The organism is Pseudarthrobacter sp. J1738 (assembly GCF_050490315.1).
In the GTDB taxonomy this organism is placed as follows: Bacteria; Actinomycetota; Actinomycetes; order Actinomycetales; family Micrococcaceae; genus JBNPEO01.
Genome location: NZ_JBNPEO010000001.1, coordinates 169,477 through 227,147, shown reverse-complemented (window position 1 = coordinate 227,147; position 57,671 = coordinate 169,477). Strand labels below are relative to the sequence as shown.

Annotated in this window: 52 protein-coding genes (2 of these 52 only partly in view); 21 read left to right on the top strand and 31 right to left on the bottom strand. The window is 58.5% G+C overall.

Annotated elements, in window-relative coordinates; genetic code table 11:
* Positions 1-691, top strand: the 3' portion of a protein-coding gene (locus ACQR35_RS01105) for an HAD family hydrolase (protein ID WP_430268111.1). Its footprint begins 122 nt before the window's first position; 691 of the gene's 813 nt are visible here — the last part of the coding sequence; the start codon falls outside the window, past its left edge; the stop codon is at positions 689-691.
* Positions 692-753: 62 nt separating this feature from the next.
* On the opposite strand, the gene ACQR35_RS01100 is transcribed toward ACQR35_RS01105, so the two are convergent.
* From ACQR35_RS01100 to ACQR35_RS01080, 5 genes are all read right to left on the bottom strand, one after another.
* Positions 754-852: a 30S ribosomal protein bS22 gene (locus ACQR35_RS01100; protein WP_003792170.1), complete on the bottom strand. Its 99-nt coding sequence runs from the start codon at positions 850-852 to the stop codon at positions 754-756.
* A gap of 182 nt (positions 853-1,034) precedes the next feature.
* The gene (locus tag ACQR35_RS01095; RefSeq protein WP_430268112.1) at positions 1,035-1,247 is read right to left on the bottom strand and encodes a helix-turn-helix domain-containing protein; all 213 of its coding nucleotides are present in this window, start codon (positions 1,245-1,247) and stop codon (positions 1,035-1,037) included.
* Between the two features lie 136 nt (positions 1,248-1,383).
* Entirely contained in the window at positions 1,384-2,535 is a 1,152-nt protein-coding gene (locus tag ACQR35_RS01090) for a 3-deoxy-7-phosphoheptulonate synthase (RefSeq protein ID WP_430268979.1), read from the bottom strand.
* Between the two features lie 268 nt (positions 2,536-2,803).
* Entirely contained in the window at positions 2,804-3,802 is a 999-nt protein-coding gene (locus ACQR35_RS01085) for an acetylxylan esterase (protein WP_430268978.1), read from the bottom strand.
* Between the two features lie 45 nt (positions 3,803-3,847).
* A complete protein-coding gene (locus ACQR35_RS01080) occupies positions 3,848-4,582 on the bottom strand; it encodes a FadR/GntR family transcriptional regulator (protein WP_430268115.1) in 735 nt (244 codons plus the stop codon).
* Positions 4,583-4,640: 58 nt separating this feature from the next.
* On the opposite strand from ACQR35_RS01080, the gene ACQR35_RS01075 reads away from it, so the two are divergent.
* On the top strand, positions 4,641-5,918 hold the full coding sequence (locus ACQR35_RS01075; RefSeq protein WP_430268977.1) for an alpha-hydroxy acid oxidase: 1,278 nt from the start codon (positions 4,641-4,643) through the stop codon (positions 5,916-5,918).
* 46 nt (positions 5,919-5,964) lie between these two features.
* Here ACQR35_RS01075 and ACQR35_RS01070 read toward each other — a convergent pair whose 3' ends face one another.
* Complete coding sequence (locus ACQR35_RS01070) at positions 5,965-6,561, bottom strand: ArsR/SmtB family transcription factor (RefSeq protein ID WP_430268117.1); 597 nt, start codon at positions 6,559-6,561, stop codon at positions 5,965-5,967.
* Positions 6,562-6,683: 122 nt separating this feature from the next.
* On the bottom strand, positions 6,684-7,832 hold the full coding sequence (locus ACQR35_RS01065) for an acetoin utilization protein AcuC (protein WP_430268135.1): 1,149 nt from the start codon (positions 7,830-7,832) through the stop codon (positions 6,684-6,686).
* Positions 7,833-7,992: 160 nt separating this feature from the next.
* On the opposite strand from ACQR35_RS01065, the gene ACQR35_RS01060 reads away from it, so the two are divergent.
* Positions 7,993-9,495, top strand: a complete 1,503-nt coding sequence (locus tag ACQR35_RS01060) for a TrkH family potassium uptake protein (protein WP_430268118.1) — start codon at positions 7,993-7,995, stop codon at positions 9,493-9,495.
* 1 nt (position 9,496) lies between these two features.
* Positions 9,497-10,186: a potassium channel family protein gene (locus ACQR35_RS01055; protein WP_430268136.1), complete on the top strand. Its 690-nt coding sequence runs from the start codon at positions 9,497-9,499 to the stop codon at positions 10,184-10,186.
* On the opposite strand, the gene proC is transcribed toward ACQR35_RS01055, so the two are convergent.
* From proC to ACQR35_RS01020, 7 genes are all read right to left on the bottom strand, one after another.
* On the bottom strand, positions 10,183-11,022 hold the full coding sequence (gene proC / locus ACQR35_RS01050; protein WP_430268119.1) for a pyrroline-5-carboxylate reductase: 840 nt from the start codon (positions 11,020-11,022) through the stop codon (positions 10,183-10,185). The two genes, ACQR35_RS01055 and proC, sit on opposite strands and share 4 nt — an antisense overlap.
* A 556-nt stretch (positions 11,023-11,578) precedes the next feature.
* The gene (locus ACQR35_RS01045; protein WP_430268976.1) at positions 11,579-12,142 is read right to left on the bottom strand and encodes a hypothetical protein; all 564 of its coding nucleotides are present in this window, start codon (positions 12,140-12,142) and stop codon (positions 11,579-11,581) included.
* A gap of 565 nt (positions 12,143-12,707) precedes the next feature.
* Positions 12,708-13,682: a Ppx/GppA family phosphatase gene (locus ACQR35_RS01040; RefSeq protein WP_430268975.1), complete on the bottom strand. Its 975-nt coding sequence runs from the start codon at positions 13,680-13,682 to the stop codon at positions 12,708-12,710.
* A 78-nt stretch (positions 13,683-13,760) separates the two neighbouring features.
* Positions 13,761-14,207 (bottom strand): SseB family protein, encoded by a 447-nt coding sequence (locus ACQR35_RS01035; protein WP_430268974.1) that lies wholly within the window; start codon positions 14,205-14,207, stop codon positions 13,761-13,763.
* A 129-nt stretch (positions 14,208-14,336) separates the two neighbouring features.
* Positions 14,337-17,066: a type I DNA topoisomerase gene (gene topA / locus ACQR35_RS01030; RefSeq protein WP_430268973.1), complete on the bottom strand. Its 2,730-nt coding sequence runs from the start codon at positions 17,064-17,066 to the stop codon at positions 14,337-14,339.
* Positions 17,067-17,164: 98 nt separating this feature from the next.
* A complete protein-coding gene (locus tag ACQR35_RS01025; protein WP_430268972.1) occupies positions 17,165-17,776 on the bottom strand; it encodes an ArsR/SmtB family transcription factor in 612 nt (203 codons plus the stop codon).
* Positions 17,777-17,822: 46 nt separating this feature from the next.
* Positions 17,823-19,457, bottom strand: coding sequence for a DUF7059 domain-containing protein (locus ACQR35_RS01020; protein WP_430268971.1), 1,635 nt, complete (start codon positions 19,455-19,457; stop codon positions 17,823-17,825).
* Positions 19,458-19,544: 87 nt separating this feature from the next.
* On the opposite strand from ACQR35_RS01020, the gene ACQR35_RS01015 reads away from it, so the two are divergent.
* Complete coding sequence (locus ACQR35_RS01015) at positions 19,545-19,982, top strand: hypothetical protein (protein ID WP_430268970.1); 438 nt, start codon at positions 19,545-19,547, stop codon at positions 19,980-19,982.
* 24 nt (positions 19,983-20,006) lie between these two features.
* Here the strand turns inward: ACQR35_RS01015 and ACQR35_RS01010 are convergent, their stop codons facing one another.
* Positions 20,007-20,900, bottom strand: a complete 894-nt coding sequence (locus ACQR35_RS01010) for a rhodanese-related sulfurtransferase (RefSeq protein ID WP_430267773.1) — start codon at positions 20,898-20,900, stop codon at positions 20,007-20,009.
* A 107-nt stretch (positions 20,901-21,007) separates the two neighbouring features.
* Between ACQR35_RS01010 and ACQR35_RS01005 the strand changes: the two genes are divergently transcribed.
* Positions 21,008-21,703 (top strand): GNAT family N-acetyltransferase, encoded by a 696-nt coding sequence (locus ACQR35_RS01005; protein ID WP_430268969.1) that lies wholly within the window; start codon positions 21,008-21,010, stop codon positions 21,701-21,703.
* 58 nt (positions 21,704-21,761) lie between these two features.
* The gene (locus ACQR35_RS01000; RefSeq protein WP_430268968.1) at positions 21,762-24,104 is read left to right on the top strand and encodes a DEAD/DEAH box helicase; all 2,343 of its coding nucleotides are present in this window, start codon (positions 21,762-21,764) and stop codon (positions 24,102-24,104) included.
* Positions 24,105-24,191: 87 nt separating this feature from the next.
* Here the strand turns inward: ACQR35_RS01000 and ACQR35_RS00995 are convergent, their stop codons facing one another.
* The 7 genes from ACQR35_RS00995 to ssd form a co-directional block, all read right to left on the bottom strand.
* Positions 24,192-24,557 carry an Rv3654c family TadE-like protein gene (locus ACQR35_RS00995; RefSeq protein ID WP_430267776.1) on the bottom strand — a complete coding sequence of 122 codons (366 nt, stop codon included), beginning with the start codon at positions 24,555-24,557 and terminating at the stop codon, positions 24,192-24,194.
* Positions 24,547-25,080, bottom strand: coding sequence for a TadE family type IV pilus minor pilin (locus ACQR35_RS00990; RefSeq protein WP_430267777.1), 534 nt, complete (start codon positions 25,078-25,080; stop codon positions 24,547-24,549). Before ACQR35_RS00990 ends, ACQR35_RS00995 begins: the two co-directional genes overlap by 11 nt.
* Before the next feature lie 10 nt (positions 25,081-25,090).
* On the bottom strand, positions 25,091-25,465 hold the full coding sequence (locus tag ACQR35_RS00985) for a DUF4244 domain-containing protein (RefSeq protein ID WP_430267778.1): 375 nt from the start codon (positions 25,463-25,465) through the stop codon (positions 25,091-25,093).
* A gap of 72 nt (positions 25,466-25,537) precedes the next feature.
* Entirely contained in the window at positions 25,538-26,152 is a 615-nt protein-coding gene (locus tag ACQR35_RS00980) for a type II secretion system F family protein (protein ID WP_430267779.1), read from the bottom strand.
* A complete protein-coding gene (locus ACQR35_RS00975; protein ID WP_430268967.1) occupies positions 26,149-27,207 on the bottom strand; it encodes a type II secretion system F family protein in 1,059 nt (352 codons plus the stop codon). Before ACQR35_RS00975 ends, ACQR35_RS00980 begins: the two co-directional genes overlap by 4 nt.
* 77 nt (positions 27,208-27,284) lie before the next feature.
* A complete protein-coding gene (locus ACQR35_RS00970) occupies positions 27,285-28,523 on the bottom strand; it encodes a TadA family conjugal transfer-associated ATPase (protein ID WP_430267781.1) in 1,239 nt (412 codons plus the stop codon).
* A complete protein-coding gene (ssd, locus tag ACQR35_RS00965) occupies positions 28,523-29,674 on the bottom strand; it encodes a septum site-determining protein Ssd (protein WP_430268966.1) in 1,152 nt (383 codons plus the stop codon). Before ssd ends, ACQR35_RS00970 begins: the two co-directional genes overlap by 1 nt.
* A gap of 245 nt (positions 29,675-29,919) precedes the next feature.
* Between ssd and ACQR35_RS00960 the strand changes: the two genes are divergently transcribed.
* A complete protein-coding gene (locus tag ACQR35_RS00960) occupies positions 29,920-31,707 on the top strand; it encodes a bifunctional 3'-5' exonuclease/DNA polymerase (RefSeq protein ID WP_430268965.1) in 1,788 nt (595 codons plus the stop codon).
* Between the two features lie 18 nt (positions 31,708-31,725).
* Here the strand turns inward: ACQR35_RS00960 and ACQR35_RS00955 are convergent, their stop codons facing one another.
* The 3 genes from ACQR35_RS00955 to ACQR35_RS00945 are packed head-to-tail and all read right to left on the bottom strand — an operon-like array spanning position 31,726 to position 34,511.
* Positions 31,726-32,403, bottom strand: coding sequence for an NUDIX hydrolase (locus ACQR35_RS00955; protein WP_430267784.1), 678 nt, complete (start codon positions 32,401-32,403; stop codon positions 31,726-31,728).
* Complete coding sequence (gene nth, locus ACQR35_RS00950) at positions 32,400-33,203, bottom strand: endonuclease III (RefSeq protein ID WP_430268964.1); 804 nt, start codon at positions 33,201-33,203, stop codon at positions 32,400-32,402. Before nth ends, ACQR35_RS00955 begins: the two co-directional genes overlap by 4 nt.
* Positions 33,204-33,239: 36 nt before the next feature.
* Positions 33,240-34,511 (bottom strand): hypothetical protein, encoded by a 1,272-nt coding sequence (locus ACQR35_RS00945; RefSeq protein WP_430268963.1) that lies wholly within the window; start codon positions 34,509-34,511, stop codon positions 33,240-33,242.
* 247 nt (positions 34,512-34,758) lie between these two features.
* Here ACQR35_RS00945 and acs point away from each other — a divergent pair, with 247 nt between their 5' ends.
* The 8 genes from acs (at position 34,759) to aroQ (ending at position 45,863) form a co-directional block, all read left to right on the top strand.
* A complete protein-coding gene (gene acs, locus ACQR35_RS00940; RefSeq protein ID WP_430267787.1) occupies positions 34,759-36,732 on the top strand; it encodes an acetate--CoA ligase in 1,974 nt (657 codons plus the stop codon).
* A gap of 166 nt (positions 36,733-36,898) precedes the next feature.
* Positions 36,899-38,212 (top strand): ABC transporter substrate-binding protein, encoded by a 1,314-nt coding sequence (locus ACQR35_RS00935; protein WP_430267788.1) that lies wholly within the window; start codon positions 36,899-36,901, stop codon positions 38,210-38,212.
* 75 nt (positions 38,213-38,287) lie between these two features.
* The gene (locus ACQR35_RS00930) at positions 38,288-39,214 is read left to right on the top strand and encodes a carbohydrate ABC transporter permease (protein ID WP_430267789.1); all 927 of its coding nucleotides are present in this window, start codon (positions 38,288-38,290) and stop codon (positions 39,212-39,214) included.
* Positions 39,211-40,140 (top strand): carbohydrate ABC transporter permease, encoded by a 930-nt coding sequence (locus ACQR35_RS00925; protein WP_430268962.1) that lies wholly within the window; start codon positions 39,211-39,213, stop codon positions 40,138-40,140. Before ACQR35_RS00930 ends, ACQR35_RS00925 begins: the two co-directional genes overlap by 4 nt.
* Positions 40,141-40,146: 6 nt before the next feature.
* Positions 40,147-42,240: a beta-galactosidase gene (locus ACQR35_RS00920; RefSeq protein WP_430268961.1), complete on the top strand. Its 2,094-nt coding sequence runs from the start codon at positions 40,147-40,149 to the stop codon at positions 42,238-42,240.
* Positions 42,241-42,379: 139 nt separating this feature from the next.
* On the top strand, positions 42,380-43,168 hold the full coding sequence (locus ACQR35_RS00915; RefSeq protein ID WP_430268960.1) for a DeoR/GlpR family DNA-binding transcription regulator: 789 nt from the start codon (positions 42,380-42,382) through the stop codon (positions 43,166-43,168).
* A gap of 68 nt (positions 43,169-43,236) precedes the next feature.
* Positions 43,237-45,393: an alpha-galactosidase gene (locus ACQR35_RS00910; protein ID WP_430268959.1), complete on the top strand. Its 2,157-nt coding sequence runs from the start codon at positions 43,237-43,239 to the stop codon at positions 45,391-45,393.
* A 5-nt stretch (positions 45,394-45,398) separates the two neighbouring features.
* Positions 45,399-45,863: a type II 3-dehydroquinate dehydratase gene (gene aroQ, locus ACQR35_RS00905; RefSeq protein WP_430267794.1), complete on the top strand. Its 465-nt coding sequence runs from the start codon at positions 45,399-45,401 to the stop codon at positions 45,861-45,863.
* A 29-nt stretch (positions 45,864-45,892) separates the two neighbouring features.
* Here aroQ and ACQR35_RS00900 read toward each other — a convergent pair whose 3' ends face one another.
* Both ACQR35_RS00900 and ACQR35_RS00895 read right to left on the bottom strand, forming a co-directional pair.
* Entirely contained in the window at positions 45,893-46,909 is a 1,017-nt protein-coding gene (locus tag ACQR35_RS00900; protein ID WP_430267795.1) for a LacI family DNA-binding transcriptional regulator, read from the bottom strand.
* A gap of 13 nt (positions 46,910-46,922) precedes the next feature.
* Positions 46,923-48,131, bottom strand: coding sequence for a Gfo/Idh/MocA family protein (locus ACQR35_RS00895; protein ID WP_430268958.1), 1,209 nt, complete (start codon positions 48,129-48,131; stop codon positions 46,923-46,925).
* Between the two features lie 189 nt (positions 48,132-48,320).
* Here ACQR35_RS00895 and ACQR35_RS00890 point away from each other — a divergent pair, with 189 nt between their 5' ends.
* The 4 genes from ACQR35_RS00890 to ACQR35_RS00875 all read left to right on the top strand — a co-directional run bounded on the left by ACQR35_RS00890 (position 48,321) and on the right by ACQR35_RS00875 (position 53,941).
* Complete coding sequence (locus ACQR35_RS00890) at positions 48,321-49,280, top strand: carbohydrate ABC transporter permease (RefSeq protein ID WP_430268957.1); 960 nt, start codon at positions 48,321-48,323, stop codon at positions 49,278-49,280.
* A gap of 10 nt (positions 49,281-49,290) precedes the next feature.
* Positions 49,291-50,211 (top strand): carbohydrate ABC transporter permease, encoded by a 921-nt coding sequence (locus ACQR35_RS00885; protein WP_430267798.1) that lies wholly within the window; start codon positions 49,291-49,293, stop codon positions 50,209-50,211.
* A gap of 57 nt (positions 50,212-50,268) precedes the next feature.
* Positions 50,269-51,621 carry an ABC transporter substrate-binding protein gene (locus tag ACQR35_RS00880; protein ID WP_430267957.1) on the top strand — a complete coding sequence of 451 codons (1,353 nt, stop codon included), beginning with the start codon at positions 50,269-50,271 and terminating at the stop codon, positions 51,619-51,621.
* A gap of 112 nt (positions 51,622-51,733) precedes the next feature.
* A complete protein-coding gene (locus tag ACQR35_RS00875) occupies positions 51,734-53,941 on the top strand; it encodes an alpha-galactosidase (protein WP_430268956.1) in 2,208 nt (735 codons plus the stop codon).
* Positions 53,942-54,066: 125 nt separating this feature from the next.
* Here ACQR35_RS00875 and ACQR35_RS00870 read toward each other — a convergent pair whose 3' ends face one another.
* Positions 54,067-55,251, bottom strand: a complete 1,185-nt coding sequence (locus ACQR35_RS00870; protein ID WP_430267800.1) for a MarP family serine protease — start codon at positions 55,249-55,251, stop codon at positions 54,067-54,069.
* 171 nt (positions 55,252-55,422) lie between these two features.
* Between ACQR35_RS00870 and ACQR35_RS00865 the strand changes: the two genes are divergently transcribed.
* Positions 55,423-56,100, top strand: coding sequence for a Crp/Fnr family transcriptional regulator (locus ACQR35_RS00865; protein ID WP_430267801.1), 678 nt, complete (start codon positions 55,423-55,425; stop codon positions 56,098-56,100).
* A gap of 24 nt (positions 56,101-56,124) precedes the next feature.
* On the opposite strand, the gene ACQR35_RS00860 is transcribed toward ACQR35_RS00865, so the two are convergent.
* The 3 genes in view from ACQR35_RS00860 to ACQR35_RS00850 are tightly spaced (at most 22 nt apart) and all read right to left on the bottom strand, a layout consistent with a single transcriptional unit that may run on beyond the window.
* Entirely contained in the window at positions 56,125-57,036 is a 912-nt protein-coding gene (locus tag ACQR35_RS00860) for an NUDIX hydrolase (protein WP_430267802.1), read from the bottom strand.
* A 22-nt stretch (positions 57,037-57,058) separates the two neighbouring features.
* Positions 57,059-57,586 (bottom strand): RidA family protein, encoded by a 528-nt coding sequence (locus ACQR35_RS00855; protein WP_430268955.1) that lies wholly within the window; start codon positions 57,584-57,586, stop codon positions 57,059-57,061.
* On the bottom strand, positions 57,586-57,671 hold the 3' portion of the coding sequence (locus ACQR35_RS00850) for a hypothetical protein (protein WP_430267804.1). The gene runs 70 nt beyond the window's last position; the window shows 86 of its 156 coding nt (coding positions 71-156); its start codon lies beyond the right edge, outside the window; it ends in the stop codon at positions 57,586-57,588. The genes ACQR35_RS00855 and ACQR35_RS00850 overlap by 1 nt, the downstream gene beginning before the upstream one ends.

The following is a 57,671-nucleotide window of genomic DNA, read 5'->3' as shown; positions in this document are numbered from 1 at the left end:
CCGAAAAATGTACGAACGCAAAGCGTTCACCTTGCGCCAGGCCGCGGGTTTTGCGTGGAAGCAGTTCAAATTTGTGACTCGCGGGGAAAATCTTCAAGACGTTGAAGCTGTTCGAGATTCCGCACTGGTTTTGGCTGCAGGAATTCTGGTCACGGACATCGAGGCGCTTGGCAACGAGGTCTACGACGAGATGATCGCCTCTCGCATCTGGCCAGGCGCCAAAGCCCTCGCGGAACAGCACTTACGCGTAGGACGCAGGGTGTGGTTGGTCACGGCCACCCCCGTAGAAGTGGCCACGGTCATTTCTGACCGGCTTGGCCTCACCGGTGCCTTAGGAACCGTGGGTGAAGTTTCCGAGGGCGCTTACACTGGCCGGCTTGTAGGGGACATTTTGCACGGTCCAGCCAAAGCATTGGCTGCCCGTGACTTGGCAGAACGCGAAGGCTTAGACCTCAAAAAGTGCTGGGCCTACAGCGATTCCCACAATGACATTCCGCTGTTGTCCTTGGTGGGGCACCCGGTAGCGATCAACCCTGACGCCAAACTGCGCCGCCACGCAAAGGACAACAACTGGCCGGTTTATGACTTCCGCTCGGGCCGCCGTGCAGCCACCGTGGGACTCAAAGCCGCAACCGTGGGCGGGGCGATTTACGGTTTGTGGCGAGGCTTCGCTAAGTTCCGGGCCAAGTAGGCACACTAAATAAAAAGCCCGCCACATCAGTGGCGGGCTTTTTCACGCTATGGGAAGTATTTCTACTTCTTGTTGCGACGCTGGTGGCGGGTCTTACGAAGCAATTTGCGGTGCTTCTTCTTGGCCATACGCTTGCGACGCTTCTTGATTACTGAACCCACGAAAGTTCCTCACACACTAGATGCCAGTAGCTTTCCGTTGTGTCTCGAACGGTAAAACCGCAACGATGCACAGGGCAGAAACAACTGACAGATTCTTACGATGACGTAAAACGTTCCTTAACAGGGTACCGCCTTCTGGGGGACTCCGTTGACCGGATGCCCCTCCGTGCGCAGTTTCCCGCTTAGGCGGTGGCTGATTGGCCGTCCACTACTGCCGTCTTTAAATACTGTTCGACGGCGGCTTCCGGAACCCGGTATGAGCGCCCAAAGCGCACAGCGGGCATTTCGCCGGAGTGGACCAAGCGATACACGGTCATTTTGGACACACGCATAACCTCCGCCACCTCGGCGACAGTGAGAAAATGCGCGTTAGAGAAGTTGGCCTCTTGGGACATTACCTTCCGAATCCTTTGCTCATAGCGGAGTGCGACCGACAAATGAATAACCCCCCCATGGCGGTGTGCCGCTACCGAGCCATCAAACAACCATGTGCTAGATACTCTAGATGCTTATGGGGCCAATGTGAAAGTCCTAGTTACTCGCGGTGGATAAACGACGCTGCCGTGCTGAGGCTGCCAATTGTGCGAAGACGTCGGTGGTCACTTCCCAATCCATGCAGGCATCTGTCACGCTCTGCCCGTACACAAGATCGTCTGCCCCGGCAGCGTGGGCTGCTACGTCTAGATTCTGCGCTCCGCCTACCAAGAAACTCTCCAACATCACGCCAGCAATCGCATCCGCTGAACTGTTGAGGCCCACCTCTTCAAGCTGGGCGCCCAGCTCAAAGGCCACCTCAGCCTGGCGGTGGTGGCTCTTGCCGCTATTGGCGTGGCTCGCGTCCACAACCAAGCGCGGGTTTTGCTTTTTACCGGCCAGTTTCTGGCTGGCATTCAGGACCTGCTCGGCGGAGTAGTTGGGCCCACCACGTCCACCACGCAAAATCACGTGAGTGTCAGGGTTACCGGCAGTTGCCACCAGCGAGGCCCGGCCTTCACCGTCAATACCCAAGAACTGCTGTGCGGCCCCTGCGGCGGCACAAGCGTCGATCGCCACCTGCAGGTCGCCGTCGGTCCCGTTTTTGAATCCGACTGGCATTGACAGTCCGGAGGCGAGCTGGCGGTGAATCTGACTCTCGGTGGTGCGGGCACCAATAGCACCCCACGAGACCAGATCAGCCATGTACTGCGGGCTGATCGGCTCAAGGAATTCGGTGGCGGTGGGGATACCGAGGGCTGTAACTTCCTGCAAGAATTTCCGGGCCGCGCGCAAGCCATCGGCAATGTTGTGGCTACCATCTAGGTGCGGATCATTGATCAGGCCCTTCCAACCCACCGTGGTTCGCGGCTTCTCGAAGTATGTGCGCATCACAATGAGCAACTCGTCTTTGTGCTTTTCAGCTTGGCTGACCAAACGGCGAGCGTATTCGAGGCCGGCCTGGGGATCGTGAATGGAGCACGGACCCACAATGACCAAAAGCCGGTGGTCAACCCCGTCCATAATGGCGCGGATTTCTTCACGGCCGCGTTCGACGACGGAAATCGCCGCCGCATCCAGCGGCAGTTCGGTGATCATCTCGGCAGGTGTGGGCAGCGGGGTGAATTGACCCACGCGCAGATCATTGGTGCCGTGTTTGGTTGCGGGCGTTTCAGCTGCCGGTTTGTCAGTGGCTGCGGCGGTGTTCATGATGGCTCCGATTCAAGGGGGGAAGCGGGCCCCTTTTCAGAACCCGCCGGATACGGCGAAGGGCAGAGAATCATCTCTGCCCTGTTGGCTCTGAAGGAAAGTTGAATGCGTGTCAGTTAGACGCGGGCCCCTCCAGAGCCAACGAAAAATACGCATACCAACGGTTTGTCATGCCAAGACCATAACCATGAACATCGCCGCGTGCAAAATCACGATCAACAGATGGGCGTGATCTTGCACCCAGTGTGGTGTGGCAGCACGGTGCCGCTTAAAGGGATTGCAAGAAGTCGAGCTGCTTGACCCAGTGGTGTTCTTGGCCGCCCTCGTGATTGTTGAAGCGGTACACCTCAATCGCTTTGCGCACATCACCGGACTTCTCGCCGTACGCGTTGTAACTCGCGAACACAGTGGATGGTGGGCACACATCGTCAGCCAGTGCCACCGAATACAGCACCGGAGTCTGGGCCCGGGCCGCAAAGTGAACACCGTCAAAGTAGTTGAGCACTTTCAAAATGCCTTCATACTTCTCGCGGTGGCGCGAGAGGAAAGCAAAAATGTCCGGGTACGGGCCTTTCGCTGCGGTATCTATCGCTCGTGGGAAGTCCTGCAAAAAGGGGACGTCAGGCAATACGCCAATAACGCCGTCGAGCCTTCCGGCCACTAGGCCTGCTACCGCGAGGCTGATGCCACCACCCTGACTAATGCCGTTGAGCACAATCCGGTGAGGGTCCACAGCGGGGTGCCTTTGGACGGCTTGAACGGCGCGGAACCCATCCACAAAAAGACGCCGGTAGTAGTAGTCCTCGCGGCTGTTGATCCCGCGAGTCATCAGGCCGGCGTAGGCCACACCGCCAGCCGAAGGGTGCGGATCAGGCGTCTCACCAAAACTGCCACCAAAACCTTGGCCGCGAGTGTCCATAACAAAGTGCGCGTAACCGGCCTGGGCCCAACGGTTGCCTTGGTTAGGCAAACTCCGGCCACCCGAATAGCCCAGATACTCCACCACGGCAGGAAGCTTTTTGCCCGGTTCTCGGTGAGCCGGCAAGTGCAGCCAGCCCTTAATTGGTGCACCGCCAAAGCCTGCAAATGTGACGTCAAATGTCTCGATCACAGCCAGACGATTGTTCACAGGTTCAAAGGTAGCGGCGAGGTCAAAGCTCTGCGCCTCCGCCAACGTTTGATCCCAGAACTCGTCAAAGTCCACCGGTTCAACAACGGAGGAACGGTACTTTTCCAGCTGCTCAAGAGGCAGATCAAAGAGGGGCACAGCGCATTCCAATCGGGGTACATGCAGCAAGCGGAATAAAATCACTCACAGTTTATGCGTTGCCGCCAAACCTGCTTCGCGGTAGTAACCCTGGATGTGTTCAGTCACTAAGCGCGCTGCTTGCTTGGGGTTCCCCGCGGCGACTGCGTTCAGGATCCCATGGTGTTCCGCCCGCAGTCGGACGGTGGTGGAATCCCAATCTGGCAGATTAGCCGTCAGAGTGTGCGCGTAGCTCTCGATCGATTCACGTAAAGAGGCCATCATGGCCGTTACTACCGCGTTTCCGGCGGCGGCGGCCAGCAGAAGATGGAACTGGACATCTTGGGCCAAGAACTCTGCAATGCGCTCCGGGGTTTCGGATGTACCCCCGTCCCCCGTTGCGTCAGCGGCCGTGTCCATTTCTGCCAAGATCTTGGCAGCTTCCTCGAGCTGCGGTGCCTGTGGACTGGCATGAGCGGCCGCCCAAGATTCCAGCAACACACGAGTCTGGACAATGTCCTCTACAGGCAGGTGCGAGGTGGCTACGTGCAAGCGAAGTGCGGATCCTAGTGCCGCGCCGGGTTCGGCAATGACTACGGTTCCGGCTTGAGCTCCCGAGCCGACACCGATGCGCAAGACACCCATCGCCTCGAGAACTCGGATGGCTTCACGGACGGACGTTCTGGAGACTTCGAGTTGTTCGGCAAGTAGCCGCTCGGCCGGAAGTTTGTCCCCCACGCTCAAAGATCCGGCGGCCAGTTGATCTTCGACCCACTTCAGGACTATGCGGTGAGTTCTCATAAGCAAAGATTACTTGATGTGGTCCAACCACATGACATACCCTGTGGTTGGACCACATATGTCCGCAACTACAACAGGAGTAGCCATGAGTTCCCAGAGCCGGCCCGCAGCCCTTCGTCGTCGTATCCCCAAATACTCCGACCTTGCCCCGCTCATGCAGTTCAAAACCCCCGAATTCAACCGCGAACAGCGCTTAGCGCGAGTCTCCACCGTGTGGGAACTGCGTGAACTGGCCAAACGACGCACTCCCAAAGCGCCCTTTGACTACACCGACGGCGCCGCCGAGGACGAGATCACACTTCGCCGGGCACGGGATGCCTTCAAAAACATCGAGTTCCGCCCTGGGATTCTGCGCAACGTCTCCTCAATCAACCTCAGCACCGAGGTCCTCGGCGCTACCTCCAAACTTCCCTTCGGTATTGCGCCCACCGGCTTTACCCGCATGATGCAATCCGAAGGAGAATACGCCGGCTCGCAGGCAGCCGAAGCCGCCGGAATCCCCTATACCCTCTCCACCATGGGCACCGCTTCAATCGAAGACGTTGCCGAGGCGGCACCTAACGGCCGCAACTGGTTTCAGCTCTACCTCTGGACCGACCGCGAACGCTCACTCGAACTGATCGAACGAGCAGCTAAGGCCGGGAACGACACCCTCATGGTCACCGTGGATACCGCCGTGGCAGGTGCGCGGCTGCGCGACGTCCGCAACGGCATGACCATCCCGCCGTCACTCACACTCAAAACCGTGGTTGATGCCTCGTACCGCCCAGCATGGTGGTTCAACTTCCTCACCCACGAGCCGCTCTCCTTCGCATCCCTGAACCGATACAGCGGCACGGTGGCGGATCTGATCAACTCCATGTTTGACCCAACCCTGACGTTCGAAGACCTGGACTGGTTGCGTGAGACCTGGAAGGGAAAGCTCGTGGTCAAGGGCATCCAAACCGTAGAGGATGCCCGCAAGGTGGTGGCTCACGGTGCTGATGCTGTGGTGATTTCCAACCACGGCGGCCGCCAACTAGACCGCGCGCCAATCCCCTTCCATTTGTTGCCGCAGGTCAAGGCAGCGTTTGAAGCCGACGGAAGCAACGCACAAATCATCTTGGATACGGGCATTATGTCCGGAGCGGACATTGTTGCAGCTCTGGCCCAGGGCGCCGATTTCACTTTGATTGGCCGGGCCTACCTCTACGGTTTGATGGCTGGCGGCCGGGCAGGCGTGGACCGCACCATTAAGATTCTTGAGTCCGATATTCGCCGCACCATGGCACTTCTGGGTGTCAGCAACATCAACGAGCTCACACCCGATCACGTGCACTTGCTCGACGCTAAGTAGGCTCATCAACTGTTCAGGAAACGGGCGCCGAAAAACCCCTCAAGGATTACTTTCGGCGCCCGAACTTGGGTAGGTTCGCGATCAAATCCGCCGCCTTGGTGGCGGCTCGGCCAACACTGCGGCCGAATTGCTGCTGCACAGACGGATCAGTGTCGCCGTTGGCTACACCCTGCGCCAGCGTCGCCGGTGAAAGTTCGACGCCGGCTGCCGGGCTGTCGCTCGGCGGAGCCTGCGTGGTCTGTGCCGGGATTGAGCTGGTGGAGGAACTCGCGCTGGCCGCGCTGGTACTTGCTGAATTCGGGGCACTGGGGTTCGTTTCCCCCGGTACCTGCACCGACGTTGCCGCGGCGGACGAATCGGTACCCTTGGCACTGGCTGTCCGGCCGGCGTCGAACGTTTCAAGCCACGCCGCAACACTCTGGAGCGGCTCGGTGTTGAGCGCATAAAAACGTTTCTGCCCTTGCGCCCGCATGGTCACCAACTGGGCCTCACGCAGGACTTTCAGGTGCTTGGAGATGGTGGGTTGGCTGGCCTCGAGTTCCTCAACCAACTCCCCTACCGCTTTGTCCCCGGATTGCAGGGACACCAGAATGTCTCGCCGAGTTGCCTCAGCGATGACGGCAAACACGTCGTCAATCAGCATGTTTTCCACCCTAGCGACATATGCACTGAAAGGCATCAACCAATGCCGCAATCGACTTGGCACTTAACGTCAATGTTTCCCTCAAACACCCGCGCGAAGTGCCAACTCGGCGGGAATGGAACCTAGTCGAACCAGGGGTCCAGGCCAAAAAGTGGGAACAATTCCTTCCGCGTTGCCATCACCGTGCGGTCAACAGCGTCGGCAGGGTCATAACCAACTTCCCAAGAACGCCACCACATATCGATGTCATCCCCCATCAGTTCAGGGGTTTGCCGCTGGTACCGCTCCATGACGTAGTCACGCCATTGCTGCGGCACCGGGGTGCGCAAGGGAACTGGCCGGTTCGCGGCGATCCCCACCAAATGCGACCAGCTGCGTGGCACCACACTTGTGACGTCATAACCGCCACCGCCTGTAGCAATCCAACGTTGTTCGCAGTGCTGGCCAGCCAGTTGGGCAATCGAAATCATGGCTTCACGCTGCGCATCAACACTGAGCGTGAGGTTACTCAAAGGATCCAGGCGGTGAGAATCGCAACCGTGCTGGCTGACAATTACCTCAGGTGCAAAAGCACCAACGAGCTGCGGAACCACCGCGTGAAAAGCGCGCAACCACGACGCGTCGCCGGTCCCCGCTGGCAACGCAACATTCACAGCTGAGCCGGGAGCCTTGGGGCCGCCTGATTCGTTCGCGAAGCCCGTCCCAGGGAACAAGGACAGCCCGCTTTCGTGCAGAGAAATGGTCAGCACCCGTGGGTCATCCCAAAAAATGCTTTGTGTTCCGTCCCCGTGATGGGCATCCACATCGATATATGCCACCCGGCGTACGCCTCCATCAAGCAGTCGCGTGATCGCCAGCGCGGCATCGTTATAGATACAGAATCCGCTCGCCTTCTCACGGTGAGCGTGGTGCATACCACCGCCGAAGTTCACCGCGTGTAGCGCCGAACCGTCCAAAATGGCTGACGCTGCGAGCAAGGAACCACCAGCCAATCGCGCACTGGCTTCGTGCATTCCGGCGAACGCGGGATCGTCCTCGGTGCCCAGACCACGGTCTGGCTCGCACTGCTCAGGGTTGGCGGACACTCGCCGCACAGCGGCAATGTACTCGGTGCTGTGCACGGCAGAAAGTTCGACGTCGGTAGCCACCTCGGGTGCCGCAACCCGGACATGCGCTTGGTCAAAAAGGCCAAGGTCACCGGCCAGGCGGTGGGTCAAATCAAGCCGCTCCGGAGCCATAGGATGCCCTGGACCGAAGTTATATGCGGTCATTGCATCATCCCAGGCCACAAGAGTCGGAACGGCCGGCAAGCTTTGGCCGGACAGGACAGGGTTCTGTGACATCAATTACAGGCTACCTGAGACGGCGAAGTGCGGGACATTAGTGGTTTACTACTGAAGGAAGCCAAATCGTCAAAGGAAGCACCCATCCATGTCCGCAACTAAGTCCGGGCGCAGTCAGGCCATGCGGCGGGCGGACAAGATCAACGCCCGCAAAGCAGTGTCCTTGCGCACATCGGGAGCCCCTTCCAGCCATGACTGGCAAGCGCCGGCGGGTGAACGTCCAAGCCTGTGGATCCTCACCGGGCTCCGCGATTTTATCGACAACATCGCCAATACATCCCCGGCTCGCTTGGCATTGGGCGCGTTCGCAGCGGTAATTTTCCTTTTCACTTTGTTGCTCTCCTTGCCGATTTCCTCTAGCTCCGGCCAATTCACGCCCCTGTACCAAGCGCTTTTTACCGCCGTTTCGGCCGTGTGCGTCACAGGTCTCACCGTGGTTTCAACAGCGGCGCACTGGACTTTTTTTGGCCAGCTGGTCATTCTGATTGCCATCTTTGTTGGCGGTTTGGGGACTTTGACCTTAGCCTCGCTACTCGCCCTGATGGTCAGCAAAAAGCTGGGTGTGCGCGGGAAGCTCATCGCCCAAGAAGCCATGAACAATGCAGGCCGTCTGGGTGAGGTGGGTACCTTGCTGAGGATCGTAATCACTACCTCCGTGGTGATTGAAAGCGTCCTTGCTCTGGCGCTGATCCCACGGTTTATGACCCTCGGGGAGCCGTTCTGGCAGTCAGTGTGGCACGGCATTTTCTACGCAATCTCCTCCTTCAACAACGCCGGTTTCACCCCACACTCGGACGGAATTGTTCCTTACGAGACCGATCTGTGGATCCTTGTACCCCTGATGGTCGGCGTTTTCTTGGGCTCGCTAGGTTTCCCCGTAGTGATGGTTCTGCAGCAAAATGGGCTCCGTTGGCGCAAATGGAATCTGCACACCAAACTGACTATCCAGGTCTCGCTCATTCTCCTGTTCGCAGGCGCCATCTTGTGGGGGCTGATGGAGTGGAATAACCTCCGCACGATTGGAAACATGAGTGTGGGAGACAGGATCATTCATTCGCTCTTCGCCTCAGTGATGACCCGTTCTGGTGGTTTTAACCTCGTGGACCAGAATCAAATGGATTCCACCACCATGCTTTTGAGCGATGCTTTGATGTTCGCCGGCGGAGGTTCAGCGTCAACAGCCGGCGGTATTAAAGTCACCACCATCGCCGTGATGTTTTTGGCTATTGTGGCCGAGGCTCGGGGCGACGCCGATGTGAAGATCTACGGCCGCACCATCCCTCAAGGAACCATGCGTGTGGCCATCTCAGTGATCGTTATGGGAGCAACCTTTGTTTCCATCGCGGCGTTTGCTCTTTTGCAGATCAGCGGAGCATCCCTGGACCGGGTGCTTTTTGAATCGATCTCGGCCTTCGCCACGGTGGGCCTCAGTACTAATTTGAGCGCCGAGCTACCCCCAGCTGGCGTCTACGTTCTGACCGCGCTGATGTTTGCCGGGCGTGTAGGAACGGTAACCCTTGCTGCTGCTTTGGCTTTGCGCCAACGCAGCCAGTTGTTCCACTATCCGGAAGAGAGGCCCATCATTGGCTAGCCTGAATACCTCCAACGGCTCCGCAAGCCGCCGCCCTGACCATGCTGCTCCAGTATTGGTGATTGGTTTGGGCCGCTTTGGTGCCTCGACTGCTGAGCAATTAGTGAAGCAGGGGCGTGAAGTGCTCGCCATTGAACGGGACCCGTCGCTGGTTCAAAAGTGGGCGCCTGTTCTCACTCACGTTGTGGAAGCTGACGCCACGAATATTGATGCGCTGCGCCAACTTGGAGCTCAGGAGTTCAGCTCTGCTGTGGTGGGGGTGGGTACTTCGATCGAGTCCTCAGTGTTGATCACAGTCAACCTTGTGGACCTTGGCATTGAGCACCTGTGGGTCAAGGCGATCACACCTTCACACGGCAAGATCCTGACACGCATTGGCGCTAACCATGTGATTTACCCTGAGGCGGATGCTGGTGTTCGCGCAGCGCACCTAGTGTCCGGGCGTATGTTGGACTTCATCGAGTTCGACGACGACTTCGCCATCGTCAAAATGTACCCACCCAAGGAAACCGTGGGCTTCACCCTGGAGGAATCCAAGGTGCGCTCCAAATACGGCGTAACGATTGTTGGTGTCAAGACGCCCGGCGAGGACTTCACCTACGCCCGGCAAGACACCAAAGTTTCCTCACGCGACATGCTCATAGTTTCCGGCCACGTAGACCTGTTGGAACGCTTCGCAGCGCGCCCCTAGGACTCGGCTCCAAGTTCTTTAGTGATGGCGGCAGCGCGCTCAGCTGCCGCCCGGGCGCCGTCGGAAATTATTGCCGTAAGTCCGCGCTCATCAAAGGTATTGATAGCGCGTTCCGTAGTTCCATTCGGGCTGGTCACGGCGCGGCGCAAAGCGGTGGGGTCCGCGCCAGCCTCGGCGAGCATAAAGCCAGCGCCGGCAACGGTCTCGCGGGCAAGTAACACTGACAGCTGCGGGTCAAGACCCAAGTCTTCGCCAGCCTTAGCCATCGCCTCGGCAAGGTAAAACGCGTACGCCGGGCCCGAGCCGCTGATGGCCGAGAGTGCGTCAACCTGCGTTTCAGGGATCTCCACTACGGTACCTACTGCGTCAAAAATCTGCTTCGCGGCCTCAAGCTGTTCGCTGCTGACGTTGGTCCCGGCCGAGACCGAAACCACTCCTCGGCCTAAGCGTGCAGGTGTGTTCGGCATGGTGCGAATCACCGGCTGGCCCGCGGGCAGGGCCGCTTCCAACTGCTCAATGGAAACGGCTGCGGCAACGCTGATCACTAGTGTCTCCAGCGAGAGAACCGGGGAAATTTCATGAGCCAAGGCTGCGATACCAACCGGTTTCACACCGAGAATTACGGCACTCGCGCCGGTGGCAGCTTCCTTGTTGTTCTCCGGGTTTTCTTCGCCGGCGACGGCAACAACGGAGTGTTTGTGGGCCAGCTCGGCGGCACGCTCGGCACGGCGAACTGTTGCTACGACGTCGGCCGGATCAGTTCCCGCGGCCAGCAGGCCAGCCATAATCGCTTCGTTCATAGAACCACAGCCAAGGAATGCAATTTTGTTGCTCATAACTCCATCTTGGCAGTCGTCGTGTGCGCTGGCCAACCGGGGCGATGCGAGGAATTTTCGATTCACACGGAAAACACAGCTCGTGCCGAGGGTGTGCACAACTAGGGATCGTAAATTATTAATTACCTCAAGGGTGCGAGTGATGAGGATGGACATGGGGATGTTCATCCAGTTGCGCCGGTGGTCTGCAGGGAGTTCCCCCGATCCTCTTGCTAGACCGCCGGTGCTTTCTCATTTAACGGCCGATTTGAAGGCGCGCTGCCGGCCCAGAAAAATTATCGATTCACAGTCTTTTCCCAGCCAAATCTCCGCACATATCCAAGATCGGGGCTTAGAGTAGTTACTACCTCATGGAGGTGCGAGTGATGAGAATCGATTCTTCGGAATCGATGATGCGCCGGGCAGTAGTCAAGGAGTTCCCCCCAATTTCCTTGACATCGCTGCCCGGCGTTTCTCCTTTAATCCTCCCTTCCCCTCCTCCTTCGCCGAGTGGGTAGATAACGTCCCTTAGATCCGCTCCAAAGCGACGTTATCTACCCACTCGGCAGAGCGTCTGCTACGGATTCTCCGGTCTCCAACCTTTGGCCACCAAACGATGCCGTATTTCACGCACGACGCCGTCCCACCCGATCCGTTTGATGGTCGCGTCAGAAACGGTCACCTGAGTCCAGCCCGCCCTGTCAGTGGACGTATGGCGACCCAGATCCCACGTCTGCTGCTCATCACCAAGGTGGTGGGCGCCGTCGTACTGAATGGATATCCGATATTTTTTGTAACCGAGGTCAGGCCAAACCACGGCGTTCCCGGTCCTTGCCCTGATCACTAGGTTCAAATCGGGTTCGGGAAGTCCCGCCTCCACAATGCGCAATCGTAGAAGTGTTTCAGGTGGCGAATCCGCGCCCACTCGAGCCAGGTCCAGAGCGCGCTTCGCCAAGGCAACTCCGCGGTTACCTTTTCGCTCAGCAACTACCGCGCCGAGCTGCTCCAGACTCAGCAATGGTTCGCGCGGCACGGGAAATTCGTCTGAGTGGGCGTTGATCAGGAAATCGGCAGCCACCACTAGGTCCTCCAGAGGCAGGACTGATGCAAGATCCACCCATGTTCGTGCCAAAGAAGTCACTCTCAGCCCCTCGAACACAACTACATGGTGTGGAGCGAGTGTTGTTTCGTGCCCTTTCACGCCGCGACGCTTTGGGCGCACTTTGCCCCGTGGTCTGCTCACGTGGGGGGTCAGCTCGGATCTGGCCCACGGCGGAAGTGGTATCCCATGAAGACGAGCGGCCGTCGTGTGGCTAATAACGCCGTCGTCAGTTAGCTCGGTGAGTGGCCGCAAAACATCGGTAAAAGCCTGACCCGTGCCCCAGGGAACCCGGATCCCTCGACTGGCGGTGTGCAAGTCTGCGGCACGTAATCGTCCAATCGCAAGACCTTCTGCGCCAGCTTCTGCGAGCGTAAAGGAGCGTCCAGTCAGCTGAGCGGGGAGCTTGGCGGGGGTTCTCATTCCTCATTTATGCCACCGTTCGAGTGGCCGTGAGGGGTTATCCACAGGCTAAGCGTCCCCCAATTCGCCGAATGGGTAGATAACGTCCCTTTGGAGTGTTTCTAAGGGACGTTATCTACCCACTCGGCGGAAGGGCGCAGGGGGCTTGAGGAAGAGGGAGGCAGTGGAAGAGGGGCCAGCGGATCTAGGCGGGGGAAGAGCCCACGTGGGCAGGCGGGTCTAGGGGGCCGTCAAAAACCAGCTGATCCAGCCGCCGCAAAATAAGGCCCTCGCGCAAAGCCCACGGGCAAATGCTGAGCTTGTCCTGGTCGAAGAGTTCCAAGGCAGCCTCCGCCACCAAAGCGCCGGCCAACAGCTGCCCGGCCCGCGCGGAAGAAACACCGGGCAAGTGCAAGCGGTCCTCTGAACTCATGGCAGAGATACGTTGCGCCCAGAGGCCCAAATCGGTGCGATGAAGTTCGCGCGGAACGTATGGGCCAGCGCCGCTGGGTGCAGCCCCGGCAATCCGGGCAAGGGACCTAAACGTTTTGGACGTACCCGTCACCATGTTCGGTGCCCCCACTGCGCCAAAATGCTTCACCACGGGTTTCATGGTGGAACGAATGTACTTGCGCAGGTCCTTAATGCTTTTGGCGCTGGGTGGGTCCTCAGGGAGCCAGTCACGCGTCAACCTGCTGGCACCAAGGGGCACACTCATGGCCACTTCGGGAAGTTCGTCCCGGCCAGCAGCCATTTCAAAGGAACCGCCACCGATATCCAAATCCAGGATGGTGCCTGCCCCCCAACCAAACCAACGCCGTACGGCGAAGAAGGTCATGGCTGCCTCGTCGGAGCCGGAGAGCTCTTGCAAGGTCACAGTGGTCTCGTGCTTGACCCTGGCCAGAACGTCCCGGCCGTTGGTGGCCTCGCGGATAGCCGAGGTGCAAAACGCCAAGAGATCCTCTGCCCTGTGCCTGGCAGCGAACTCCCATGCCTCAAGGACAAACTCAATGAGCTCCGTTTGACCAGCCTCATTGATGCTCCCATCCGGTTCCAAGAATCGAACCAGTGAGAGGGGGCGCTTGTGAGACGCAAAAGGTTCTGGTTTGGCACCTGGGTGCGCGTCAACCAAAAGGAGGTGGACAGTGTTGGACCCGATATCGAGGACGCCTAGCCGCATCTGCCCATTATGTACCGTTGCACTGCATCGTCAGAAAAACTCAACGAAACAAAGCAGAATGCGGCCGGCGAAAGACGACTACTCGGCAGGCTTGAAGTCCTTGCGGATGCTTTCGAGGCCTTCTGGACCGATCTCGAAGCCCATGGGATGCCCCGGGTTAATAACCAAACCAACTTCCCCCGTGAGGTTCTGAACAATCGCTGCGCCAGAAGTTCCCAAAATCTTTGGAGCGGCTTCGAGGAACTGCTCGTGTGCACGATCCGGGTGGGAGAAGACGGCCAGCACTGGCTGCTGATCGGCGTTGGTCAAGATCAACGGGGCTGTGGCCTCGGCCTCTTCCTCGCTGTACTCCGGGCTGAGGATAAAGACCTCGTTGTTCAAAAAAGCCAAGATCAGGTCAACCGGGTTTGAATCGGGGCTGCCGCCGAGAGCCAACTGCTCTTCCAGCGGGTTCTGAGGCGTGAAGTCCACCTCATTGAGGTTGTTCACGTTTTCGGCGGTCTCTGCAGGCTGCTGTTCAGTCATCCCTCAACCAGATCACAGTCTTGAACTGCTGTCTAACGGAATACGCCATGGGAAGAAGCCTGAGACCAAAAAAGTGTGCCGCCGCGACGAGGCCGCGGCGGCACACAAAAACAATTCGTCAAGCCAGAATTACTTCTTGGCTGCTGCTTTACGGGCGGGCGTCTTGCGCGCAGGGGTGCGCTTAACCGGACCACGAGCGCGCTTATCTGCCAAGAGTTCGATGGCCTGTTCTCGGGTAAGCTCCTCCACCGAAGTAGAGCGCGGAACCGTAATGTTGGTGACGCCGTCGGTGATGTACGGGCCAAATCGGCCTTCCTTCACCACAATGTTCTTTTCAGAAACGGGGTCCGGGCCAAACTCGGCCAGTGGCGGCACCGCTGCACGCGCACCACGTTGTTTGGGCTGTGAGTAAATCTCCAAAGCCTGTTCCAGCGTGATGGTGAAAATTTCTTCCTCGGTACCGATGGAACGAGAGTCAGTGCCCTTTTTCAGGTACGGACCAAAGCGGCCGTTTTGCACCGTAATCACGTTGCCCTCAGCGTCCTCACCCAAAACACGCGGCAAGCTCATCAGCGCAAGCGCCTCATCCAAGGTCACTGACTCAACGGTCATGGACTTGAACAAAGAACCGGTGCGCGGCTTAGCTTTGACGGGCTTCTTGGGCGGCTTCGGCTTGCCGTTTTTGTAATACTCAACCGGAGCGTTGGCGAGCTGTTCCGCCGTCGGCTCTGGAATCACTTCGGTGACGTAGGCGCCGTAGCGGCCGTTCTTGGCAACGACTTGGTGACCGGTGTGTGGGTCATTGCCCAGCACCCGTTCTTCCGGTGCCGCTGTGTTCATGAGCTCAACGGCCTTCTCAGCCGTCAGCTCATCTGGTGCCAAATCTTCAGGGACGTTTGCCCGTACGGCCTCAATCACTTCGCCCGTTTCCGGGTCAACAGTGGCTGCAGAACTCTCTAGATACGGCCCAAACTTGCCCACACGCAAGGTGATGCCCTCGGCGATGGGCACAGAGTTGATCTCGCGTGCATCAATCTCGCCAAGGTTGTTCACGATGCTCAGCAGGCCAGGTTCCTGCCCGCCATCGCCGTCGCCAAAGTAGAAGTGCTTGAGCCAAGAGGCACCTGCCTGCTCGCCCTTGGCAATACGGTCCAGATCCATTTCCATGTCTGCCGTGAACTCGTAATCCACGTAGTCAGAGAAGTGCTGCTCGAGCAGTCGGATCACGGAGAAAGCAATCCAGCTCGGCACCAAAGCTGAACCCTGCTTCCGGACGTAGCCGCGGTCCTGCACTGTGGAAATCGTCGAAGCGTACGTGGACGGACGTCCAATACCCTTCTTTTCCAGCTCCGCTGTCAGGGAAGCTTCCGTGTAGCGCGGCGGCGGGGAAGTCTCGTGACCGGAAGCCACAATATCCTTGCCCGTAAGCGAATCACCCTTGGCCACGTTCGGCAGGCGGCGGGCGTCATCAGAATCCTCATCACGGGATTCGTCCTTACCCTCCTCATATGCGGCCAAGAAACCCGGGAAGGTGATGACAGTACCTGAAGCGGAGAACTCAGCGTCCCGGCCATCAGAGGCAACGGCGCCGAGCTTTATAGTGGCCGTTGAGCCCTTAGCATCAGCCATCTGGGAGGCGACGGTGCGCTTCCAGATCAGCTCGTACAAGCGGAACTCATCACCGGACAGCTGGCTAGCTACCTGGGCCGGGGTGCGGAAGGAGTCACCAGCGGGGCGGATAGCCTCGTGTGCTTCCTGCGCGTTAGCCGACTTGTTCGCGTACACACGCTTGGCCTGCGGAACGTACTCGGGACCGTAGAGTTCGGACGCCTGACGACGCGCGGCCGTTACGGCCTCGTCGCTCAACGCCGAGGAGTCGGTACGCATATAGGTGATGTAACCGTTTTCATACAGGCGCTGAGCAACCTGCATGGTGGACTTCGAGGAGAAGCGCAGTTTTCGGCCGGCCTCCTGCTGCAAAGTCGAGGTAGTAAATGGTGCGGCGGGACGGCGCGTGTACGGCTTCGTCTCCATTGAGCGAACCGCAAAAGTTGCACCCTCAAGCGCAGCTGCCAGCGACTGCGCTGAGTCGGCATTAAGGTGGGCCACGTTGCGGCCCGTGAGTGCGCCGTCGTCGTTGAAGTCTCTACCGGACGCCACACGCTGGGCATCAACGGCGGAAAGCTTAGCCTTAAAGGACTCCCCGGCGGCGGTGAAGGAACCGCTCAGGTCCCAGTAAGAGGCGGACTTGAATGCCATACGTTCACGTTCACGGTCCACCACAAGACGCGTAACAACGGACTGAACGCGGCCAGCAGAAAGACCGCGCGCAACCTTGCGCCACAGCACCGGTGAGATCTCGTAACCGTACAAGCGGTCAAGCACGCGGCGGGTTTCCTGAGCGTCCACCAAGTCAGTGTCCAGTTCGCGCAGGTTTTCCATGGCCCGCTGGATGGCTTCTTTAGTGATTTCGCCGAAGGTCATTCGGAAAACTGGAACCTTGGGCTTCAGGACCTCAAGCAAGTGCCACGCGATGGCTTCACCCTCGCGGTCCCCATCAGTTGCGAGATAAAGTTCGTCGGCGTCCTTGAGCTGCGCTTTGAGCTCGGCCACCTTCTTCTTTTTGTCAGCCGAGACCACGTAATACGGCTTAAAACCGTTCTCCACGTCCACAGCGAACTTGCCCACCGAAGTTTTTTTCAACTCGGCTGGCAAGTCAGAGGGCTGTGGGAGATCGCGGATGTGACCGATTGAGGCTTCCACAACAAAGCCCTCGCCAAGGTACTTAGCAATGGTTTTGCTCTTGGCTGGAGACTCCACGATCACGAGTTTCTTGCCGGTTTTTGCCTTTGTGGGCACGATGCTCCTACGGAAAAGATGTTGCTTGGGCGATGTGCCCATACTGGCCTAGTTCACCACAAATTGCCCAATTGTGCCGATCTATGTGGATAACTTGGCTATTTTGAATCGGGCACTAAGGACCACAATGAGGCCATCCGGCGGGTCCCCGCGGGGATCTGATCCGGGTCCTCCAGCTCATAACTGCGGATCAAAGTCTTCACGCCGTCCATCAGTTCTTGGGCCTGTTCGTCAGTGAGATACATCAGTTCCGTGGAGAGCACGACGCCGGGAAGTTGCCTTGCGCCATCCGCGGCACCTCTACTCTCGTCCCGAGCTTTGGTAAAACCCACCACGCGGCGGCGATGCTCATCGAGTTCGAGATCAAAGATCGCCATTTCCGGGTGGCCTGCACCCGAGACTGACTTGATCACAAAGTCAGTGCCAGCGGCACGCCAGCGGCGCTCGCGCGCATCGCCGTCGGACTGGGCCGGAACCACCATCCCCCACTTTTTGAGCGCCCGAAGGTGATAGCTCATGGCGGATGGAGTGAGACCTGTGTACACGGCCAGCTCGGTGGCTGTGCGGCTCACCTGGGTGGAGTACAACTCGCTAATCACCCGCAGCCGCGCACCGTGGGCGAGCGCCCGGATTGCTTGGGGATCAGAAATCTCCACGATCTTCGCCGCACGCCGCGCGGGTGCACCGGTGGGGACGCTCGATTTGGTCATCCCTAGATTGTAGCTTTGCCGCTGGCTCGTGGAGTTAGTAGCACGGCTACTCAGTTTCCGCAGGGATCAAAAAACCGTCCACGAGCAAATTGGCTGTCTCCTGGAGGAGGTTTCGGGTAAACGCGTCCCGGTCAAAGTCTTCATCACCGCCCAGCAAAGACGCTAGCGCCTCCACCAATTGTCCCACGGTCAGTTCGCCATCACTGGCTGAGACCAAACCGGCGAGTTCAGTGCTCAACAAATTGGTTCTGCGCAGGCCGGCGCCTTGGCGCAGCAGAATGACGCCAGGGTGTTCCGCACCGGGGCGCTGATGGCGTTCCTCGGTGACGTCTTCGGCGACCACCAGATATTCGTTTCCTAGGGTGCGGGCCGCTAGCCAGTCTGCTCGTTCAACCGCAGCCCCAATGTGCGGACCGGTCGGTTGTTCAATCGGGTAGGTGATCTCCTCGAAACGGAAGATGCGTCGCTGAGGTGAGGTGCCGCCGTCGGACCTTTCTCCGGTGTAGGCAGGCTCTTGCATTGGCCGGCGAAGCCAGATCATTCCGAACCCAATCGCCTCTACGTTCCGGCTCCTGAAGTCTTGCAAATAGGCGTTATAGGCCTGTGCATAAAGTCGCGGATCTCGGCCTTCGGAAGCGTCCTGCAACCACGTTTCTGCGTATTGCTCCGGGCCGATCTGCTCGCGCTGAATAAACCACGCATCGGTGTTCTCAGGGATCCAAGTGCGGGGGCGCTGATCCCATGTGGCGCCCTCAACGACCTCCCAGTTTCCCAGCATCTGGGCCGTCCCGCCGGGGTTGAGGATGCTAGGCAGGCTGGTCACCAATTGCGAAACAATGTCATCACCCGGGAGGCCTCCGTCACGGTAGGTGAACTGCTCATCCGTGCTTTCGCCGGCAACACGGGGAGTGATCACAAAGGGCGGGTTGGAAACTACTAGGTCAAAGCACTCCCCCTCCACGGGCTCCAGCAGCGAACCTAGACGCAGGCTCACACGTTCCTCGAGCGCTTCCGGGTTCACTTCCAGTGCAGCGGCGTTGAGAAGAATGTTAAACCGGGTAAAAGCTAGCGCCCGCTTTGAAATATCCGTGGCCGTAACGTGCTCGGCGTGGTGCAATAAGTGGAACGTTTGAACGCCACAGCCGGTGCCCAAATCCAGGGCCCGGGCAACATGTCTGCGGGCTGTCATCTGGACCAAAGTGGTAGATGCTTGGCCGATGCCCAGCACGTGGTCCTTGCGGAGAACCCCAGGCCGCTGATGCGCGCCAAGGTCACTGGCCACCCACAACTCTGCCCCGCCCGAACCATCGGCGTTTGCGTCCCAACCATAGGGACGCAGATCAACGAGAGCAGAGATCAGCGGGCCGTTTTCGCTGGCGCCTGAGACTTCTACCAACCCCAGCTCGGCGAGGCCCGCGGCAGCAAGTGTGGGGAAGGCGTTGTTGATCCGCTCTTCGCTCTGAGGCCTTGCCAGTAGCCACAACTGGACGATCACCGAGAGCGGATCGGCGTCGTGTTGCTCGGATACCAGCAGCGCCGGAATGAGTTGATCGCGGTTCAGCGCTGCCCATGCCGAGGCCCCCAAGAACTGTTCCACCCCCTCGAGCGTGTAGGCTGCCGCACGTAAGTCGGCGGCCAAATCGGCCAGGAGTTCAAGGGAATTGCTGTTGGGGATTTCCACCGCTCCATCGTATCTGCGCAGGGATCTGGCTGGTGCAAGGACTAGGCGTGGATTCTTGCAGGTGCTCCACGGCGGTAAGTTGGAGGTATGGCCCGATTCTCTGCGCTCCGTGCTGCCACGGTTGTTCCCATCACCGCTCTACTCCTTGGTGCTGGTCTGAGCGCCTGCTCGGTGACTCCGGAAATCAACGACGTAGACGTTCCCGCATGGCAAGCCACCGCGATGCCCCAGGACCCGGCGTCGGTAGTTTCCTTTGCGGACAAGCTCCTCAACCGGGACCCTTCAGTCCATACAGCGGCCAACGTCAGCGCCGGAAAGTACGTTCTGACCATCACATGCGAAGGCACAGGTAAAGCATTCTTTTTGCTCGAATCAGGTGGCGCCACAGTTCACGACGCAGGGGCAGCTTGCAACGGCAACAAAGAAATTGTGCCCGTCACGCTGCCATCGGGGACGCTAAAAATCACCGCGACGACGGTAGATGCGCCGTTGCTCTTCGCTTACAAATTGGTGCCGGCGAAGTAAGGCCGGTGCAGTAGCTAGCGCGAACTACGCGGCGCAGCCTTCCGGGCAGCGCAAGGTTTCCGGGCTTGCGGCGCACTCTGCGCAGTACAGCGTCAAATTCCGGCATGAGGGATTAGAGCAGTTCTCAAACTTGCTCGTTGGTGCGCTGCAGCGCACACACTCACCAATCGTTTTGGCCTCGTCGCTAAATTCAAGGTGCATACGCTTGTCAAAAACGTACAGCGAACCTTCCCACAAGCCTTTGTCCTTGTATGTCTCGCCGTACCGGACAATTCCGCCGTCGAGCTGGTAAACCTCTTTGAACCCGCGATTAACCATCAGGCTTGAGAGAACTTCACAACGAATGCCGCCGGTGCAGTAGGTGACCACCGGCTGATCCTTAAGATCGTCATACTTGCCGGAATCCAGTTCTTTGATGAAGTCCTGAGTAGTGGCCACATCGGGAACGATGGCGTCTTTGAACTTCCCGATCTGCGCTTCGAAGGCGTTGCGACCGTCAAAGAACTTAACCTCTTGCCCGGCCGCTTTTTTCTCTTCGAGGAGGGCATGAAGTTCCTCGGGCTTTAGGTGGGTTCCGCCACCAACAACACCGGCGTCGTCTACTTTGAGTTCGCCGGGCGCACCGAAGGAAACGATCTCCTCGCGAACTTTAACGCTCAAACGTGGAAAGTCCTCTGCGCCACCTTCAGACCACTTAACGTCGATGCCCTTAAACCCGGCGTATTCGCGGGTGGTTTTGACGTACTGCTTTACTGCACCGATCTCCCCGCCCACTGTGGCGTTGATACCGTCTTTGGACAGCAGGATCCGGCCGCGCAAGCCAAGTTTCTCGCACAGGGCACGCTGCCAGAGCCGGACAGCTTCCGGGTCTGCGATGGGGGTAAATCCGTAAAAAAGAACAATTCTGTTTAAGGCCACGTTTAAAGGTTACGTGGCCTTCGCGCATCTGTGTAAAGACTGAGAGTTAACCCATACGTTACTGGTAGTCACTGTCGCATCCCCTGAAGCTGGAATACCCTCGAAGCATGAGCACCGAAACCATGATCAAAGACACTGGACGACTCTTGGATGTCTGGGTGGCTGGCTGGGCTGGTTGCCGGGGGTACAAGTTAGAAAAGGAAGGACGCTTCCACGCAGCGCCGCGTGAAAATTTGGATGGCGAGTTTGAGTACTTCGCCCATGATCCTTCCGACGAGGAATTCGCCGCTCTCGCGGCCCTGACCTTGGAAAACGACAAACGCTTGTTGTCTGTCCTCACCAAGGACCCACAACGCTATCTGGCTTTGGCTGCTGCCAAGGGGCTGAACGTCAGCTCCACGTCGGAGACCATGATGATCGTTGACATGGCCACTCAGGACACCGAGGACCCTTGGCTGCCCGACGACGATCTGGAGTTAGCGACTTCGGTCAAGGACGGTGTGCACTACGTTGTGGTCCATGCCGGTGAGAAGGTGGCCGCAAGCGGGCGGGTAAATGTGGTCAACCACACTGCAGTTTTTGATGCGATTGTGACTGATCCGGAATTTCAGCGCCGCGGATTGGGCAGTTTTATTATGAAGTCTCTTGCCGCCCAAGCTTTTGAGCATGACGTAGAAGACGGCCTTTTGCTTGCGTCCTCCGATGGTCAGAAGTTGTATGCGCATTTGGGCTGGCAGCAAGTGTGCAACGTGATGGTCTTTTCTGGAACAACCGAGCCAGTTCAGAACCTTTCGTTGGTGTAGCGGCAGCCGCACGGTACGTGTCCCCGGCTCATTTGTGGGTCGGTGACACAATATAGCCGTGCCTGTTCATGATTCGTTGATTCCGCTCTTCGGCCGGGGAGACGCGCCTGAGCAACTGCAATCGGTGCGTGTTATTCCAGCGCGCGAGGCGATTTATGCGGCATGGCCTCAGTGGGTTCACCCGGAATTGGTTTCCGCCTACGGAAATCTGGGCATCCACGAACCGTACCGGCATCAGATCGAGGCTGCCGATTTGGCGCATGGTGGCCAACACGTGGTGATTGCTACGGGAACGGCCTCGGGAAAATCCTTGGCCTATCAACTACCCATGTTGGATGCCGTTCACCGTTCAGAGCTCAAGGTGCTCGCGGAGCCAGGAAAAATCCACGACGACGGCGCCGTCGCTTTATATCTCTCCCCGACTAAAGCGCTCGCTGCCGATCAGCTCACAGCTTTGCGCTCTTTAGGTTTGGGCACACTGCGGGCTGCCACGTATGACGGGGACACTGAACAATCTGAACGCCGATGGATCCGTGAACATGCGAACGTCATCTTGGCGAATCCGGACATGCTGCACTTTGGGATTCTGCCCAATCACGCATGGTGGGCACGGTTCTTTAGACGCTTGCGCTACGTGATTGTTGATGAAGCCCACAGCTACCGTGGAGTTTTTGGCTCCCACGTGGCTAACTTGATGCGCCGCTTGCGCCGCATCTGCGAGCACTACGGCGCTTCCCCCGTGTTTATTGCGGCCTCCGCCACTGCCTCCGAGCCTGCGGAATCTTTTGGCCGGTTGATTGGTGCACCGGTGAAGGCTGTGAGTGAAGATTGCTCGCCGCACGGTTCCACCACAGTGGCTTTTTGGGAACCTGCGCTGACCGAGCTTAAGGGCGAGAACGGTGCCCCGGAGCGGCGGACTGCGGTTGCTGAAACAGCTGATCTGTTGGCGAATTTGGTGTCTGCCCAGATCAGGACCATCGCCTTTATCAAGTCCCGGCGCGGAGCCGAGACTATTTCTTCGATCGCCAAACGGCTTTTGCATGAGGTTCATCCAAGCTTGCCCCAACGAGTGGCTGCTTACCGTTCCGGGTATTTGCCAGAAGAACGGCGTGCCCTGGAGCAGGCTTTGCGTTCGGGCGCCTTGTTGGGGGTTTCGAGCACGTCTGCTCTGGAGCTGGGGATCGATATCTCGGGTTTGGACGCCGTGCTGGTAGCGGGTTGGCCAGGCACGCGTGCTTCTTTGTTTCAGCAGATTGGTAGAGCTGGCCGGGCCGGGCAGGACGCCATCGCCGCCTTTGTGGCAAGCGATGACCCGCTGGATACCTATTTGGTCCACCATCCTGAAGCCATTTTTGATGTAGCGGTGGAGGCTACGGTCTTTGATCCTTCCAACCCGTACGTTTTGGGTCCCCATTTGTGCGCTGCCGCAGCGGAACTTCCCTTGCGCAACGGCGAAGAGCCCTTGTTTGGTCCCACCGCAGTGACGTTGCTGGCTCAGCTGGTGGAGCAAGGATATTTGCGACGACGGCCCGCTGGTTGGTTTTGGACCCACGCCCAGAGCGCTGCGGGCATGGTGAACTTGCGCGCCGATGGTGGCGGCCCGGTGAGCATTGTTGACGCCGAAACAGGTTCGCTTTTGGGCACCATGGACTCGCCACAGACTCACTATCAGGCTCACCGCGGCGCGATCTATGTTCACCAGGGCGAGAGCTATTTGGTGGAAGAGCTCGATGAAGAACAGCACTGTGTAGTGGTCAAGCGCGCCAATCCGGACTACTACACCACGGCCCGAGACGTCACCCAGATTGAGGTCCTTGAAGTTTCGCGGACCATGGAATGGGGGCCCGTCACGGTGCATTTTGGTGAGGTCAAAGTGACGACTCAAGTAGTCTCCTTTCAACGCAAGGCCCTGATTTCTAACGAGATTCTGGGTGAAGAGCCGCTTGAGCTCGGTGCCCGTGATTTGTTCACCAAGGCTGTTTGGTTTGTGGTGGGCGGCAAAACACTCACGGCCGCGAACTTGATTGAGGCGCAGTTCCCCGGTGCTTTGCACGCGGCTGAGCATGGGGCGATTGGGCTCCTTCCCTTGGTAGCGTCCAGCGATCGTTGGGATGTTGGCGGGGTATCCACTGCTCTTCATGCTGATACTGAAAACCCCACAATTTTTGTGTATGACGGTCACCCTGGCGGGGCAGGTTTTGCCGAACGTGGCTTCAACAAGGCCCAGTTGTGGCTCACGGCAACCCGCGATGCTATTCGCGCTTGTGAATGCGAGTCTGGTTGTCCTTCCTGCGTGCAGTCGCCCAAATGCGGGAACAAAAACAACCCACTGGATAAGGCCGCGGCCATTTCCTTGTTGGATGTGCTGTTGAAGCACTCCACCCAGACTCCGGAGAAGTAGCACTGAAGGACTGGTGCTTGCCGAGCCTGCCAAGTCTTTCGGGCCGCCTGCTGTTTTGAGGGTCTGGCGTTTAGGCCTAACCGTTATTTAGGGTGGCGGGCCAGCTTTGGACCGGCCTGTGGCGTCGCCGAGACCAAGGACAATGTGCACTGTAGCCGTAACGATCACCATGTCCGCTTCCGGCCCTAGTACTTCGCAACTAGCCAGAGTGGCACGTTGTTTATCAACAACTTCTCTCGCCACCTCGCACGGTTCACCACTAGCCAATCCCCGGGCAACGTCTGCAGCTGCTAAGGCCGCAAGATCTGCAGCCTTAGCAGCCCGGACGGCGCTCGACGCTGCCTGAGAGAACATCAAGATTCCCCCCAAAAGCAACAACAGAACCAGGCACAACGTCACAGACAAGACCGTCCCGGCACCTCGTTCCTCTCGCGGCCAATCTTTAGGGTTCATCTGCATATGATTCCTCCGATCGTGCCGATGCCTTCGCTGAAAGGGTCCACGGAACAATCGCGCTCAAAACACCAGGGGCAGGGGCGGAAACCTGCACACTGAGCCAGCCTCCGCCGTCGTTAGTGGTTGTTGCCGTTGCCTCAGACCCGGCAAGGCGGACCGCAATATCTTGCGCTTCACCGGGTGGCTCCCCACGAGCGAGCGCCCTCGCCGCAGCCCTAGAAGCCTCCTCGAGCCGCAGCTGGCTGGTACCCGCCGCAACAGCACCCAAGAGCATTCCCAGAACGGCAATAACGGCTGGCAGCGCCACGGCAAATTCAGCAGTGACGGCGCCACGCTCTCCAGCTTTGTGCCGCCGCAGGGCCGGAGCCCGATCGCCACCGGCGCGGTCTCGCGTGCAATGATTTTTGCGCTGGGTTCTGAACTGGGCGTTGAACTGGGTCCCGGCGTGGGTCCTGGCGTGGGTCCTGCCAAGGCCCAACGACTTCCCCGCCGTTGGGCCTTGGCGTTGTTGAATAGTCACGGTTTGGCACTCACGGTAATGCGAGAGCCGTTTTGATAATGCTCATCAACATGCCACGCACCTCAGCACTGCGTAGAATCACTACCAAGAGCCCTGCAAGGCCCACAGCCGCCAGTGTGGCTATGGCGTATTCGGCAGTTGCCATCCCAGTTTCAGAGCCCCGGATTCGTTGAAACCGCGGGGATTTCCCCTCCGGGTGAAGCGGAGTGGGCGGCGCCGAAGAGCTACTTGATTTCGGTGTGTAATCGGGCTGCTGCACCGGGGCGAAATTGGTGATTCCCGGTTGCAACTCGTAAACGGGGCACAGTTCATTCTCGAACTCTTCTTCTTCGCTGGGCCCACTGTTATGCGCCAGTGGCTGGTTGCTTAGCGTCGTTGTACTCATGGTGTTTCCTTTCTAAGTCCACCGAAGTGGATGGTTACTGCCACGCAGGTAGCGGGCAGAGTCTCTAGTCGGTCAAAGACCTGCAGGGAGCATGGCGAGAAGAACCGGTATCACCCCGAGGCAAATGAACGCTGGCAAGCAGCACAGACCAAGTGGGATCACTAGACGTACGCCCAAGGTTGCGGCTTGTTTCTCCGCTGCCCGGTGTTGCTGGCGCCGGATGCGGGCCGCTTGTGTGTACAAAATCGCTGAACTCGGAGCCCCGGTAGTGGCAGCAAAACCGAGGCCCTCTTTAAGTCCTTCGATAAGTCTTTTGGTGCTTGTGCGTGTAACGCTTGAGCGGCTTCCACGCCAGGCTGTTTCCCAATCTGTGCCCAGTCCCAAACCGGCGACTACCGGCGCCATGGCTTTTTGTAAGCCGGGCTCGCTCACGGAACGCAATAACTCAAGGACACGGTAAAGGCTGGCTCCGGAGTCCAGCATGGCGCCAGCGAGTTCGAGCATCATGGGCAAGTCGTCAAGGTCAGTGCCAGGGCTTTGTGGCTCACGGATGCGCTCGTGATTTCCTTGGGACCCGGATTGCCGCCGGGAATCGCCAGCGATGCGCTCTGCCCACAGCCGTGACTGCGGAGGTTTGATCAGCAAGTACGTGCCAGCCAACAGTGCGCAGAACAATAGGAGATTCATAGCCGAACCCTCGCTGCGGTCTGGACTAGTTTGGAAGACCAAATCCGTCCGGCCATCATCAGGATGATTCCGGCGATGAACACCACAACGCCCACGGGTGAGCCCACGATCACTGCTACTGGATCCACTCCCATCAACAGCCCGAGGCCAAAGCCCATAAGCGGCAACCAACCCAAAAGGCTGGCTGTGGCTTGTGGACCGGCGAGCGCAGTGTCTCGCGAGGCCTGGGCGTCTGCTTCTTGTTCAAGTTGGGTAGCGAAGCGCGAGAGTACGTCGGCGAGCGGGCATCCGCTGGCCTCGGCCACGGTGAGGCATGCGGCAAGTTGCTGCCAGTATCTGGCCATATCTCTTGGGCATGCCACGTGCCCTGTTGCGGAACGCGAAGCATTTAGTTGACGGCTGCCGTAGTGATTGCCGGGGAAAACGTCTGTAGCGGCTTCCGCAATGGCTTGAGCAACGGGCCGGCCTAAAAGGGTGGCGCCTTGAGCTGCGCGGAGCATGGCCAAGATCTCGCCACGAGTCACTGCAGCTTGGCTCTCCTGAGCGGCACGTTTGCGCTCAGCCCCGGCCACAAACAAGGAACTCTTGGATGCTGTGGATGCTGTGGATGCTGTGGAAGTGACCGGCGCCCCGGCACCGGAGCTCAGAGAACTGCCGGCCGGCCTAACGGAGGAGCCCCGTCGTGCGGAGGGTGCCAACCAAGCTGGCGAGCGCAACCCAGCTGTAGGAGCAAACCCAGCAGAAGAAATTCGGGCAGCGGAGGTTCCCAAAGCACCGGAGGCATAAAAAATACTCAACTCATCCCACATACGCAGTGGTGATCTTCCTCCACGCAACAAGGCAGAAAGGCGTTGAACCAACAGAGACATAGCCATCGCATCCTCGGCCAGCTGTGCGCTCTTCGTGGTGGAAAAGCGGCTAATCAGCGCTGACACGCCACCACGCAGCTGACCTTGCCCGCTGGGTCGGCGGCGAACATCAGAACGCTGGCTACCCAGTTGAGGCCCCTGCTGCCCACTGGCATCAAATGGAGAGAATCTTGGTTGAGCTGCCAAATGCCGGATCCTCGCAACAGACCCGGTATTTGCTGCGAATAGCAGCACTCCGGCGCAACACAAGAGGAGGAAAGGAATCATGACTGACCACCGTCACTGCCTGTCAGCAGCTTCTGGAGACTGTCCCAAGCTTTTGCTCGCACCACGGAAACCCCGTCAAAGCGGAGCGCATCAACAACACACAGTTGCCCACCGGCGTCCATTCCCACTACACCGATGCTGCTGATCCTTCGACCCCGCGGACCACGGTGTAAATGAATTACCACGTCCAGTGCGCTGGACGCTTGTAGAGCCACCGCCGCCTGGTTGAGCCCGGCCAGGGCACCAAGTGCGGCCAAGCGCGCCGGGACGTCTTGGGCTGCGTTGGCGTGGATGGTCCCTCCGCCGCCGCTGTGACCGGTGTTCAGCGCACCGAGAAGTTCGCGGACTTCGGCGCCGCGGCACTCCCCCACAATGAGCCGATCCGGCCGCATTCGAAGTGCTTGACGTACCAGCTCCCCCAGATCGAGTGCACCGCCACCTTCTAGGTTGGCATGTCTGGATTCAAGCGAGACAACGTGGTTGTGGTCAGGGTTCAGCTCTGCGGCGTCCTCAATCAACACCACTCGCTCTCGGTTTCCGCAGAGGCCAAGGAGTGTTGAGAGAAGTGTCGTTTTGCCCGAACCAGTTGCACCGCTGACCAAAAAGCTGAGCCGTTTGTCCATAATGGCCCGCAGAACGGCTTCCAGCTCAGCATCAAACAAGCCCAATTCCCGCAGCTCGTCCATACCGAAGGTAGTGGCTCGGCGGATGCGTACCGAAAGCAGAGTGCCGTTGGGCGAGATCGGTGGCAGCACAGCGTGAACCCTGTACCCACCGGGCAAACGGACATCCACGCAGGGCGATCCATCATCCAGCCTGCGACCACCCGCCGCCACTAAACGAATGGCTAGTTGCCGCAGCTCCGGTTCAGAACCGACGCTCACCGGGCAGCGTTCCAGCCCACTTCCCCGGTCAACCCAAACCTCTGCTGGCGCATCCAACGAACTGTTCACAAAAATGTCTGTAACCGACGGCTCTGCCGCAAGATCCTGGAGCGGCCCCAAACCACTGAGTTCTGCAGTGATCAGGTCCACCGCAGCTAGGGCTCCCGAAGCACCCAAAACGCGTCCGCTCTTTTGAACGGCTGCAGCAATTCGTGCTGGCGTCACAGGCCCTTCACCGTTGAGGACCTCACGGCGGACAACGTCTAATAATTCCGGGTCCAACTCCACACCCAGTGGCCGGCCGTGCCGCAGGGGCAACGGCGCGGCCGGCCACGATTGACGTGTTCCCATCACCGACCACCCATCTCATCTAGTGAAAGAACACAGCTAGCAAATTTGCGGACCGCCCGCCTGCGAGCGACTTCCAAAAGCCTTCCGTCTTCGGCGCAGGACGCGGTACCGCGGATGTTTGTCAGGGCACACTCGAACGGAACACCAATGGCCGCCGCCACCACCGAACCGTCTAAACCGTTGCCCGGCCGGCCCCGGAAGACTAACGACGTGGGCACTGGAGGTAATTCGTGAAGCATCCGAGAAGCTGAGATCGCGGCCTTGAGCTGGGGTGGGGCCAAGAACAGTATTCGGTCACAGTCCCAGGCAAAGTTAGTTACTTGCTCAGCTGACCTGCCGATATCGATGATCACCAGCTCAAAAGTGCGCCGCGCAGCATCCAAAACACCGCTCAACGACGCTGCGTCTACAGCACCCACCGCGTGTTTGCTCCCCGGCCAGGACAAGAACGCGAACCCTCCAACCGTGGGCAACGAGGAAGCAAGCTGATCCTCTCCGATACTGCCGCGGACGGTAGCGAAGTCCGGCCACCGCAGGCCGGCTGCATCCTCAGCGGCTAAGGCAAGTTCAAGGCCTCCGCCTTGGGGGTCTCCGTCAACCAGCAGGGTTCTGATGCCAGCGTCCGCCCCAAGATGGGCCAGCCAGCACGCCGCGGTGGTAGCTCCCACACCACCGCTTGCCCCGATAAGACCCAGCACGTGGGCCATTCCTGCATCAGTATTTTGCCGGCCCATAAACTCGGCCAGCCACGAAATCCCTTCGGGCAGAATCACCACTCGTTCCGCACCAAGATGGGCTGCTTGATCCCACAAGTCAGTGCCGTCTGCAGTCTCTCCGATCAACAATGCTGGCGCTCGCCGGCGAGCGGGAAGATCATGAATATCGCTACCTACTAGGACCTCGGCGACTTGGTCCCAGTTTTGGAGCGCCTGGACAGGGTCCGCGGCCACAATCACGGTTGCGCCAACCGCTGCAGCCGCACGTTCCACTTGCGCCACGATTGAGTCTGCAGCCGTCACCAAAAGGAAGTCACCATTCTGGCCAGTACCGGCTTCCTCCGCTGGCAGCCCGGTGAGCGCAGCTGCGATACGGGACCGCTCAATGCCGGAGGGGCCTACGTCAGTTGTTTGGGGTGTTCCATGCCTGCTCATGTCCTCAGCGTGCCCAAGTATTCGAGCTCAAATAAGGGGCCAAAGCGTCTATGTGGAAAAGCAAGCAAAATGAGCGCTTGTGGAGGGGAAGTGCCGCACCTGCCGCAACCTGCAAGAGAGACAACGCTGCAGACGAAAACCCACAGGGTTCTAAGCCGGACAGCGCAAAACCGGACAGCACAAAACCGGACGGCAGTTCAAAGGAATCGGCACCGCACCGCCAACTGATGAGGGAAAATAGTTTAATGCCCATGCTTTTGGCGGCCGCCTCCGAGCCCAGCCACACCCCCGCGCCCTCAGGGCCAGCAGGGCCAGCAGGAGCGAAACCAGCAGGGCACGGCGCTACATCGGCCCACCTCTCAGGGCAGCCTCGCGATTACGTCTATCTCCAAGAGCTCGCCACCGACGGCACCCCGCTGGGTGAACCATTAGTCATCCACCGGGACAACCTGGCCCAAACCGTCAAAGAGCTCGAGGAAAACCATCCACGCTGGGTCTGGCACCGCACACAAGCTTTTTACCCTGAGCTACTCAAAGCCGGCGTGATCATTGAGCGCTGCCATGATCTACAACTGTGCGGTCAATTACTGAGTTACTCGCAGTTTTCTGCCCACACGGACTACGCCAAGAACGCTGTCAAAACTCTCACCACCGAAGACCGGCCAGAACCTCCGCAAGCGCTCTTGCCACCGGCGCCTTCACCAGATCAGGGCTCCCTCTTTGAAGAAACGAGTGCGCCAAGCGGCCCCACTTTAGAAGTTCTCCGTGCGGAATATACGCAGCAGCAGGCAGCCCTGGCTCAATCCCAGCACCGCGAACGGCTCCAACTCTTGCTCGCCGCGGAATCTGCAGGCAGTCTGATCGCTGCCGAAATGCAGTTTGCTGGTGTGCCGTGGCGGGAGGATCTACACGAGCAAATACTCACTGAATACCTCGGGCCCCGGCCCACCGGCAATAACCGCCCAAAGAAGCTCGAGGCTCTCGCCCAAGAGCTCCGCACCCTACTGAATTCCCCTACGCTTAATCCGGACTCCCCTCAAGAATTACTCCGCGCCCTGCACCGCAACGGCATTGAGGTGAAGTCCACCCGTTCGTGGGAATTGCAGCAGTCTCAGCACGCAGCCATCATTCCCCTGTTGGCATATAAGAAGCTCGCGAGGCTCCTCTCTGCTAACGGCTGGAGCTGGTTAGACGCATGGGTGCATAGCGGAAGATTCCGTCCCGAGTATGTAGTTGGCGGGGTGGTGTCCGGGCGCTGGGCTTCGCGTGGTGGAGGGGCGCTTCAAATCCCCAAAAATATTCGTGGAGCGGCACATGCCGATCCGGGTTTTAAGCTCATTGTGGCGGATGCCTCGCAGTTGGAGCCCCGCGTTCTGGTGGCTTTGGCGCACGACTCAAAAATGGCTGAAGCGGCCCGGCGTAAGGACCTGTATGAAGGCATTGCCGCCGAAGGTTTTGGCGGGGACCGGGCCAAAGCAAAAGTCGCGCTTCTCGGCGCCATTTACGGCGCCACCACGGGCGAGTCGGGACGGTTGATGCCGCAGCTGACCCGGATGTATCCACGCGCCGTCGGATTTGTTGAAGAAGCAGCACGGGCTGGCGAAGCAGGTCATACAGTCAGCACCCACCTTGGACGGAGCACACCACCGCCCTCGCAGGCGTGGCTGGCCTCTCAGCAAAGTACTAGTGCGGAGGAGCAACGCCGCGCCAACTCGTGGGCGCGTTCGCGCGGGCGCTTCACACGCAACTTTGTGGTTCAGGGGACTGCCGCCGAGTGGGCGGCGTGCTGGTTGGCGGAATTACGACGGCGGCTGCGCGCCATTGGTACCAATCTCCCCGCCGGGAAGCGACCAGAGTTGGTGTTCTTTTTGCACGACGAAGTGATGGTTCATGCGCCACAAGAACTCGTTGAGGAGTGTGTGAGGGCGATCGAGGAATCAGCCCAAACGGCGGCGAATTTGTTGTTTGGCAGGATCCCGGTAGATTTTCCGGTCACCGTGGCCGTGGTGGATTCATACGATCACGCCAAATAATGGCCCGGCACACAACCGCTACATCACTACATGAACGCGGCTTTCATCCCACGGCACCGTCCAGCCGAGATCGTCAAAAAGCTGATTCAGTAGCTTCGCGGTAAACCCCCACACCAGCACATCATTGACTTCAAATGCCGGGCTCGAAAACACTGAGCTGCCGCGCCGCAGAGTCGCCATCACGCGGTTTTCCGGGTCCAGCAAGTCGCGCACTGGAACCCTGAAAACTTGGGCTGATTCACCAAAGTCCACTACCCGAATGGGCGAAGGGGAGGCCCACCAGCCGAGTACCGGGGTGACTAAAAAGTTACTATGCGGAAGCGAAACTTGTGGCAGCTGCCCAAGGACCTGGACGCCGCTTGGGTCTAGGCCTGTTTCTTCTTGCGCTTCGCGCAGGGATGCAGCCACTTCATCCGCGTCTTCAGGATCGATCCCGCCGCCGGGGAACGCTACCTGCCCGGGGTGATCACCCAAAGTGTTGGCTCGCTGGAGCAGGAGTACGTCCAGATCAGCTGGCGCATAATACTTTGCGGAATGAGCCGGGATGTTATCCAAAACCCCAAAAAGCATCAGCACTGCGGCGTGGCGAGGGTTTGTACCGTCCAGTAGATCCTTGTGCCACAAAGGGTCGACCGCTGGAGCCTCAGGAGAGTTGAAACGACGAACCAAATCTTCCAACTGAGAACGCGCACTCACAGTGAACTCCTTTGCGTCTCCTGGCGGATTTGTGCTGCAAGGTCGGTGTTGGCCAGCATCCGCGCGAGCAATTCTTCTTGCCCGGGAGCAAGTTCGTATTTGAGAAGTTTTACTGCCTTGGCAGGGTCCGTTTCGCCGTCGCCAAAGGACGGGCACCACTGCGCCACTGGGCAGGCGCCGCATGCGGGTTTGCGGGAGTGGCAGACGCGCCTGCCATGGAATACCACTCGGTGGGAGAGCATGGTCCAATCCCGTGGCTCAAACAGTTCTGCAACGTCATTTTCCACACGAACCGGGTCATCAGAATCGGTCCAGCCAAAGCGCCGGGCCAAGCGTCCAAAGTGAGTGTCAACGGTAATTCCGGGCACCCCAAAAGCGTTTCCAAGGACCACGTTGGCCGTTTTCCTACCCACCCCGGGGAGCGTCACCAGGTCTTCAAGCCGGCCCGGGACCGTGCCGTCAAACTCGTCAACAATCCGGTTTGCTAGGGCTAGAAGGTTCCTTGCTTTGGCCCTGAAAAATCCCGTGGATTGGATGATCGCTTCCACATCAGCTGGTTCGGCTTGGGAAAGTGCCAGCGCATCCGGGTAGCGCGCGAACAGCACAGGCGTCACCTGGTTGACCCGCACATCGGTGGTCTGCGCTGAGAGGACGGTGGCCACAAGCAGCTCGAAGGGATTACGAAAATCCAGTTCGGCGTGCGCATACGGGTATTGCTTCGCCAGTTCGGCGTTGATCTTCCGGGCCCTGCGCTTGAGCGCCAAGTCAGATTCAATCCGAACCTTGCCCTTGGCGCTCACTCGCAGATTGCCTGTTCCGCTGACGGACATCTGTCTCTAGGAACCGCGCTCGATGTTGGCTAGTTCGCGCAGTACGCCCACTTGGCCATCGGTGTTTTGTACTAGGAATTCGTCACCACGATCTTGCAAAGCCAGGACCCAATTGCCGGGGTGGATGGTGAACAATGCCGCCCCGGTGTGCTCGTCCACAATGGTGCGAGTCTGGGCAACGGCGAACCAGAAAGCGTCATAGTTCACTTGCTCTTGGGCGCCGGTTTCAGGGTGCGACGCCGGGTCAATACTCGCACCGATCGGTTCAGTAGCGCGGTGCGGCTGTTCTGCCGTGGGAACCTCGGCCTCGGGCGTTGCAGCAGCGGACTCATCAGACGCCACGGAAGCCGCCGCAGTGTCAGATCCTGCGTTGTCAGATGTGGCCTTGTCAGATTTGGCGTTGTCAGATTCGGCACGGCCGGCTTCTGGCCCTTGGGGAGCAGCGGACTCTTTGGTGAGTTCGTCTGCCGCTGGGGTTACCGGGTCCGGAGACGGGGAGCTGGCAGCGGTCGCCGGAGTTCCGGCGTCGCTCACTGGAACACCAAAACCGTAGTTTCCGCCAGCGCTGGGGGCGTTAGAGCCTGCGCTAGTGGCAGCGGGGAAGGAAGTGTTGTAGTTGGCACCGGGGCCACCGAAAGTCTGCGTCGGAGTGGACTGTGCGGGAGTGGACTGGGCCGGAGTGGCGTAGCCCTGATTCGCCTGTGGCGGAGAGGGCTTCACTGCGCTGGCTTTGGGGGCGGTCACCTTAGCCGCGGGGGCCACAGCGTTGCGTGCTACAACGTGAGCAGGAACTTCTGGCCGGCCAGCAAAGTCGTCTTTGAGCACGGGAAGGAAGGGTGCCAACACGGTTGCTGCGAGGAGCCCCAAGGAACCAATCAATCCAAAGAATGCACCTGCGCCCCAGTAGCTACCTGCTGCCACAAGTGCCACAAAAAAGAACACACTAAAAGAGGCAACCACGGATGCGAACTGATCAACGGACAGCGAACCGATTCGCAACGCTACCTTGGGAGAAAGCCGCCGTGCTACAAACAGAACCACCACAATTGCAGGCAAAATCAGTCCCAAGCTGAAGTAGAAGATGCCGGAAGCGTTCCACAGGTTGCCCTGCATATGGCTGAAAATCGGCAGCAGAGACCCAACCAGCAACAGCACAAACGCGCCAAAAACTACTAGGTCGCGTGCAGTGAAGGGGCCAACAACCGCCCAAGCGCCTTGCCCGGCTTTGGCTGTAGGCGACGGCTGCGATGACGCCGTCGGCATATTTTCTTGATCCACGATTTGCTCCAGTCCACGTTGGCGGTGGCCGCTGCGGGCACCGTTGGAATTCGGGTGAGCGCCGCACTTGCCTGAAATATAGCGGGCACAGCGAAGTCACGTTTTGGTTTCAGCCTAGCCAAGTCCCGGATGCATCTCTAGCGCCGCACCGTGCACACACCTGTTCATCTTGTGACGCCGAACACCTTCTTGGCTCACAACGGACTAAGGTGGATCCGGAAGTCACCGTCAAAGAAGAAGGTTAAGGATGTCCCAGGAGACCACCCCCACATCACAGGGCGACGCTCTGGAGAATCTACTCCACGAAAATCGCAGCTTCAGCCCCTCAGCAGAATTCGCCGCCAACGCGATTGTGCAAGAGGGCATCTATGCAGAAGCCGATGCGGACCGCCCCAAGTTTTGGGCCAAGCAGGCTAAAGAACTCTTGACCTGGAGCAAAGACTTCACTCAAGACCTGGACTGGTCCACGCCGCCTTTCGCAAAGTGGTTCGCAGACGGTGAGATCAATGCCGCCTACAACGCTTTGGATCGTCACGTTGAGGCGGGCAATGGCGACCGTGTGGCCATCTATTTTGAAGGCGAACCCGGGGATACCCGCAGCTACACGTATGCCGAGCTGACCACGGAGGTCAAGAAGGCTGCCAACGCTTTTGAGTCCTTGGGCGTTACTAAGGGTGACCGCGTGGCAGTGTACTTGCCCATGATTCCCGAAGCGGTTATCACTTTGCTCGCGTGTGCTCGCATTGGCGCTGTCCACTCGGTGGTGTTTGGTGGTTTCTCGGCTGACGCGTTGCGCAGCCGGGTTGACGATGCTGAAGCAAAACTGGTGGTCACCGCCGACGGAACGTACCGTCGCGGCAAGCCGAGCCCGCTCAAGCCCGCCGTTGATGGCGCGCTTGAGAAGGACGGCCACACAGTTCAACACGTTGTTGTGGTCAAGCGAAATGGCGAGGACGTCAATTGGGTTGAGGGCCGCGACATCTGGTGGGATGACACAGTAGGCACGGCATCCCCGGAGCACACTGCGGTTGGCCACGAGAGTGAACACCCACTGTTTATCCTTTACACCTCCGGCACCACAGGAAAGCCCAAGGGCATTCTGCACACCACCGGTGGCTACCTCACCCAGACGGCCTTCACGCACCGCGCTGTCTTTGACCTCCACCCGGAAACCGACGTCTATTGGTGCACAGCCGACGTCGGATGGATCACCGGGCACAGTTACGTCACCTACGCGCCGCTCATCAATGGCGCTACCCAGGTTATGTATGAGGGCACTCCGGACTCCCCGCATCAGGGCCGCTGGTGGGAGATTGTGGAGAAGTACAAGGTCTCGATTTTGTACACCGCCCCCACAGCTATCCGCACCTTTATGAAGTGGGGACGTGAGATCCCGGACAAGTACGACCTCTCTTCCATTCGGGTTCTGGGTTCGGTGGGCGAATCCATCAACCCCGAGGCATGGATGTGGTACCGCGACGTCATCGGCGCTAATCACGCTCCGATCGTTGACACTTGGTGGCAGACGGAAACGGGAGCCATGATGGTTGCCCCGCTTCCCGGCGTTACTGCAACCAAGCCTGGCTCAGCTCAAGTTCCATTGCCCGGTATTGCTGTGGACGTGGTGGATGAGATGGGTGAATCCGTTCCTGATGGGCACGGCGGGTTCTTGGTCATTCGTGAACCGTGGCCATCCATGTTGCGAGGCATTTGGGGTGATCCTGAGCGTTTCAAGGACACCTACTGGTCCCGTTTTGAGTCCATGTACTTCGCTGGCGACGGCGCCAAGAAGGACGAGGACGGCGACGTGTGGCTTTTGGGCCGTGTGGATGACGTGATGAACGTCTCCGGTCACCGCCTCTCCACTACCGAGATTGAATCGGCCTTGGTAAGCCACCCTGCCGTTGCTGAAGCAGCCGTGGTGGGCGCCGCTGATGAGACAACAGGCCAGGCCGTGGTTGCTTTTGTTATTTTGCGGGGCAATGCTGTGGACTCTGGCGATGAAATTGTTCAGGAACTGCGTAACCATGTTGGCAAGGAGATCGGCCCGATCGCCAAGCCGAAGAACATTCTGGTAGTTCCAGAGTTGCCGAAGACCCGTTCAGGAAAAATCATGCGCCGCCTGCTCAAGGACGTCGCTGAGGGCCGTGAAGTGGGCGATGCCACCACGTTGGCGGACAACACGGTGATGTCACAGATCGCGGCTTCGCTGCGTAAATAGCACCTCATAACGACGGCGCCCCTTGCCACTGTGGCGAGGGGCGCCGTCGTAATTTAACAGTTATCCGTAATGAGACATTTAGTTCTTTCCTGTTTGAATTTGGGAGTATATGATCGTCTTCATGTGACATAGCGCACAGGACGTTCCATTTTTCAAAGGAGAGACAATGGCTACGCAGGGGAATTTTGTGTACAGGGACCGCGGCATTGCCCCGGATCGCCGTACTTTTCTCAAGACCGTCGGAGTAGGGGCTGTCGCACTCAGCGGAATCCCCCTCCTAGCAGCATGCACCGGCGGAAGCGCACCTCAAGCGGGCGGTTCGAAGTCACTGACCCTAGGTTCAGGTTCTTCGGATGAAGTACCCAAGAAGGCCTACAAGGCAGTAACAGACGCTTTCACCAAAAAGACAGAAATCACTGTAAATACCAACACGGTGCCTCACAACGATTTCCAGAACAAAATCAACTCCTACCTGCAGGGCAGCCCAGATGACGCGTTCACTTGGTTCGCTGGCTACCGCATGCAGTACTACGCAGGCAAGGGCCTCTTGGCTCCGATCGACGACGTCTGGGAAAAGATCGGCGGCAACTACTCGGATGCCATGAAGAAGGCATCCACCGGCCCCGACGGCAAGATGTACTTTGTCCCCAACTACAACTATCCGTGGGGCTTCTTCTACCGCAAGAGCCTCTGGGCAGCCAAGGGTTACGAGATCCCGGAAACCTTTGACGCTCTCAAGACCCTCTCCGCCAAGATGAAGGCAGATGGACTGATCCCGATCGGTTTCGCGGACAAGGACGGCTGGCCCGCAATGGGCACGTTCGACTACCTGAACATGCGCTTGAACGGTTACCAGTTCCACGTGGACCTCTGCGCGCACAAGGAATCTTGGGATCAGAAGAAGGTCAGCGACGTCTTTGATACCTGGAAGGCACTCTTGCCGTTCCAGGATCCGGGAGCACTTGGTCAGACCTGGCAGGATGCCGCAAAGTCCCTTGAGGCCAAAAAGACCGGTATGTACTTGCTGGGTTCCTTTGTTACCCAGCAGTTCTCCGATCCAGCAGTTCTTGCAGACATTGATTTCTTCCCGTTCCCGGAGATTGCCATGGAAGGCCGCGACGCCGTTGAGGCGCCGATCGACGGCATCCTCTTGTCCAAGAAGGGTGGCGAAAACTCAGCTGCTCGCGACTTCCTCGCATTCTTGGGCTCGGCCGAAGGTCAGGACGCATATGCGGCTGTTGATCCGTCCAACATCGCCACCGCAAAGGGCGCCGACACCTCCAAGTTCTCTGATCTGAACAAGAAGTGTGCCCAGACCATCGCCGATGCCAAATACATCAGCCAGTTCCTTGACCGCGATGCTCTTCCGGCTATGGCCAACAACGTGATCATCCCGGCGCTGCAGTCCTTCATTAAGGACGGCAACGTGGACGTCAAGAACCTCGAAGCACAGGCTAAGACGCTCTACGCAGCCCAGTAGTTCACGCCCGCACTCGATTGTGGCTGGGTAACGCCGTTCGCGTTGCCCAGCCACAATCACGGACAAGGAATCACCATGACAAGCACCACCACGCCTCAGCGCCGCTTCCGCAAGGTTCGCAGACTTTCAAACCGAGACAAGCTGGTTTTGGGTTTTATGGTTGGCGTCCCCACCCTCTTGCAATTGGTCCTGGTCTGGATCCCCACCCTGCTCTCCATTGGATTGAGCTTTACGCGGTGGAACGGGCTGGATCTCTCTGACATGAAGTCGGCCGGTCTGGACAACTACAAATACATCACCCAGGACTACCCGCCGTTCTGGCCTGCTGTTCAACACAACGTCCTGTGGCTGGTCTTTTTGGCTCTAGTGGCCACCCCTTTGGGTTTGCTTTTGGCGGTACTGCTAGATCAGCAAATCAAAGGCACCAAGATTTATCAGAGCATCTTCTTTATTCCGGTGATGCTGTCTCTGGCGCTGGTAGGAATCATTTGGCAGTTGTTCTACAACCGCGATCACGGATTTTTGAACCACGTCTTGGGAACCGCCGGAACACCGGCAGCCGTGGATTGGTTCGGTGACCCTAGTGTGAACATTTGGGCAGCGCTTATTGCCGCAACCTGGCGGCACGCTGGTTACGTCATGATCTTGTACTTAGCCGGACTAAAGGGTGTTGATCCTACCCTCAAAGAAGCAGCGTCCATTGATGGTGCAAGCGCCACCCAAACCTTCTTCCAGATCATCTTCCCGGCCATGCGCCCGGTCAACGTGGTCATTGTGGTTATCACCATCATCGAATCGCTACGTGCCTTCGACATTGTTTACGTCATCAACCGCGGCACCAACGGTTTGGAATTGATCAGCGCCTTGGTCATTCAAAACCTGGTGGGTGAAGGCCAAGTCATCGGCGTTGGATCGGCCCTAGCAGTGGTCTTGTTGGTCATTTCTTTGGTTCCGATCGTCTTCTACTTGGTCCGCACCTTCGGCAAAGAGAGCCAGTCATGAGCAATTCAACGGCGGTCCGGAACCGCAACTCACGTCCCACGCCAAATACTGGTCTGGAGGGAAAATCAGCCCATAAGGCTAAGCGTCACTACGGCACCCACATTTTCCTGATCGTGATGTCAGCCATGTGGCTGGTTCCCTTGCTGTGGTCCCTCTACACAGCTCTTCGCCCGCACGCAGATACTGACAAGTACGGCTACTTCAGCATTGGTGGCGCGCTGAACTTCGATAATTTCATTCAGGCGTGGACCCAAGGCGGGTTCGCTAAGTACTTTATGAACTCGCTGATCATCAGCATCCCGGCAGTTCTTTTGACCCTCTTCTTCGCCTCGCTGATGGCCTTCGCCGTCTCGCGAGTTTCGTGGAAGTTCAACGTCACCCTGTTGATTATGTTTACAGCTGGCAACTTGCTCCCTCCGCAGGTTTTGGCCGCACCGTTGTTTGAGATGTTCAAGCACTTTGAACTCCCGTACTCCATGAGCGATTCGGGCAATCTGCTCAACACCTACGTTTCAGTCATCGCCGTGGACACCGCTTTCCAGATTGGTTTCTGCACCTTTGTGCTCTCCAACTACATGAAGGCCCTCTCCCCCGACCTGACAGAAGCCGCATTGGTGGACGGGGCAAGTTTGTGGACCCAGTACTGGCGCATCATTTTGCCGCTGTGCCGCCCGGCCTTGGCCGCTTTGGGAACTCTTGAAGTCATCTTCATTTACAACGACTTCTTCTGGCCGCTGCTCTTTATCCAGAGCGGTGACCGCCTGCCCATCACCACGGCCATCAACAACCTTCAAGGCCAGTTCTTCAACGACTACAACCTCTTGGCCGCCGGTGCCATCATCACCGTGATCCCCACATTGATTGTGTACTTGCTCTTGCAACGCCAATTTGTGGCCGGCCTAACCCTCGGATCCAGTAAAGGATAAGTACCTGTGAGTGAACGCGCAGACATGCAGTATGTGACCGAAAAACTGGGTGGACGCATCGCTTTTGGCGGCGACTACAACCCAGAGCAGTGGCCTGAAGACGTCTGGGAACATGACGTTGCCCTCATGAAAGAGGCCGGAGTAAATCTGGTCAGTGTGGGCATTTTCAGTTGGGCCCTTTTGGAGCCGGAAGAAGGCCACTACGAGTTCGGCTGGTTGGACCGGGTCCTGGATCTGCTGCACAAAAACGGCATCAGTGTGGACCTCGCCAACGCGAGCGCTTCACCACCGCCGTGGTTCAGCCGCAAGTATCCCGATTCTCAACCGGTTAATGCCGACGGCGTGCGGCAAAGTTACGGCTCCCGGCAGGCCTTCGCGGCGTGCTCGCCTGACTACCGGCGGGCTGCAGCAGCCCTGACCACGGCGATTGTGGATCGCTATGCTGACCACCCCGCCGTCGTGATGTGGCATGTTCACAATGAGTACGGTTGCCACAACCAGCCCGACTACGGTCCGCACGCCGAGCGTGGTTTCCAAGAGTGGCTGCAAAAGCGTTACGGCACCTTGGATGCACTCAACGAGGCTTGGGGTACCGCATTCTGGTCTCAGCACTACTATGACTGGGCGGAGGTTATCCCCCCTCGCCGCTCAGGCACCTGGGTGAATCCCACTCAGCAATTGGACTTTGCACGCTTCTCCTCGGACGCACTGCTGGAATGCTTCCGAGCCGAGGCTGACATTATTCGAGCACGTTCACCGCACCCGGTGACCACCAACTTCATGGGCATTTCCATGGGCCTTACTGCACCAATTGATTACTGGCGCTGGTCAGAACAGATGGATTTGGTCTCCAACGATCACTATTTGATGGCTGCTGATGAGCGGAATTATCAAGAGTTGGCGATGGTTGCTGACCTGACCCGCGGTTGGGCCAAAAGCGCTCCGTGGTTGTTGATGGAGCACTCGAGCTCGGCAGTGAACTGGCAGCCGCGCAATGTTGCTAAGGCTCCGGGCGAAATGCTCCGCAACTCGTTGCAGCATGTGGCCCGCGGTACGGATGGTGTCTTGTTCTTCCAGTGGCGTGCTTCGCGCGCGGGTGCTGAAAAGTTCCACTCGGGCCTTTTGCCGCACGCTGGCCGCGAGACCAAGGTGTGGCGGGAAACTGTTCAGCTGGGGAAGACCCTTGAGCAGATTTCCGAGCTGGCTGGCTCCAGAGTGGTGGCAGATGCAGTGATTATTCATGACACTGACGCGCGTTGGGCCTCGGAGCTGGATTCGCACCCGAGCGTGGACGCGAATTGCGTGGCTGAAACTCGGCGTTGGCATGACGCCTTGTACCGGGCTGGTGTGACTTCCGATTTCCGGCAGAGCAGCGATGATTTGTCCGGTTACAAGGTAGCCATTGTCCCCATGCAGTATTTGATCACTGAGGCTGGCCGGGCCAATCTTGAGAAGTTTGTGGCCTCCGGGGGCACTTTGGTGGTCAGCTACTTCTCCGGGATTGTGGATGAAAATGACCACATCATCATGGACCCGATCAATGGCGGCGGTTACCCGGGCGCTTTTGCGAAGCTTTTGGGTGTGAGCATTGAGGAGTTCTTCCCGCTGCGTGAAGGCGCTGGCGTTGCGCTCAAGGGCAGCGGCAGCTTGGCTTCCGCTGCCCTTGGTGACGGTGTTTATTGGAGCGAGTTGGGTGCTGTCACTGACGCGGAGGTTCTTGCAACGTTCGACGCCGGTGCTACCGCCGGCTCGCCTGCGATCACTCGCCGCGCGCCGGGTACTGGTTCTGCTGGCACTGGTGCTGCTTACTACGTGGCGACCACCTTGAACGTGGACGCCAGCAGCGAACTGCTGAAGTTGGTTCTGGCCGATGCCGGACTTAGCACGGGCGTGCCAGCAGGTGCCCGCGGCGAAGTAGATGTTGTGGTTCGCCGCAAGGATGATCAGGACTGGCTTTTTGTGATCAACCACGGCGATACCGAGCACAGCACTCCTGCACAGGGTACTGACCTGATTTCCAGCACTGCCGTAGAAGGAACACTCAATGTTCCTGCCGGTGGGTTCGCCGTAGTGCGCTTGGACACAAACTCTGCTCAGTAGCTAGTAGTACGCAGCTGCTATAAGCCATCAGCTCTGGTCTTTGGCCTCCGATCCCCCTTCGGAGGCCAAAGACCAGAGCGAGCACCTCAGCAAACTAGGCTTTGGTTGAGACTTCATCAGCTTTTCGAAAGGGACTCTTATGCTTCCGGCGGCCCGCCACCAGGCCATTCTTGACTCCGTTCGACGCGAACGGATCATGCGTGTGGCCGATCTTGCCGAGTTATTGGGCGTTTCGCCGATGACTGTGCGCCGAGACATTGATTCCCTGAGCGACGCCGGCTTGTTGGAGCGCATTCACGGCGGAGCCAAAATTCCGGGCCCCACTGGCACCCATGAGCCCGGCTTTGAACTCAAATCCACTCAAAACACCGCCGAGAAGGACGCCATCGCCGCAGAAGCTGCCAGCCTGGTGCACGAAGGTATGGCTGTGGGTTTGAGCGCTGGAACCACCACCTTTGCTTTGGCCAAACGTCTTGCTTTGGGTCCGCAGATCACCGTGGTGACCAACTCGGTGCGGATCGCAGATGTTTTCTACAGCAGCGCTGGCGACTCAAGTGGCACTACGGTGATTTTGATCGGGGGCCAGCGGACGCCGTCGGACGCCTTGGTTGGTCCTATTGCCACTGCTGCACTCAAGCAAGTCCATCTGGACATGTTGTTTATGGGTGTTCACGGTATGGACTCACGCGCCGGATTCACCACACCCAACCTTTTGGAAGCCGAAACAGACAGGGCCATGGTGGACGCCTCACGCGAATTGGTGGTGGTGGCGGACCACACCAAGTGGGGAACGCAGGGCATTAGCACCATTGCCGCACTCGAGGACGCTGATCAAATCATTACGGACTCGGGCTTGGGCGAGAATGCCCGCAATTATTTGGCAACAGCCGTCCGCAAACTACGTGTGGTCAACCCCCTCCAGGGATAACAACGCACCCTAGGGTTTGCCCCAAAGTATTGCCCCAAAACTTTTTACTCAAAGAGGAGTCTCCCCCTATGGAACCGTTGCATCTTCGATCCGCAGGCACCTCAGTGGTGATCGATTTTTCCAATGACCAAGCACAAATGCTGCACTGGGGCGCGGACCTAGGCAAGAAGCTGCCAGAGCTGGGCATACTGACCGAACCCGTGCCACATTCTTCGCTGGACGTCCCGGTGACGTTGAGCTTGGTTCCGCAAGGTTCTGCCGGTTGGCGCGGCCGCCCGGGTCTGCTGGGGCACACCATCAACGGCGGGCAAAACTTCTCCCCGGCATTCCGCGTCACGGATGCCACGGCCAGTACCGCCGCCTCCACCATCACTCAGGTGGACGCGACTGCCTGCCTTGAGCTGGTATCCACCGTGCGTTTGCACCCCGGCGGTCTACTCGAAGTGACACACCGGCTCACCAACCAAGGCCCAGATGCGTACTCCTTGGAGCAATTGGCTGTGCAATTACCGGTGCCCGGGATGGCCACCGAGCTCTTGGATCTGACCGGACGCTGGTGCCGGGAACGTCACCCGCAACGGCGCGCCATCACGCAGGGAACTTGGGTTCGCAGTGGCCGCCACGGCCGCACCGGTCACGATTCTTCACTGATTATGGCCGCGGGAACACCCGGTTTCTCCCACGAGCAGGGGCAAGTGTGGGCTGTTCACTTTGCGTGGAGCGGCAACCATGAAGAGTTCTGCGACACGGCAGCAGATGGCCGCACTGTTCTTGGCGCAGCCGAGTTGCTGGGCCCCGGCGAAGTGACACTTGCTCCCGGGGAGAGCTACACCACTCCGGCAATGTTCGCTGCGTACTCTGAGAGTGGGCTCAACGGGATCTCCCGCCGCTTCTACGATTGGTTCCGCGCTCGCGACCACCATGTGGGTGCTTGGCCTGACGGCCGTGCGCGCCCCCGGCCCGCCGTGCTAAACGTGTGGGAGGCCGTCTATTTTGATCACAACCTTGAGAAACTAACCGCTTTGGCACAGACCGCTTCCGAGGTGGGCATTGAGCGTTTTGTGCTCGACGACGGCTGGTTCCGTGGCCGCCGTGACGATTCCGCAGGGTTGGGCGACTGGTTTGTTGACGAGGGCGTGTGGCCGGATGGACTGACGCCGTTGATCAATGAGGTCAGCAGCCGGGGTATGGAGTTTGGCCTGTGGGTGGAGCCGGAAATGGTGAACCTGAATTCTGATCTGATCCGTGCGCACCCGGACTGGGTGGCAGGGCCGTATACCTCCGGTTCCGGTGCCCGTTTGCCGCTTGAGTGGCGCCAGCAACACGTTCTGGACCTGGTGAACCCGGAGGCCTGGCAGTACATTTTTGACCGGCTGGATGCGCTCTTGACCGAGTACAACATCAGTTACCTCAAATGGGATCAAAACCGTGACCTGATTGAGCACGGCCATGCTGGAAGTCCCTCGGTGCACGAGCAAACCTTGGCCGTATACCGGCTTCTAGACGCCTTGCGTGCCGCGCACCCCGGAGTGGAAATTGAGAGCTGCTCCTCCGGCGGCGCGCGTGTGGACTTGGAGATTTTGGAGCACACGGACCGGATCTGGACTTCAGATTGCAATGACGCCTTGGAACGTCAAACGATTCAGGCGTGGACGCAGCTGGTGGTTCCGCCGGAACTCGTGGGTTCGCATGTTGGCCCCACCCAGTCCCACACCACGGCGCGAACTCATAGCCTCGCGTTCCGCGCCATCACGGCCCTCTTCGGTCACTTTGGCCTCGAATGGGACATCAGCACCCTGGACTGTGCCTCACGTGCCGAGCTCGCCTTCGCAATTGCGCTCTACAAAAAGCACCGGGCGCTAATCCACTCCGGCGACCGCGTCTACACCGACGCGCACCAAACAGATCTCAACGTTTACGGAGTTGCAGCCCGTGGCGGCCGCCAGGCGCTCTTTGCAGTAGTCAGCACTACGACGGCGGAAGCCGAGCAACCGGGGAGGGTTCAATTCCCTGGGCTTGACCCGGAGCGCGAGTACCGCGTGCGTGCGGTGTATCCGCGGGCAGAGGACGGTAGTTTCGCCGCACTCAGTACCCAGCGCACCGCTCCGGCGTGGTTCGCTCAAGGTGCCACGGCCAGCGGTAGGTTCCTCGGCGCCGTCGGGCTTCCGGCACCGATCTTGAACCCGGAACAGGGCTTTGTGGTGGAAATTCGTGGGCTAGATTAGTAGCCATGACTGACTCCACCCGCTCGCGCGGCACCATCCTGGTTGTTAACGGCCCTAACCTGAACCTTCTTGGCACCCGGGAACCTCAGCTCTATGGTTCAGCAACTTTGGAGGATGTGGAGCAGCTCGCCATTGATACGGCGGAGCGTCACGGGTTCACCGCAGATTGTGTGCAGTCCAACCACGAAGGCGACCTGCTCGATGCGATCCACGACGCCCGGCAGAACGCCGTGGGCATTGTGATCAACGCCGGAGCGTTCACGCACACATCCGTGGCACTGCGTGACGCGATCGCTGGGGTGTCACTTCCCGCGGTAGAAGTTCACATCACCAATGTGCACAAGCGCGAGGAATTCCGGCATCACTCCTACTTGTCCCCGGTGTGCGAAGCAGTGATTGTGGGCGCCGGCGTGACTGGATACCGGCTCGCCATTGAATACCTTGCGGACTCACTCCCCCTGAGTGAATAAGCAAACAGTGGCCTGGACGGCGGGCGGGCCTAATTGCAGCCGCAAGATCCGCCGATCCGTAGTCGGGTGGGAAAGACATGGCGAATCGTTTGATGGTCATTACGGAAGTCTAGGAGTGCCTTGACGGCAGCTTCACCCATTTCTTGCACGGGTTGGGCCACCGTGGTCAGTGGCGGCCAACTAAAGTCGGCGTCCAGCGTTCCGTCAAATGAAACCACCGCCATATCTTCAGGAACTGAGAGCCCGGCTTTGTGCAGGGCATTCAGGAGACCCACGGCCTGAACATCGGAACTAACAAAAACTGCGGTGGGCCGGTTGGGCTCGGCAAGTATTTGCGCGGCAGCTTCAGCCCCACCAGCCAAGGTGAAGGTGCGGAGCGCCACTGGCCCTTCGGCCAGCCCAGCATCAGTGAGTGCGTCACGCCATCCAAAGAAGCGATCGTCCATGGTGCCAGACTTGTGGATGCCCACGCACAAAGCGATGTTCGTGTGGCCGTGACCAATCAGGTGCTCTACTGCTAACCGTGCACCGCCAGGTAGGTCAACACCGATGGTGCTAAAACCCGGGGCTTCCCGGGCGAAATTCAGCAACACACAAGGTATTTCGGCAGCGGCAAGATCGGCCAAATCCGGTTCGTCCAGAGTGGGAAACAACACCACTCCGTCGACCTGCCGGGCCGCAAAATTACGGACCAGCACCCTTTCCCGGTCCGCGTTACTGCCAGAATTTCCCAACAAAAGCGAGTATCCCTGAGCAGCAGCCGCTTCTTCCACGGCGTGGGCAAACAGGGCGAAGAATGGGTTGAAGTTATCCGGCATAACCAGCCCAATTGTCTGGCTCGAGCCCAACTTGAGCGCCCTCGCCACGGCGTTGGGCCGGTAACCCAACTCGCGAATGGCGTCTTTAACCCTCGCTTCGGTGGCCGGGGCCACTTTTTTGGGCCCGCCGTTAACCACGTAAGAAACCACCGCGGTGCTCACCCCCGCACGCTTGGCGACTTCCTTACGGGTCACCGAGGAGCGAGCGGCGGGGGTGTTAACGGTCATAAGCACAATGCTACTAAGAGGTAGCCAGCTGCGGGGCATCCCCAAAGTCCCGGATGGCGAGGCGCTCCCCGCCACGCAAAGCCGACTCGTGAGCCACAATGCCTGGAAGCGTAAAACGGGCCGCTGTCCAAGCATTCACAGGCGGGATCACGCCATAGTTCACTGCAGTGACAAAATCATCCACCAAGAATTGATGGCTACCCTCGTGGCCGTTGGGTGCGTGGTTGAATTCGGCAGGCAAACGCGACGGATCGTGAACAGGGGCCAGGCCGGAGACAAAGGCATCACGTAGTTCCGGAGCTACATCCGCCAGTGAAGGATCATCTAGCGAGATGCTCGGCCGAGTGAGAACCTGCTCCGAAATGTCATAGACACCTTCTTTGTCCTGCCAAACGGTGGTGGTGGCCAGCTGCTCGAAGCTCGCTTCGGTACCAAAAAACCTGAACCGGGACTCACGGATGTGGGACGGGTAACCCACGCGACGCATTTCATTGGTGCGCATGGCACCGCCGTCGTTCATTTCAAAAAGTGCCGTGGCGTTGGAGAAATCGTTGTTGAACATACTGATGTCCTTGTTAAAGACGCCGTCGCCCCGATCGTCCTTCACACCAATGCAGCTCACGCTCACCGCGTAGCCACCGATTGCGCCGAGAACCCCGCCGATTGCATGAGTGGGGTAGAGCATAGGCGGGTAGCTCGCGGTGGCCTTCCAGTTCTCGCCCCCGCTGTACTGGTAAGCGTCATAGAAGCCGAGGTCCATGTCATGGACGTAATCGCCTTCCGAGTAGAAAATTCGTCCAAACTTCCCGGCAGCGCGCTGATTGCGGGCGTGCACGGTGGCGGGGTTGTAGTAGCTGGTTTCGCCCATCATGTAAGTCAGGCCGGTCTCACGTACTGCTTCGATGATTGCGGCAATTTCGTCTTCACTGATTGCCATGGGGACTGCCGAATAGACATGTTTGCCGGCGCGCAGAGCTTGGACTACCAGGGGTCCATGAGTCCACCGTTGTGTAAAGATGGCGACAGCATCGACGTCGGAGGCCAGCAATTCTTCGAAGCTGGCCATGGTTCCGTCTAGGCCCCACTTCGCTTGTGCTTCGCTTGCACGTTCAGGCAACGAGTCCACCGCGTAGACCCTGGTAACACCAGGGTGGAGCTTAAAGAGATGGGCAAAGTGTCCGCCGAACTGGCCCACGCCGACTACACCGATTGAAAACGTCATTGTTTTTCCTTTTAGAGGCTCGAGGAATCCGATAGCCCAGTGTTTCAGGGGGATCTACTCGAGTCAATCAAAACAACCAAACTAGAAGAAATACTCACAAATATTCACAATCGTTCTTGACGACAACAAATCTACTCGTGTAGATTCACCGGGAGTTGTTAGAAACATCACATCCCCGAAAGGTCAACGATGACCACACTCAGCAAACAGCCTGCCCCCGGGCACGCGGCTGACGACTTCAAGAAACCCCGTAAACGGGCCAGCCGTCAGGCGGATTTCCGTGGACTGGGCGACCTCAAGATCGCTCTGGTTTTCATCGCCCCGGCAATGATCGGCCTGATCCTCTTCTACTTGGTCCCTACCATTCGAGGTATCTACCTCAGCTTCACGGAGTACAGCATCCTGGGAGATCCCACGTGGATTGGCACCAAAAACTACGAAAAGATCTCTAGGGACCCGCTGTTCTGGAACGCACTGAAGGTCACCGGAGAGTACGTCCTGATCAACATCGTGCTCCAAACCGGGCTCGCCTTGGGGTTGGCCATCTTGATGCAGCGGGTGGCCAAATCCACCATTATTCGCGGGGCACTCCTTATGCCCTACCTGATGGCGAACGTCATCGCAGCGCTCTTGTGGTTCTGGATGCTGGACTACCAAATCGGCATCATCAACCAGATCATCGAATGGCTGGGCCTGCCCCGCGTAGCCTTCTTCGGAAGTGAGCAATGGGCCATCCCTACCCAAGCGCTCATCAATACATGGCGGCACATGGGCTATACAGCCCTGTTGATTTTCGCCGGGCTTCAAGCTATCCCTGCCACGGTTTACGAGGCAGCCAGCATTGACGGATCCAAAGCGTGGAGTACGTTCTGGCGGATCACGATGCCACTCTTGCGCCCCGTTTTGGTTCTAGTCCTGGTAGTAACAGTGATCGGTTCCTTCCAGGTCTTTGACACCGTTGCCGTCACCACCGCCGGCGGCCCCGTCAACGCCACCCGTGTACTCCAGTTCTACATCTTCCAGCGCGCTTTCAACGAGCAAGACTTCGGCTACGGTTCCGCGCTCGCCGTCATCCTCTTCGTTATCCTCGCCATCGTTGCCTTTATCCAGATGAAGTTCCTCCGTGGCACCCAGTCAGACCTGGACTAAGGACACTCCCATGACAACTGCTACATCCTCCAAAACGGCGATCCGCCGTCGTAAAAAACCGTTTAGCTGGCGCACCGCAGGCCTGTGGGTACTTCTGGGCATCGCAGTAGCGGTCAGTGTATTGCCTTTCTACTGGGTCATCCGCACGGCACTGTCCACCAATGGCTCGCTCGCCGCCAACTCGGCAAGCCTCTTGCCAGCAGACTTCAACTTAGGCGCATTCAAACGAGTCTTCGGCTTGCAGTCCGCGGAAGAAGCAATCGCTGAAGGTGGCTCCGGAGCGTCCATCAATTTTTGGCAGTACCTCTGGAACTCGCTACTTTTCTCCACTGTCACCACCGCGGCGGCTGTTTTCTTCAGCTCCCTCGCAGCCTATGCGTTCTCCCGTTTGCGGTGGAAGGGCAGGGACTTTGTGTTCTCACTCTTCCTGGCCACCATGCTGGTTCCACCGATCTTCACGGCGCTACCCAACTTCCTTTTGGTAAAGAACCTAGGCCTGCTCAACACCATGCTGGGTTTGGTACTGCCATACCTCTTTATGACACCGTTCGCCATCTTCTTTATGCGCCAGTTCTTTCTGAATATGTCTCGTGAAGTTGAAGAGGCAGCCATGTTGGACGGTGCAAAGCACTTCCGAATGTTCTTCCAGATCGTGTTGCCGAACGCCGCAGCACCGCTGGCCACTCTGGCCTTGCTGACATTTATGGGCCAGTGGAACGAATACTTCTGGCCACTGTTGGTGGGCACCACCGAGGACACTCGAGTGCTAACCGTGGGCCTGGGTGTTTTCAAGTCTCAGTCCCCGCAAGGATCCCCCGACTGGTCCGGCCTGATGGCCGCCACTCTCGTTTCGGCAACACCTGTGCTGATTTTGTTCTCGATCTTTGGCAAGAAAATTGTGAACTCGATCGGCTTCAGCGGAACCAAATAACTACTTTCTATCCCCGACCCACAGTAAAAAAATCGCACACCTTAAGGACTCAAAGTGATCAAAAATAAAGTACTCGGCACCGTCGCCGTTGCTGTAGCTGCAGCTCTTGCTCTCTCCGCATGTGGCGGCGGTAGTAGCGGCAGCACGGATAGCGCTAAAGGTGAAGTCAGCTACTGGCTCTGGGACGCCAACCAGCTCCCGGCCTACAAACAGTGCGCTGCTGACTTCACCAAGGCCAACCCAGATGTCACAGTGAAGATTACCCAAACTGGCTGGGATGACTACTGGGGCAAACTCACCAACGGTATGGCCTCCGGTACCGCCCCCGATGTTTTCACAAACCATCTGGGCAAGTACCCGGAATTCGTTAAAACCAAGCAGCTTGTGGCACTCGATGACGCTGTAGCCGCTGACAAAGTTGACCTCACCAAGTACAACGAGGGCCTGGCAGATCTGTGGGTAGGCCAGGACGGCAAGCGCTATGGTCTCCCCAAGGACTGGGACACCGTTGGCTTGTTCTACAACAAGAAAATGACTGCCGCAGCCGGGCTCACAGCTGAGCAAATGGCATCACTGACGTGGAACCCCACCGATGGCGGTACATATGAGAAGGCCATTGCCCACTTGACCGTGGACAAGAGCGGTAAACGAGGCGACGAGGCTGGCTTCGACAAAAACAATGTTGCCGTTTACGGCATGGGGCTTTCCGGCTCTGGCGCCGAGAATGCTGGTCAAACTCAGTGGAGCTTCCTCGCGGCAACGACGGGTTGGACCACCACTGACAAGAACCCTTGGGGCACCCACTACAACTACGATGACAAGCGCATTCAGGACACCATTGCCTGGTGGTCCGGCTTGGCAACAAAAGGCTTTATGCCCAAGCTAGAAACCACCATTGGCGCCAGCACTTCGGATAACTTCGGAGCCGGCAAGGCCGCCATTAACGCCAATGGTTCGTGGATGACCGGACAATACACCAGCTACAAGGGAATCGAGACGGGAATTGCACCCACCCCGATCGGTGTAGATGGCAAACGTTCCTCGATGTTCAACGGCCTCGCTGACTCTGTCTGGGCTGGCACCAAAAAGAAGGAAGCCGCCATTAAATGGGTTGAATACTTGGCCAGTTCAGATTGCCAGGATGTTGTAGCCAGCAAGGCTGTAGTCTTCCCGGCCATCAAGACCTCCTCGGATAAGGCAGCGGCAGCATTCAAGGCTAAGGGCACTGACGTTAGTGCCTTCACCCAGCACGTCAAGGACAAAACCACGTTCCTGTTGCCCATCACCGATAACGCCGCAAAAGTCTCCGGTATTTTGAAGCCCGCAATGGATGCAGTGGTTTCTGGCAAGGAGCCGGCGAGTTCACTGACTGCTGCTAACGATCAGGTTAACGAACTGTTCGCCAAGTAGTAGTTTCACCGCTTGACCTCTCGTGGCCCGCCCACTTGCTCATAAAAGTGAGCGGGCGGGCCACGTTCCACTTTGCCTCGACTGTTACAACGTTCCTTTTGAAAGAGACTCCATGGTTTCCCCGCACCCGCGACCGTTATATCTGCGCTCCGCCGGTACTAGCCTCCTACTCGCCTTCCACACGGGCGAAGCCCAGATCGTCCATTGGGGCGCAGATTTGGGCGAGGTGTTGCCGGATCTAGAACTTCTGCGTCCTCCTATCCCCCACTCGGCCTTTGACACGCCTGTGGTGGCAGGGCTAGTCCCTCAGCCGTCATCCGGATGGCTGGGCCGTCCGGGTTTGCGCGGTCACCGCGCAAACGGCACTGCCTTCTCTCCGGCGTTCCAGATTGTCTCGGCAGAATATTCCGACGCCGGCGCTACCGCAGGTCATCCCGCCTCCGCTACTTCGGCGGTTGTCATCCAGGCAGATCCGGAAGCTGGCCTTGAGATCCGAAGCACGATCCGCCTCAATGTGGGTGGGCTCTTGGAACTGTGCCACACGCTGACGAACACGGGCACCAACGACTACAACCTCGACGAGCTCGCATTAGTGCTCCCTTTACCGAGTCAAGCGACAGAACTTTTAGATCTCACAGGCCGCTGGTGCCGTGAGAACCACCCGCAGCGTCGTTCCATTGAACAGGGGACGTGGGTTCGTTCCGGACGGCACGGCCGCACGGGACACGATTCATCTCTCTTGGTTGCCGCTGGCAGTGCTGGATTCGCTAACCGTTCCGGAAATGTTTGGGCGACACATTTCGGCTGGTCCGGAAACCACGAACAATACCTCGATTCCTTGGGTGATGGCCGGCGGATGCTCGGCGCTTCCGAGCTTTTGGGTTCGGGTGAGCTTTTGCTCGGCCCAGGCACTGAATACACCACCCCCACCCTGTATGCCGCGTACTCAGACCACGGACTGGACGGTGTGACGGAGAGATTTTATGACTGGTTCCGCGCCCGCCCTCACCATGTTGGCACTCAAGGCGCCGAAGGCGGCTCCGGGAAGGCACGTCCTGTGGTGCTCAACACGTGGGAAGCCGTGTACTTTGATCACCGGATTGAGCCACTCATTGAGTTGGCAGAATCGGCGGCGGAGCTCGGCGTCGAACGTTTTGTGCTCGACGACGGATGGTTCCGTGGGCGCCGCGACGATCACGCCGGTTTGGGCGACTGGTACGTTGACGGCACGGTGTGGCCTGAAGGCCTAACACCGCTCATTGATGCGGTAACCAGCCGCGGTATGGAATTTGGCCTGTGGGTTGAACCGGAGATGGTGAACATTAATTCGGAAGTGGTCCGCGCGCACCCTGAGTGGATTGTTGGTCCTTGTTCCACACCGTTTACCGAGGGTGGCCGTTTGCCTATGGAGTGGCGCCACCAGCACATTATTGACCTAGTGAACCCAGAGGCGTGGCAATACATTTTTGAACGGATTAGCGCCTTACTGAGCGAGAACAATATTTCCTACCTCAAGTGGGATCAGAACCGGGACCACACCGAACACGGGCACAACGGCCGGGCTTCAGTTCATCACCAAACCCTTGCCGCCTACCGCTTATTTGATGCTCTCAAAGCGGCCCACCCCAACGTTGAAATTGAGTCTTGCTCCTCGGGTGGTGCTCGCGTGGACTTAGGCATTTTGCAGCGCACAGACCGCGTTTGGGCCTCAGATTGCAACGATGCTCTGGAACGTCAGACCATACAACGCTGGACCCAGTCCGTATTGCCGCCGGAGCTGGTGGGTTCACACGTTGGGCCTACCCAAGCTCACACCACGGGGCGCACTCACGGCATCGCCTTCCGTGCCATCACTGCATTGTTTGGGCACTTCGGTATGGAATGGGACATCCGTCAGGCTTCCAACGAGGACCGACAAGTGCTCAAGCGCGTGATCAAGATTTACAAGGAACACCGCGGCATGTTGCACTCCGGCGTTCGGGTAAATGCAGATCTTGGTGTGCCAAACCTGCAATTGCACGGTGTGGTATCCCAAGACAAATCGCAGGCACTCTTTGCTGCCGTGGCTCTAGCTTCGCTGGCTGCCGAAGTACCTGGCCGGGCAGGGATTCCCGGTCTCGATCCGAAGCGCACGTACCGGGTTGAAGCACTTCTGCCCAGCGATACTGAAGAGAGCCACGGCGCTTTCGCTCAGATTGAGCCGCCACTCTGGTACCGAGAGGGCTTCACAGCGAGCGGCGCGTTCTTTGCCGAAGTTGGTTTGCCACTACCTGTGCTGCGCCCAGAGCAGGCAATCCTCATCAAGGCAACGTCCGTCTAGTTAGTACTGGCCCGCTTAACTCGCATTTGTTGCTGTTCCACGGGACAGTTGCTGTTCCACGGGACACAGGATCAGCAACAAATGCGAGTTAGCTGGCTGAAACCAGCCAGGCGGCCTAGCAAATGCTACTTTTTGGTGCACTGTCCCGAGGACACGGTGTTTTGCAGTCCGGGAGCTTGGTCAACCACGGGTTGCAGCTGATCCATGGTGATCGCAAACCCCAACGGAGAGTTGCTGCTGGCCTTGGCGAAAACGACGCCGGCAACTTGACCGCCACTGTTCAATAACGGTCCTCCCGAGTTTCCCGGTTGCACGTCGCCGGAGATTTGGTAAATCTGTTCGGCTTGGGGGTTATTGCCGTAAATGTCCGGCACCAAAACGTTGGTGATGCCCTGCACCGAGGCTGGTTTGGATTGGAACGGACCACCGTGGGGGTAACCGGAGAAGGCAGCAGCAGTCCCAGCGCTCAGGTTTTTGGTCATGGCCAGTGGTGCAGCATTCAGTCCTGCAACGTCCAGCACTGCCAAATCATGTTGTGAATCGAAGTAGACCACTCGGCCTTGCAGTGCTCCTCCGCCGGGAACGGCCACCACGGGTTCGTTGACGCCCGCCACTACGTGCGCGTTGGTGACCACCCGGCCAGGGGCTACAACAAAACCCGTGCCAGTTTGGTTTTGACCGCATTGGTACGCGGTTCCGGTGATCTTGAGGACCGATTGCGCTGCGGTATTCAGGGCTGGAGTGTCTGTGCTTTCATTCGGAACAGGGACCGGAACCACCGGCCCAACACCCTCAATGAGTTGCGGAATCCCGTCAGAAATAACAGTGGATCGGAGCTGTGCCAGTGCTGTTTGAACCGGTGTTGGTGTGGCCGAATCAATAAATCGGATCACTTTGGAATCGGCAATTTGCGCCGAAACTAGCGGCACACCAAGCTGCCCCACGCTAAACGCCAGCATGGACATCACCAGAGCGGCAACGGAAACGTTCACCACGCCTCCTGCTAGCCGGTCAAGGGTGCGCAGCGGCTGGACCTTAACGGCACGTCGGATACTGCGGCCAATCGCGGTACCAAGTCCGTGGCCCAAAAGCATCAGTACGACGGCGGTAGCGACGATCGCTGTGAGCCTCCACCCGGAGTCGGTCACCCAACCGCTGACCAAGGGGATGGCCACAAAGGCGGCCGCCGCGCCTGCGGCGAAGCCAGCGAGCCCACCAACTGTGACCAGAAGGCCGTTGCGGAGGCCGTAAATGAGGTAGGAAATGAGCATCAGCACCAAGGCAAGGTCCAAGACCGTCAAACCGAACACTTGAGCTCCTTTATGCAGCGCACCGGCGCAGCGTTGGCCTTTATTCTACCGATGCGAAGCTGTGCTCTGACTGGACGCAAAGCAAAATGGTGCGGCTCAAATGCCAACTTCGTCACATTCATCACAAAATTCTGAAACAATAGCCGGAGCGCCAACTTACAAGGAGAATTCATGGACATCGAGGTACTTCGCCGCGCACCACTGTTCGCCACGCTGGACGACGACGCATTCCGGTTGCTGACGGACGAGCTCACCGAGGTGGACTTGTCTCGCGGCGCATCCGTCTTCCGGGAAGGCGACCAGGGCGATCAGCTGTATTTCATCGTTTCGGGCAAGGTCAAGCTCGGACGTACTTCACCGGACGGACGCGAGTCTTTGCTGGCCATTCTTGGCCCGGGCGAGCTGTTTGGTGAAATGGCACTTTTTGATCCGAGCCCCCGTACCGCTACGGCAACTGCTGTGTCTGAGACGCGCTTGGCCGGATTGCGTAATGACAGCTTGAACGCCTTGCTGCGTACTCGCCCTGAGGTTTCTGCTCAGCTGCTGCAGGCTTTGGCTCGCCGCTTGCGCCGTACCAACGATTCACTCTCTGACTTGGTCTTTTCCGACGTTCCTGGCCGTGTAGCTAAGGCACTGTTGGACTTGGCTGACCGTTTTGGACGTCCGGCAACGGATGGTGTTCTGGTTGCTCACGAGCTCACCCAGGAAGAGTTGGCCCAGCTGGTGGGAGCTTCCCGTGAGACGGTCAACAAGGCCCTGGCTGAGTTTGTGCAGCGCGGCTGGTTGCGTTTGGAAGCACGCGCAGTGGTCATCTTGGACATGCAGCGTTTGCGCCAGCGTTCCCGCTAAAAGTCACCTGGTTGCCGGTGGGACCTACCGCTCGCGGTGAGGTTCGCCGGCAACAGGATGCGCGGCTTCTACCTCAAGCATCAGCACACCGTCTTCTTCCACCAAAATGGGTTGGTAGACGTGAGTTTTGCGCTTGTAGCTCAGGTACGCGATACATCCCTTGGCAGCACCGATTTTTTCCAGAATGATCTCGGCGCCGGGCACCATCAATTGCCCCAGCGTGAGGCCCACGGTATTTTCTTGGCCAATTTCATCGCCAAGTTCCGTGGAGGACCGCTCCCCCAAAATTTTTGATGCACACACCCAGCGCGCCCACACACCTTTTCCTTCTAGCAAGGAAGGCTGCTGTCCCACGGGCAGTGTGGCAGCAAAGTAGCGGGTGTTGAACCGACGGTGCGCAAAGTCTGGGCTGAGCCAATTCACCAGCGGTTTGAGCAAGTCAGTACGGACGGTCAGTCCACGCTTGTTCAGCAGCTCGGTGAAGCTCTTTTCTTGAGCGGCCACAGCCACGCGCGCCTTCATCCATTCGGCAGTGGTGTTGGCCTCCACAGTGGAGGAAGCGTCCTGACCGGCCAGTAACACGCCGGTCTCTTCAAAAAGTTCACGGATGGCCGCCAGTACGTGACGGCGCGCCAGCCCGGCGTCGTCCATTCCCATCATGTCCGCCCATTGATGCGGTGACGGGCCCGCCCAAGCAACCGGTTCCTGGTCGCCGGGTTCAAGGGAACCCCCCGGGAACGCTACAACGCCCAGAGGCGAGCCACCGGAGCGGTAACCCAGCCACGTTTCTAGGCCTTGGGCTGCATCACGCAACAACACCACGGAGGAGGCGAAGCGCGGCGCACGCGGTGTGCGTTCGCCGTGCTCTAGCCAACTCCGGGCGGCACCCTCAAGGTCGACGGGCAGTTCAAACAATCGTCTGACGATGTGGGGCACAACGGGAACCTAACAGTGTGAGTCAGCTGAATTCAGCGATGATTTCCACTTCGACGGGTGCGTCGAGGGGAAGAACGGCAACGCCGACGGCGGAGCGAGCATGTTGCCCTGCGTCGCCGAGGACTTTACCAAGGAGTTCGGAGGCACCGTTAATCACACCGGGCTGCCCGGTAAATGAAGGATCGGAGGCAACAAAGCCAACCACCTTAACAATCCGGGTAATCCGGTCCAAGTCACCGATGACACTCTTAACAGCTGCCAAGGCGTTAACAGCGGCAATCGCCGCGTAGTTTTTAGCGTCTTCTGGGGACACGGTCACTTCATCGGAGGTGCTCTCCGTGCCGGAGGACACCTTGCCCGTGGCTACCAGCTTGCCGTCAACAAAAGGCAATTGGCCTGAGGTGTAGACGTAATTGCCGGACACAACTGCCGGCACGTACGCAGCTACTGGCGCCGCCACGCCCGGGAGAGTGATTCCCAGCTCGGCAAGGCGGGCCTCCACAGCGCTTGCTGACTCTGTTGTTTCAGTGTTCAATGCCTCAGCGGTCATCAGGCTTTCTCCCGCTTCATGTAGGCCACCAGGCCATTGCCGTCGGGTCCAGTTACTACTTGAACCAGTTCCCAACCATCGTCTC

What these genes read in the sequence shown, in the direction of transcription:
- ssd (WP_430268966.1), bottom strand. Translation starts at nt 29,674, where the DNA reads ATGAGCAGGCATGGAACACCCCAAACAACTGACGTAGGCCCCTCCGGC.
- proC (WP_430268119.1), bottom strand. Translation starts at nt 11,022, where the DNA reads ATGAGCAACAAAATTGCATTCCTTGGCTGTGGTTCTATGAACGAAGCG.
- ACQR35_RS00875 (WP_430268956.1), top strand. Translation starts at nt 51,734, where the DNA reads ATGGTTTCCCCGCACCCGCGACCGTTATATCTGCGCTCCGCCGGTACT.
- ACQR35_RS01065 (WP_430268135.1), bottom strand. Translation starts at nt 7,832, where the DNA reads ATGACCGCATATAACTTCGGTCCAGGGCATCCTATGGCTCCGGAGCGG.
- ACQR35_RS01070 (WP_430268117.1), bottom strand. Translation starts at nt 6,561, where the DNA reads ATGCTGATTGACGACGTGTTTGCCGTCATCGCTGAGGCAACTCGGCGA.
- ACQR35_RS00960 (WP_430268965.1), top strand. Translation starts at nt 29,920, where the DNA reads ATGCCCATGCTTTTGGCGGCCGCCTCCGAGCCCAGCCACACCCCCGCG.
- ACQR35_RS00985 (WP_430267778.1), bottom strand. Translation starts at nt 25,465, where the DNA reads ATGAGTACAACGACGCTAAGCAACCAGCCACTGGCGCATAACAGTGGG.
- ACQR35_RS00895 (WP_430268958.1), bottom strand. Translation starts at nt 48,131, where the DNA reads ATGACGTTTTCAATCGGTGTAGTCGGCGTGGGCCAGTTCGGCGGACAC.
- ACQR35_RS01035 (WP_430268974.1), bottom strand. Translation starts at nt 14,207, where the DNA reads ATGACTGAACAGCAGCCTGCAGAGACCGCCGAAAACGTGAACAACCTC.
- ACQR35_RS00865 (WP_430267801.1), top strand. Translation starts at nt 55,423, where the DNA reads ATGGACATCGAGGTACTTCGCCGCGCACCACTGTTCGCCACGCTGGAC.
- ACQR35_RS01005 (WP_430268969.1), top strand. Translation starts at nt 21,008, where the DNA reads ATGAGCACCGAAACCATGATCAAAGACACTGGACGACTCTTGGATGTC.
- ACQR35_RS00910 (WP_430268959.1), top strand. Translation starts at nt 43,237, where the DNA reads ATGGAACCGTTGCATCTTCGATCCGCAGGCACCTCAGTGGTGATCGAT.
- aroQ (WP_430267794.1), top strand. Translation starts at nt 45,399, where the DNA reads ATGACTGACTCCACCCGCTCGCGCGGCACCATCCTGGTTGTTAACGGC.
- ACQR35_RS00855 (WP_430268955.1), bottom strand. Translation starts at nt 57,586, where the DNA reads ATGACCGCTGAGGCATTGAACACTGAAACAACAGAGTCAGCAAGCGCT.
- ACQR35_RS00915 (WP_430268960.1), top strand. Translation starts at nt 42,380, where the DNA reads ATGCTTCCGGCGGCCCGCCACCAGGCCATTCTTGACTCCGTTCGACGC.
- ACQR35_RS00930 (WP_430267789.1), top strand. Translation starts at nt 38,288, where the DNA reads ATGACAAGCACCACCACGCCTCAGCGCCGCTTCCGCAAGGTTCGCAGA.
- ACQR35_RS00970 (WP_430267781.1), bottom strand. Translation starts at nt 28,523, where the DNA reads ATGGGAACACGTCAATCGTGGCCGGCCGCGCCGTTGCCCCTGCGGCAC.
- ACQR35_RS00925 (WP_430268962.1), top strand. Translation starts at nt 39,211, where the DNA reads ATGAGCAATTCAACGGCGGTCCGGAACCGCAACTCACGTCCCACGCCA.
- ACQR35_RS00980 (WP_430267779.1), bottom strand. Translation starts at nt 26,152, where the DNA reads ATGAATCTCCTATTGTTCTGCGCACTGTTGGCTGGCACGTACTTGCTG.
- ACQR35_RS00885 (WP_430267798.1), top strand. Translation starts at nt 49,291, where the DNA reads ATGACAACTGCTACATCCTCCAAAACGGCGATCCGCCGTCGTAAAAAA.
- ACQR35_RS01095 (WP_430268112.1), bottom strand. Translation starts at nt 1,247, where the DNA reads ATGTCCCAAGAGGCCAACTTCTCTAACGCGCATTTTCTCACTGTCGCC.
- ACQR35_RS00935 (WP_430267788.1), top strand. Translation starts at nt 36,899, where the DNA reads ATGGCTACGCAGGGGAATTTTGTGTACAGGGACCGCGGCATTGCCCCG.
- ACQR35_RS00900 (WP_430267795.1), bottom strand. Translation starts at nt 46,909, where the DNA reads ATGACCGTTAACACCCCCGCCGCTCGCTCCTCGGTGACCCGTAAGGAA.
- ACQR35_RS01040 (WP_430268975.1), bottom strand. Translation starts at nt 13,682, where the DNA reads ATGCGGCTAGGCGTCCTCGATATCGGGTCCAACACTGTCCACCTCCTT.
- ACQR35_RS01060 (WP_430268118.1), top strand. Translation starts at nt 7,993, where the DNA reads ATGTCCGCAACTAAGTCCGGGCGCAGTCAGGCCATGCGGCGGGCGGAC.
- ACQR35_RS01090 (WP_430268979.1), bottom strand. Translation starts at nt 2,535, where the DNA reads ATGAACACCGCCGCAGCCACTGACAAACCGGCAGCTGAAACGCCCGCA.
- ACQR35_RS01025 (WP_430268972.1), bottom strand. Translation starts at nt 17,776, where the DNA reads ATGACCAAATCGAGCGTCCCCACCGGTGCACCCGCGCGGCGTGCGGCG.
- ACQR35_RS01015 (WP_430268970.1), top strand. Translation starts at nt 19,545, where the DNA reads ATGGCCCGATTCTCTGCGCTCCGTGCTGCCACGGTTGTTCCCATCACC.
- ACQR35_RS01075 (WP_430268977.1), top strand. Translation starts at nt 4,641, where the DNA reads ATGTCCGCAACTACAACAGGAGTAGCCATGAGTTCCCAGAGCCGGCCC.
- ACQR35_RS00890 (WP_430268957.1), top strand. Translation starts at nt 48,321, where the DNA reads ATGACCACACTCAGCAAACAGCCTGCCCCCGGGCACGCGGCTGACGAC.
- ACQR35_RS01080 (WP_430268115.1), bottom strand. Translation starts at nt 4,582, where the DNA reads ATGAGAACTCACCGCATAGTCCTGAAGTGGGTCGAAGATCAACTGGCC.
- acs (WP_430267787.1), top strand. Translation starts at nt 34,759, where the DNA reads ATGTCCCAGGAGACCACCCCCACATCACAGGGCGACGCTCTGGAGAAT.
- ACQR35_RS00995 (WP_430267776.1), bottom strand. Translation starts at nt 24,557, where the DNA reads ATGAACCCTAAAGATTGGCCGCGAGAGGAACGAGGTGCCGGGACGGTC.